Raw genomic sequence first — 56,195 nt, forward strand, 5'->3', positions numbered from 1 at the left:
CCCGCGACGGCGGCGATCATCTCGCTCGACGGCTCCTTGAGCCCGCGCTCGATCTCGGACAGGTACTGGGGTGAGACGCCGGCGCGGTCGGCCGTGTCGGCGAGGCGCTCGCCGCGCTCGTGGCGGAGGCGCCGGAGGAGGTCGCCGAGCGCATCGCGCCACAGCGGCTCAGGGGTGCGCGGGGCTCGCTTCGTCGGGAGCGGGATGGTCTCGGCCATGGGGTCACGATAGATCCGGGATGCTGCCCCCGCCGAGCGCTTCCGCTCTGAGCAGAACGCCCCCGAGGTTTCCCGTCGGCTCGGCGCGTTTCGTCTCGCTCGCTCGCTCAACGACCGAGACCCCGGGATCGGTCGTTGAGCGAGCGAAGCGAGACGAAACGTGCTGAGCCCGCACACAACCATTGGTCTGGCCCGGGTAGGGGAGGATGGACGGGTGACCGACCTGCTGCCGGACGCCCGCTACCTCGTGCTCGCGAGCCGGCTCATCCCCGATCGCGACGGCGGGTTCACGATCTCGGTGCTGCGGCGGGCGCTCGACATGGCCGAGGCCGGTGCCGACCCTCTCCTTCTGACGATCGACCCGGGCGAGACGGACGACCACGACGCCGATCGCGCCGAGTGGGTGCGGCGCGGCCTCCTCGCCGACCCGACCCGGCTGCGCAACCTCTTCGACGACGCGCGCGCCGACGCGGGCTGGCTGCGGGCCGCCGCCCTGCCGTCGCCGATCCCCGAGGCCGAGTGGCCGTACCGTCCGATCGTCGACGGCTCTGGGCGGACGGTGCTCGAACTTCCCGTCATCAGCGGCGATCCTGCGTGGCACCTCGCCGGTGCCCCGGTGCGGATCTGGGACGAGACCGGACCGATGGGCTGGCTCCCCGGATTCGCGGCGCTCTATCGCGCGTGGGTCAACAGCCTCGCGGCGGACTCGGAGCAGCCTGTCGTGCTCGTCTGCGAGGCCCGCCAGGTCGGCGAGGCGCTCGTCGCAGAGGGCGCGCCGGCGCTGGATGACAGCATCCGGATCCTCCACACGACCCACGCGTGCCACGTGGTCGCGCCCTTCGCGTGGGATTCGCCCATGGATGCCGCGTGGGACCGCTGGTTCGCCGTCGCCGACCGGTTCGACGGGGTTTTGTGGCTCACGCCGAGTCAGCAGCGGGATGTCGAGCGACGGGTGGGGGCCGGCATCCGCTCATACGTCGTCCCGCACCCGGCGACTCTTCCGTCCGGCCTCGCGGCCGCCCCCGTGCCGGGGCGGATCCTCGTGCTCAACTCGCTCATCCCGCGAAAGCGCGTCGACCATGCGATCCGCGCGCTCGCCGTGCTGCGCAGGCAACGGCCTGAAGCGCACCTGCACGTCTACGGCGACGGAGCCCAGCGGCCCCAGCTCGAGGCGCTCGCCGCCGAGCTCGGCGTCGCCGGGGCCGTCGCCTTCCAGGGGCACGCCTCCGACACGGCGCAGGCGTGGTCCGAGGCCGACGCCTTCGTCCTCGCGAGCACGAACGAGGGCCAGCCGCTCGTCGTCCTGGAGGCGCTCGCCGCCGGCGTGCCCGTCGTGAGCTACGACATGCCTTACGGCCCCCGCGACACGCTCGCGCTCGGAGGCGGGATGCTGGTCCCCGACGGTGACGTCGAGGCCCTGGCGGCCGCGCTCGGCGAGGTCATCGGCGACCGCGCGCTGCGCTCCCGGCTGTCGGCCGAGGGCCTTGCGGCGGCGGAGCGGATGGATGCCGCGTCCTCGATGCGTGCCTTGGGCGTTGCCGTGCAGGCCGCGCTGGAGGAGCCGGTGGTCCGCCTCGGTCGTTGAGCGAGGAGCCCTTCGATACGGCGGCTTCGCCGCCTACTCAGGAACCACGAAGCGACGAGACGAAACGCGTGCCGCGCGCGGGCGTTTCGTCTCGCTTCGCTCGCTCAACGACCGTGGCCGGGAACCGAGCCGCGCTCAGGACTCCCGCCCCGGCCAGACCTTCCCGGCCCAGGGGTCGTAGTCGGCCACGAGCGGGCCCTGCTCGGGGCGCTCGGCCTCGGGGACGTGCTGCAGGTTGACGCGCACGCGGTACCAGAGCGAGCTCGAGCCGCGCATGCCGTCGATCATGATGTCGGCGGGATGCAGCATCCCGACCAGCGCCGCGTTGTCGCCCTTCCAGCGCTCGAGCGCGTCGAGGGCCTCGGGCTTCGTCTTCGTGCGCGCGACCTCGATGAGGGGCATCGTCGAGACCCGCCGACCCGACCCGTCGCCCGCGCGCGGAGGCTTCTCGGCCGGCCCGAGCTCCTTCGCCAGCGCGAGGAGGCCGTCGAGCGTCCCGACGGCGTCGTCGATGCCGACGTGCGGATCGCCCAGCTCCGCGAACCGCGCGGGCACCGAGTGCACCGTGAACTCCTCGGGCCGGCGCGTCCGCACCTCGTCCCAGTCGAGCGGCGTCGACACGCGCGCGTCGCGGAGGGGACGGACGGAGTAGGCGGATGCGACGGTCCGGTCCTTCGCGTTCTGGTTGAAGTCGACGAACACGCTCTCGCCGCGCTCCTCTTTCCACCAGCGCGCCGTCGCAAGGCCGGGTGCGCGATTCTCGACCTCGCGTGCGAGGGTCTCGGCCGCCAGCCGCACCTGGCGGAAGTCCCACTGCGGCGCGATCCGCACGAGGATGTGGAGGCCCCGTGAGCCGCTCGTTTTGGGCCAGCCGACGAGCGCGCAGTCGTCGAGCACTTCACGGGCGACCATCGCGACATCGACGATCTGGCTCCAGTCGACGCCCGGCATGGGGTCGAGATCGATCCGCAGCTCGTCCGGATGCTCGAGGTCCTCGGCGCGCACCGGATGCGGGTTGAGGTCGAGGCATCCCAGGTTCACGACCCACGCGAGGCCGGCAGCATCTCGGATCACGGCCTCTTCCGCGGACCGCCCGGACGCGTAGTGCAGCGTCGCGGTGTCGATGTAGTCCGGATGGTTCTCGTCGACGCGCTTCTGGAAGAACGGCTCGGCGTCGATGCCCTTCACGAAGCGCTTGAGCACCATGGGCCGTCCGCCCGCACCGCGCAGCGCGCCCTCGGCGACGGCGAGGTAGTACTCGACGAGCTCGAGCTTTGTGATGCCCGCCTCGGGGAAGACCACCTTGTCGGGGCTCGAGACCCGCACGTCGCGCCCCTCGATCTCGAGGAAGGTCTCCTTGCGCGCTGGGCTCATGCGCCCCACGCTACGGGGGCGAAGGATGCCGCGGCCAGGGGTTGTCCCGGGCGCGGCGTGCACAACGTCGCTAATCCGGGCCGCCTACGCCGGAACTGATTGCATAAAGGCTGCGTGTCGCGCTCGATTAGCGACGTTGTGCACGGCATGCGGACGAGCCGTCCCGGTGCACCCGGCACACGCGAAGGGCCGCCCCCTGTGGGGACGGCCCTTGCGCGAGGTCGCGGCGTCAGTTGTTGCCGCGGAGGATCGCGAGGATCCGGAGGATCTCGATGTAGAGCCAGACGACCGTCACCATGATGCCGAAGCCGCCGAGCCAGCCGAACTGGCGCGGAGCGCCGTTGCGGACGCCCTGCTGGATCGAGTCGAAGTCGAGCACGAGCGAGTAGGCCGCCATGATGACGACGAGCACGCCGATGATGAGGCCGAGCGGGATGCCGGCGATCTTCTGGCTGTAGAGGCCGAAGGCGCCGCCTGCGATCGGGACGTTGAAGAGCATCAGGAAGACGTTGATCAGCGAGAAGACCAGGTAGCCGATCATCGCGATCATGAAGACCTTCGTCGCCCGCTTCGACGCACGCACCTTGCCGCTCGCGAACAGCGCGAGCGTCACGCCGACGACCGCGAGGGTCGCGAGCGACGCCTGCACGACGATGCCGGGCCAGATGTACTCGAAGTACGCCGAGATCGCGCCGACGAAGAGACCCTCGAAGGCCGCGTAGCCGAAGATCAGGCCGGGGCGGATCTTCTTGCGCGATCCGAACGCGACGATCATCGCGAACACGAAGCCGCCCAGCGCGCCGATGATCCACGGCATCATCGTCGGCACCGGGTTGGCGACCGTGACGGGAGCCATGGTCCACACCCAGCCGCCGACGGCGGTGACGAGGAGGACGGCGAACAGGGCGAGGGTCTTGAGGACGGTGTCCTCGACCGTCATACGGCCCGTGTCGATCGCGCCGGCGGAGGGTGCGGCGAGCGCGCCCTCGAACTGCGCCTGGGATGCGGCATCCATTCCCGCGTGGGAGGTGCTCGCGTACTGCGTGGGTCCGCCGATGTTCGCCGCCTGCGGACCGCCCGGGTACGTCTTCACGGCGCGCGGGTCCTGGAAGGCGGGGTTGTTGAAGGCGGGGTTGGACGAGGCCATGCCCGATCACACTCCATAAGTAGGTTGCAGCAAGGTGCTGTGGCTCCACGATAACCGATAGGGGGTGCTGTGCCTCCGGCCGGTTCTGTGAGGTCGCCCGGAGCATCGCCTGTGCCGGGCGAGGCGTGAGACGCCGCGGATAGCCTGGGGCGCATGCCGCGTCCACGTCCGCTCGTCGTCGGGCATCGCGGTGCGCCGGGGTATCGGCCCGAGCACAGCCGCTCCTCGTACGATCTCGCGCTCGCGATGGGCGTCGACGCCGTGGAGCCCGACGTCGTCGTCTCGCGCGACGGCGTGCTCGTGGTGCGGCATGAGAACGAGATCGGCTCCACGACGGATGTCGCGGATCGGCTCGAGTTCGCCCGGCGCCGCACGACCAAGACTGTCGACGGCGCCGAGCTCACCGGCTGGTTCACCGAGGACTTCACGTGGGACGAGTTGTCGACGTTGCGGTGCCGCGAGCGGCTGCCGAAGGTGCGGCCGACGAGTGCCTCGTTCGACGACCAGCAGCCCGTGCTCCGGCTGCGGGACGTGCTCGACCTCGTCCGTGCCGCGTCGCTCGAGCAGGGCCGCGAGATCGGCGTCGTGCTCGAGATCAAGCACGCCACGTACTTCTCCGGCCTCGGGTGGGACATGGCGGCGCTCATCGACGACGAGCTGCAGGCCGCCGGGTGGGCGCGGGGCGAGCTGCCCCTCGTCATCGAGTCGTTCGAGTCGACGGTCCTCGCGCGGCTGCGGGAACGAGGCATCCGGGGCACGTACATCTATCTGCTCGAGGCAGCGGGGCGCCCGTTCGACCTCGTGGCGGCGCACGGCAGGACGGCGCCGACGTACAAGCAGACCGCGGCGCCCGATGGCCTCGACCGGCTCGTCGGGAGCGTCGACGGCATCAGCGTCGACAAGCGCATGATCCTCGCGCCGGATCGGCTCGGGCGGATGACCGGCCCCACGACCGTCGTCTCCGATGCCCACGCGCGAGGGCTGCAGGTCTTCACCTGGACGTGCCGGCCCGAGAACGCGTTCCTCGTCGGCCAGTTCCGCGGCAAGGGCGGGCCGTCGGCCTTCGGCGACTGGGAGTCGGAGTGGGCCGTGATCCGGGATGCCGGAGTCGACGGCGTCTTCGTCGACCACGCCGATCTCGGCGTCGGCTTCTTCCGCCCCTGAGCGCGGCGCGTGCGGTGGGATGAGACGGCGCCCGGCCTGACTGCCGTCGTCAGGCCGTGCCCCGCAACCAGGTCCGCACGTCCATCGCCTCCGGGAGGATCCGCCTCGTCTCGGCGGGGTCGGCATCCAGCGGATGGTCGTGCAGCCACCGCCACATCGTGAGGAGGTCGTCACCCACGAACCGGCGGAAGAGGAACAGCGGCATCGGCAATCGCGGCGGCTTCCGGCCCCGGACCTCTCGATAGATCTCGCGGCACTCGGCGATCGATCTGACGTCGGCCACGAGGTTCAGGTCGCGCCCGGCGAATCGCTCCGGATGCGCGAAGGCCTTCGCCGCGATGGCGCCGAGGTCCTGCACGCTGAGCCAGGCGACGGGGTAGTCCTCGCCCAGGAGCTTCGGCATCGTGTACCAGGTCGAACTCTGCGGGAAGTAGGCCGGATCGGTCATGAGCTCCATGAACGCCATGGGGCGCAGGACCGTCAGCGGAAGGCCGCGCTCCCGGAACGCCTGCGCGATCTCGATCTTGGCGTCCCACTGCTCGATGCCGCGCTTCTCGGCGTCCAGACCCGCCGAGCCGTAGACGACATGCTCGACGCCGGCACGCGCCGCCGCGCTCGCGGCATTCCGGCCCTGGCGGATCTCGATGTCGATGGATCCCGAGTGCGGCAGCAGCACGCTGTAGAGGCCGTGGGTGTCGGCGAACGCCGTATCGAGCGACGCTTCGTCGTCGAGGTCGGCGCGGATCACCTGCGCTCCGAGTCGCTTCAGCTCGGTCGCCTTCGCGCCGTCGGGGGTGCGGGTCAGCGCGCGGACGCTCCATCCGTCCGCAAGCAGGTGCCGCACGACCTGGCCGCCCTGCCGACCGGTCGCGCCGAGAACTGCGATGGTCCGATCCGTCGGAGACATCATCGACCCTCCCCAGATGGGGCCAATCGGCGCGTCGTCGCGCCTGTGCTGATTTTACGGCGCGAGGTCCGGCGGGACGAGGGCGGTGCTGGCCGATCAACGCCGGCTGAGGCCCGGTAGCGTGAGCACGGTGACGGGGCCCGAGCGCATCGATGCGTCGCAGATCGATGCCGTGCTCGTGCGGAGGCTCGTCGCCGAGCAGTTCCCGCAGTGGGCCGACCTGCCGATCCGTCCGGCCGTCCCGGGCGGCAACGACCATCGCACCTTCCGCCTCGGCGACGAGCTGAGCGTGCGGCTGCCGAGCGCCCCGGGCTATGTGCCGCAGGTCGCGAAGGAGCAGAACTGGCTCCCACGGCTCGCGTCAGCCGTTCCGCTGCCGATCCCGTCCGTGCGGGGGATCGGCCGGGCGTCGGACGCGTTCCCCGCGCCGTGGTCGGTGTACGGGTGGCTCACGGGGGAGCCGGCGGGGACAGCATCCATCCCCGACCCGGTCGCTTTCGCCGTCGACCTCGCACGGTTCCTCGTCGCGCTGCGAGGCGCCGACACGGCGGGTGCTCCGGCGCCCGGCCTGCACAGCGCGTTCCGCGGCGGCCCGCTCGAGCACTGGGGCGACGAGATGCGCGACCTCCTGCTCCGCGTCGAGGGCCGAGAGCGCGACGTCGCGGCCGGGATCTGGCGCGACGCCCTGGCGGATCCGTTCGAGGGGCCGCCCGTCTGGTTCCACGGCGATGTCGCGGTCGGGAACCTCCTCGTCCGGACGGGGCGGCTCGGCGGGGTGATCGACTTCGGATGCTCGGGGATCGGTGATCCGTCGTGCGACGTCGTGATCGCCTGGACCTTCTTCGACGGGACGGCGCGTGAAGCGTTCCGTGGCGAATACGCCGCCGACGAGGCGACCTGGGCGCGGGGTCGGGGGTGGGCGCTGTGGAAGGGCCTCATCATGCTGACGAACGAGCCGCCGGAGCAGCGACGGCTCGCGCGACGCGTGCTCGATCTGCTGTTCGACGGCGCGTAGGCGGCGGAGCCCCGGTCAGGGCGAGGGCACGGCGTCGCGGTCGGCGACGTCATCGACCTCGGCGCCCGGCTCATCGTCCGACCGCCGACGGCGCACCACCGCGAGCAGCAGCGAACCCGCGACGCCCACCACGACTGCGACGATGATCGACGGCACGGTGAGCTCCGGCATCGTGAGGGCCATGAAGAACACCTGGATGCCGTACTCCGCCATCTCGGCCGGGTACGGCGCGAGCACACGCGTCCCCGCCGCGGAGGACACGGCCGTGAAGAACGCCGGTCCGATCCAGAGTGCGGCGAGGCTCACGATGACCGCGGCGACGCGGCCCGCCGACCGGAAGCCGCACCACGCGATGGCGCAGCCCGCCAGCACCGGGGGCAACCAGCGGAGGATGAAGGAGAGCACCTGCACGACGTCGTTCGAGCCGAACAGCATGATGTCGCGGAGCGCTGCGCCGATCCAGCTCGCCGACACCAGCGCCGCGAGCGACAGGCCGATCGTCGCGCCCGGAACGGGGGCGCGCGCGATGAGCAGCAGCACGAGGATGCTGACCGCGAGCGACACGACGATGACGGCGACGACCGCACCGGCGTAGATGAGGGTGCGGGTCGACCTTTCGAGCAGCTGGACCGTGACGACGCTCGCCTGGACCGTCGCGGCGAGCTGGACCACCAGCATCCCGGTGACCAGCAAGGTGTTTCCGAAGCGTGGGCGCCGGCCGGCCAGCGCGCGGGCGGCGATGCCTGCCGCCGCGGCGCCGACGACCAGCAGCGCCACGATCGTGACGAGGAAGTACTGGCTGAACGGCAGCAGGGCGATCGGCGTGTCGGTCGTCGACTGGTCGGCCGCGAGGTTCTGCAGGGGAAGGCGAGCGCCGGTCACGAGCCAGGGGAGGAGACCTGCGACAGCGCCTGCCGCACCGATGAGGAACCACGTGAAGGCGGGGAGGGGGCGACGGTCGACGGTGCTCATCCGCGCAAGACTACCGACGGGTCGGGCGGATGCGGACGCGCGACTCCGAGCGGCGTCCGTTCGCGGTTCGGATGCGCAGGCGACCGGCATGTATCAGGCGAGCCGCTCATGCGCTCTCCACTGCGAGGGTGCATCCGGCCCGCCCGGGCGCATTGATCGGCATCAGTGAAAGGAACTGCCATGCCTGAAGTCAGTGCGCCGTTCATCCGGCTGGGCGACGACGGCGACGATGCGCCGCGACTGAGCTATTCGATCCCCGAGTCCACGAATCACGTGGGCCTCAGCGTCATCTGCATCGACGTGGATCAAGGCGATCTCAACGCCGAGACGCTCGAGCTGCTTCGCGAGAATGTGGAGGCGAAGCATCCGGAACGCCCTCGCCCCGTACCTCCGGACCTCGACATCACGGGTCTCACGATCGTGCCCAAGGGTCCGCGCATGGCGACGGTGGACAGCGTGGCGGCGGTCGCCGAGGTGTATCAGGAGAACGCGTCGAGCTTCATCTACGCACCGGCCGAGGGGATGCTGGGCTTCACCGGCGACTTCGACATCATCGTGCCGACCCCCCACCCGCCGGACCGCGTGTTCCCGAAGATCCTGTTCTTCGAGAAGCTGCAGATCTCGACGTTCCTGGGCGACTACGGCGCGGGGAGGGTCATCAAGACGTTCTCACTGTTCCCCGGCGAGAAGACGAAGATCTCGCTGAAGACCTATCAGAAGACCAAGCAGACCGAGGAGGCGACCGTCAACGTCGGGTCGTCCATCCTCGACTCCGTGACGGAGGAGGCGGCGGTCGACTTCGAGAACTCGATCCAGTCGGAGAGCTCGAACAAGTTCACCGACAGCGAAGCCGACATCCTCAGCAGCCAGAAGAACCACTCCAGCAAGGAGGGGTCGGGCGGCGCCAAGGTGCTGTGGGGTCTCGTGGAGGCCAATGGCAGCGGAGCGTCGTCGAGCTCGAGCGAGGAGACCGGCGAGTGGGGCACGCGCTCGGCGCGCGAGAACTTCGCCAAGACCGTCTCGAATGCTCTGTTCAAGCATTCCGCGCGAGCGTCTTCGAAGCGGGATGTCGAGATCAACACGTCATCCGAGCACACCAGCACGTCGTCCGCGGAGCAGGGCTCGGAGCAGACCATCGAACGGCAGATCGAGAACGTCAACGTCAGCCGCACGCTGAATCTGGTCTTCCGTCAGATGGTGCAGGAGTACATCTCGGTGCTGCACCTGACGGACGTCAAGATCGCGCTCTACGACGAGTCGCCGGGACCGTATCCGCAGTACTCGATGTACGAGCTCGACCGCTTCCTCGACGCGTACTTCGCGGACGATGAAGAGGTCCGCACCCGCATCCTGGAAGGGATCATCCGCGAGCTGTTCTTCATCTTCGACTACCAGGACGAGCCGCAGCCCTTCCTGGAGCAGGTGGACCTGACCTTCCCGCTGCGCTCCATCGCCGTCGCCGGACACGTGATCGCGCTGCCTGGACGCGTCGGCTACCTGCGCGTCAACAAGTCCCTCCGCACGCGTCTCGCCGACCACGAGTTCATCGAGGTGCCCGGCGTCGTGCTGCAGGAGAACGTCATCACGATGCGCACGGACGGTGTCGTCGTCGACGGCTTCCTCGGCAGCGGCGGCGATCCGGAAGCCGGTCTGCTGGACAGCTACTCGGCCTCTCTGCAGGTGCAGACGATCCGCGGCATGGAGCTGAAGAACGCCCTGACGCAGGAAGAGATCGACCGCAGCGCGCTCGGCCGGGCCGTCGTCGAGGCGGCAGACGCCGGGCAGGGCGCCATCTACCGCGACGTCTTCGGCGTCGACTCGGACGACGACGATCCACCGGACGGGGATGACGGAGATGACGACGCTTGACCTCATCCTGTCGCGGGTCGCACTGACGACGGAGGCGATCCGCGACCGGGTGACCGGCGGTGCTGAGCAGGTGCTCGGAAAGCGGAAGCCGATCCAGGCCAAGACCGTCTGGGCGGTGGGGGACTTCCCGTACCCGTGGCCCTCCGAGGCCGCCGAAGCCGAGGCCATCAGGGACGGGGAGTGGTTTCCCAGCGAAGTCGATTTCGCGGCCGCGATGAAGAACAGCGGGTTCTCCGGGAGCTCCTGGCTGACGGTCGGCTCAACAGCGGCCTTCATCGCGCTGGTCGTCCGCCAGCCGAAGGGCAGCATCCGGAGACTGAACTTCGTCACGCACGGCGCGAGCGACGAGATCGGGCTGAGCGGGACGGTCGAGCCGGGAGCCGTCTTCTTCACCGATGGTCTCGACGAGGCCGAGCTCGACGGATTCCGCGTGAACGGCATCCTGAACGACGACGGCACGGTGACCCCGTGGTCCGACGTCCGGGCTCGGTTCGCGCCGGACGCCGAGATCGTCATCTACGCATGCAAGGCCGCCCTCGACGCCGGATTCCTTCAGGTCCTCGCCGACACCTTTGGCGTGACGGTGAAGGCGTTCTCGACCGAGCTGCACTACAGCTACCCGATGGCCGATCTGGAGCTGGGGATCGTGCCGCGGTCGAAGCTCACCGTCGACGGAGGGAGCAACCTCACCGTCTTGAAGCCCGACGTCACCGTGAAGGCCCGGGCGACGGCGCCGGAAGAGTGAGTGCGGCCGGCTCGCAGGTCAGGCGGTCAGGACGACTTTCCCGATGTTGCGGCGCTCTTCGAGGTAGGAATGGGCCTCACCGGCGGCCGGGAGCGGGAAGGTCCTGTCCACGTGCGGACGGACCCAGCCTTCCGTGACGCCGTCGAGGAGGAGCCGCATCCATTCGGCGATCATGTCGGGTTCGTGCCACATGTGTCCGAGGTTCACGCCGAACACCGATCGGTTTGCGCTCATCAGCGGCACGGGATGGAACACCGGCATGCCCAGCGCCGTCTTCCCGAGCCGGAGGACGCCCGGGAGCCTGGAGGCGCTCGAGCTGGAGATGCCGAACATGCCGAGCCGGCCGGTCGCCCGCAGAGCCTGGTAGCTCTTCTTCCAGTGCCTGCCGCCGAGCGGATCGATGATGAGCGAGACGCCCTTCCCTCCCGTGAGCTGGTCGATCCCGGCCGCCCAGTCGGTGGTCCGGTAATCGATGAGCTCGTGCGCGCCGCGTTCGAAGAGGAAAGGATGCTTGGCGCTGCTGGCCGTGCCGTAGATGCGGGCGCCGATATGCCTGGCGATGTCGATGGCCGCCAGGCCCACGCCGCCTCCGGCATTGTGGATCAGGACGGACTCGCCGGCTTTGAGCGAACCCATGACGACGAGCAGCTGCCACGCCGTGAGGTAGACCACGGGAAGCCCGGCGGCTTCCGCGTGCGTGAGAGCATCCGGCTTCTCGAAGACCTGTCGAGCGGGCACGCAGACGACGTCCGAGTACCCGCCGAAGCGGGTCATGGCCATGACGTCCTTGCCGATCAGAGCGGGGTCGGCATCGGCCCCCACCGCATCGACGGTCCCGGAGACTTCGTAGCCGACCACGACCGGCGGGCGAGGCGCGTCGGGGTACAGACCCTGGCGAGCCAGGATGTCGGCGAAGTTGATGCCGCTCGCGACCACGCGGATCCGCACCTCACCACGGCTCGGGCGAGGATCCGGGGTCTCCCTGAGTTCGAGCTTCTCCGGGCCGCCGTGGCCCACGATCACAACCTGGCGCATCGACCCTCCGAGCCGCTGTCGGGACGTGGGTGCTGAGGCGAGCGCTACGCGAGGGCCTTCGCCTTGAGGGCGTCGAACTCGGACTGAGTGATGGCGCCTGAATCCAGCAAAGACTTGGCCGACGCGATCTGATCGGTCGCTGACGTCGAGGAGGACTTGGCGACCGACTGGATGTACTCGGCCTGGGCTGCGTGCATCGCCCTCGCCTGCTCCAGCTGGCGTTGCTGCATCCCCCCGCCCCGCGCGATCAGGTAGACGAGGACGCCCAGCCAGGGAACGAGGATGACGAAGATCACCCAGCCCGTCTTCCCGCCGCCGCCCAGGTCGCTGCTGCGGAAGATATCGCCGAAGACCCAGAACAGGCACATGAACCAGGCGAAGAAGAGGAAGAACTCGAACAGGGCGAGAAGGAACGACCCGTTGTCATTGAACATGATGATCTCCATTCGGTTGCGCTCAGCATGCCACCGCGGAGCGGCCGCGCACGGCGATTTCCGCGGGCGCGCCGACGACTGCGTCAGCCGGTTCGGACCGCCGTGCGCCGCACCGTGATCGAGAGCGCCGCGGCGACCGCGCACAGGGCCGCGCCGCCCCACCACGCGTAGGTGTACTCCCCGAAGGTGTCCCGGATGACACCGGCGCCGAGCGCGGCTGCCGCGGCGCCGACCTGGTGCGCGGCGAAGACCCAGCCGAAGACGATGGTTCCGCGCTCGCCGAAGATCTCGCGGCAGAGCGCGGAGGTCGGCGGCACGGTCGCCACCCAGTCCAGCCCGTAGATGACGACGAACAGCACCATGCTCGGGTGCACGACGTCGGACAGCAGCCACGGCAGCAGCACGAGGCCGACGCCGCGGAAGGCGTAGTACACGACGAGCAGGATGCGCGGATCGAACTTGTCGGTCAGCCATCCGGACGCGATCGTGCCGGCGATGTCGAAGACCCCCACGACGGCGAGCAGCCCGGCGGCGGTCGTCGTCGCCATCCCATGATCGTGCGCGGAGGGGATGAAGTGGATGCCGATGAGCCCGTTCGTCGTCGCTCCGCAGATCGCGAACGCGATCACGAGCGCCCAGAACGACGGCTTCCGGGACGCGAAGCCGAGTCCTTCGATCGCCCGTCGCGCCGCGTTCCCCGTTGCGCGGGTGGGTGCCGTGTGGGTCGCCGGGTCGGCGCCGAAGGGCTGGACGCCGCGATCCTCCGGGTAGTCCCGGAGCACGAGCCACACGACGGGCACTGCCGCCAGTGCGACGGCGGCCACGAGCAGCGATGCCGCGCGCCAGCCGGCTGTCTCGGCGAGGTCGGCGACGATCGGCAGGAAGATCAGCTGCCCCGTCGCCGAACCGGCGGTGAGGATGCCCATCACGAGGCCGCGCCGCCGCACGAACCAGCGGTTGGCGATCGTCGCGGCGAACACGAGCGCCATCGAGCCGGTGCCCAGGCCGATCAGGACGCCCCAGAAGACCAGCAGCTGCCAGGACGCGGTCACCAGGACGCTGCCGCCCGCACCCAGTGCGACGAGCGTGAGCGCCGCGGCGACGACCTGCCGGACCCCGAACCGGTCCATCAGGGCTGCTGCGAACGGAGCGGTCAGCCCGTACAGCAGGAGGTTGATGCTGACGGCGAGCGACATGACGGTCGTCGACCAGCCGAACTCCTCGTGCAGCGGCACCATGAGTGCGCCCGGGGCCGCGCGGAAGCCCGCCGCGGCAAGGAGCGCGAGGAAGGCGACGGCCGCGACCCACCACGCCGGGTGGATCCGGCGCAGCCGGGTCCCGCCCGCGCCCCCGATCGTGGCCGGCCGCGGCATCCCGCCGTCCTTCGATCGACTCATGCCCGGTCCCCGCGGTCGTCGGCGTCTCGGTATGCGACGGCGTCGATCTCGATGTCGAACTCGCCGGACCAGCTCGCCACGGGCACGAAGACGCGAGTGGGCGCGTCGGCGGGGAAGTGCCGGGCGTAAACCTCGTTGATCGTCCGGTAGTGGCCGGCGTTGGCGGCATACACGCGGACATTCACGACGTCGTCGAGCGAGGCGCCGGCCGCCGCCAGGCACGCCGTGAGCGCGCGCAGGCAGGCGTCCGTCTGGGTCGCGATGTCCCCGTGGACGAGCTCGCCCGTCTCGGGATCGTAGGGCGGCAGGCCCGCGACGTAGACCGTGGGCCCCGCCGTGTTGACGAGCGTCAGGGGCACCCCGAGGCGCGCGAAGGCGTCGGAGAGGACGGGAACAGTGACGATGCGGCGCATGGTGGGTCCTCGACATCCGGAGTAGACTTTCTTGAAGAAAGTTACACGAGGCGCCGCGTCGCGCGCCACTGCGAGAGGGGCCGGGTATGCCGCTGCGATCCGATTGGTCTGCGGAGTACTGCCCCATCCGCCGCTCTCTCGACGTGCTCGGCGACCCCTGGGTGCTCCTGATCGTCCGCGACGTGCTCCACGGCCGAGGCCGGTTCGACACCCTGCGCGACAACCTCGGGATCGCGGACGCCGTCCTGAGCCGGCGGCTGGCGGCCATGGTCGAGGCCGGATTGCTCACTCGCGTCGACTACCGCGACGGCGCCCGCACGCGCCAGGGCTATGCCGCGACGGATGCCGCGGCCGAGCTTCTGCCGGTGCTCCAGCAGCTCGCGGTGTGGGGCGAGAGGCACACGACGATGCCCGAAGGCGGCGGGCACATGGCCATGATCCATGAGACGTGCGGTGAGGAGACCTCGCAGGGTCAGGTCTGCAGCGCGTGCGGCGCCGTGCTCACCCTGGAGGAGATGACCTGGGTGAAGCCGTGGAAGCACGCCCGCGATCGACTGCAGCCCGCCGGGTCGGTGCTTTGAAGCGACAGCTCGGCACTCCGCATCCGACTGCGCGTGCTCACGGAGACGTCGGCGGGACGATCTGGAAGAGTCCCGCCATGTCTCCGCGCGTGAAGCCGATGGATTCGTAGAGGGCGGCACCGGCTGCCGTCGAGAACAGCCCGACGAACGCCGGACTCGGAGCTAGCTCGCCGATCAGGACGAGCGTCCGCTCCAGCAGCGCTCGCCCGACTCCGCGCCCCTGATGCTGAGGGTCCACCGCGACATCCTGGATGTAGAAGTACTTCACTCCGTCACCCACGACCCGCGCCATCCCGATCACACGCGACTCCCACACGGCGACGACGCCGAAGGTCGACCCGGCCAGCGAGGCCGGCAGCGTGTCCCAGTCGAAGGAGTCGTACCACCCCACGGCTTCGGCCAGTTCGCGGTGTTCCGCCGCCGTGGGGATGCGGTCCTCGATCGACCAGGTCAACGTCACGTCTCGAGTCAATCACCTGGGCCGGCGATGACGGCGCCCTCGTGTGACATCCGATCGGGGCAGTGCGATGGATGCTGTCCCACCCGCGACCCTCGCACCGACGGCGACGCTCACCGATCCGTTCGCGGGTCGCCTTCCGGCTTCGCCCTGCGTCGCGCTCTCAGGGCGGCGAAAGCCCACACGAGTCCGAAGAGCACGGACCCCACGCCCCAGGCGACTTCCCCGGTGACCAGCCCCCACACGCCGAGAACGGCGAAGCCGGCCGCGAACACGAGCATGCCGACCCAGCCCACCTGGCTCCTCGGCCTGTCCTGCTCATCCATGTGGCTCTCCCCGTCGATCAGCCGTCTGCCGTGCCCGCAGACTGTGCCGTGATCCGACTGTACGGCCCGTCCGCTCCCGTCGCGCCGAACCAGCGAATCCAGCCTTGCCCGGTAGGCCATCTCCCCGCGCGCCAGTACGGCCGCCCGGCGGACTGTGTTCGCTTGAGGCGCCGGCGTCGATGGGCCGCCGCCGCGGCATCCGCTCGCTACGATCGGCGCGTGGGATTCGAAGGACTCGATCGCGATGCCGTCTCGTTCTACGCCGAGCTCCGCGCCGACAACACGAAGACGTGGTGGACGGCCAACAAGGCCCGCTACGACGCGGCCGTGCGTGGACCGTTCGAGGCGCTCGGCGCCGAACTCGAGCCCGAGTTCGGAGCGGTGAAGATCTTCCGCCCGTATCGCGACGTCCGCTTCAGCGCAGACAAGACGCCCTACAAGCTTCACATCGGCATGGTCTCGCAGGCGACCGTCGCCCATTATCTGCAGCTGAGCGAGGAGGGGCTGATGCTGGGTGGCGGTGTGTATGACGTGCCGCCCGCAGCGCTGGCACGCTTCCGCGAGGCCGTGGCCGATCCGCGCACCGCGGAAGACCTCGACGCGCTGCTCGCAGAACTGCGTGACGCCGGCTTCGAACTCATGCGCGACGACGCCCTCAAGACCGCGCCGCGCGGCTACCCCGCCGACCACCCGCGCATTGAGCTGCTTCAACTCAGACGACTCGCGGTCGGCAGACGAGAGCCCCCCGCCGACTGGATGTGGACGCCCGACGCGTACGACATCATCGCCGACGACTGGCGCACCGTCTCGACCTGGTGCGCCTGGCTCAGCGAGACGCTGGGCGCGGAACTTCTCGAGGCCGCCCAGTCATCGAGGCGCGGCCGCAGCGACCGGATGTGACGTCTCCTCTCGGCGCTGCTCCGAGGGTTCAGTCGTCGCCATAGCCGGTCGGCCGGGGGTGACGAGCTGTCCTCAGCGGTCCACGAGTCCGTGGCGGACGAACGCGTTCCACACGCCGTCCTCCGTGACGCTCGTCGTGACCTCGTCGGCGAGGGCCTGGAGAGCGGCATCCGCATTCCCCATCGCGATCCCGACGCCGCACACTTCGAACATCTCGACGTCGTTCCAGCTGTCGCCGACGCCGATCGCGGCGTCCTTCGTCAAGCCGAGGTGCGCGAGCACGTCGAGGATCGCAGAGCCCTTGGTGGTGCCGAGCATCCCGATCTCGCCGTTCGAGCCGCCGGGCAGCGGCATGCTTCCCGGCACGACGTGGAACGCGTCGCCGAGGTCGGACTGCGCGCGGGTGACGGCATCCGCGTCGTCGCTCAGGAACACGGCCTTCGCGACATCCGCGCGGTCCAGCGTGGCGATGTCGTGGAGCCGGGGCGCCGAATCGGGCTCGTGCGACGCGAAGAGACGGCGGTGCAGATCGTCGAAGATCGCCTGCACCTCGGCGTCGGCGTAGGCGCCGTCGTCGGTCTGCAGGAGGTACCGGATGCCGGCAGCTTCGAAGTAGTCGGTGAGCTTGTGCACCGCGGCGACGGGCATGGGCCGGGCGACGACGGTCTCGTCGCCGACGGTCGCGTACGCGCCGCCGTTGGACACGACCCCGTCGAATCCGATCGCGCGGACGACAGGCGGCACGTCGGCGGACGACCTGCCCGTGCTCAACAGCACGAGGTGCCCGGCGGCCCGGGCCGAGCGGATCGCGTCCACCGTGGACACAGCGACCGTTCCACGGTGGTCGAGGATCGTGCCGTCGACGTCGAGGAAGGCGATACGGCGAGGGCTCACAGCATCCATTCTCTCCTAGCGCGAGGATCCATCGGCGAGCGGTGAAGGCGGCCCACCCGAGCCTCGATCAGGCGAGCGATCGCCGATATCGTCGGGGCATGGGACCGAACGCCGTGGTTCAGGCGCGGGTGGAGGCTTCTGCAGAGCGCGGGCCCTTCTTCCACGGCACCCGCGCGAGTCTCCGTGTCGGCGATCGACTCACCGCCGGGCGCCCGTCGAACTACAAGCCCGAGGTCATCATGAACCACATCTACTTCACCGCCCTGCGCGACGGAGCAGGATTGGCGGCCGAGATCGCCGTCATGCTCGGGCCGGAAGGCGCGGAGCCGCACGTCTACGTCGTCGAGCCCACCGGAGACTTCGAAGACGACCCGAACGTCACCGACAAGAAGTTCCCCGGCAATCCCACGCGCTCCTATCGGACACGTGCGCCGATGGTGGTGGTCGAGGAGATCACGGACTGGACGCGATTGAGTCCCGAGGCCGTCGAATCGTGGCGCGGGCGACTCGCGACCCTCCTCGACAGCGACGCCGAGATCGTCAACTGAAGATCGCCCCTCCACAGGGGAGTGCGCTCCGAGCGTGGGTTCTGGAGCGCGCAGGGGTTCCGCGGGTGGTAGATGCGTCGTGCGAGTTCGCGGTGTTGGCGTAGCCGATGTCGCCGAAGAACTCAAGACGAAGACGTACTAATCAGCACATCCGCGCCCTCCTATGTGGTGAGATTCGCTGCCGAAGCGCTGGGAATCGTGTGATCCGCACCTGAGCCTGGGAGGGAGTCCGACAATGGTCATCGATCCGAACAACGCGGCCACCTGGACACTCGCGAGTCAGACCACGCGAATGGAACGCCGGTTGCTCACGGTCCTCGCGTGGCTGACCAATATCGGCCGTCGACGCCGGCCCTGAGCCTGGTGACCCCGCAGCACGCTCGCGAGCGATCCTCATCCGCGTACCGATCGGATGCTGCCCGCGGCCGTGAGCAGCGATCCCGGTGCGAGCGCTGACCGGGCGAGAGACTCTCGCTCACGACTTCATCCGGACGGCCGGCCCGTGCAGTGCGTAGACAGTCCTCGGGTGTGGGGCCACGATGGTCCCATGTCCGGGGTGCCGGTGACGCGGGTCTGGCGTGAGTAAGCCGCATGTGGTCCGGGTGACGGGCTCCTGCCCGCAAGGGGCCCGAAGCGGAGTGCCTGGCCTGTCGCGTGGATCCTGGCTCGTCGTCCCGGTCGCGCTGGCGATGGCCCTATCCGCGTGCACGCCGGACCCGCTGGATGAGAAGCGGGCGGTGAGCACCGAGCTCTTCGAGGCGGTGGTCCCGGACGACGCACCCGGATGTTCCGCGGCTGTCGCGATCGACGGGGACGTCGTGTGGGCGCAAGCGCGAGGCGTGGCGAACCTCGAGACCGGCGCGGACTGGGAGACTTCGACGCCCATCCATATCGGCTCGGTCGGGAAGCAGTTCACCGCGATGGCCGTGCTGATGCTCGCCGAGCAGGGGGCGTTGTCGCTGGAGCATTCGCCCGCCGATCACCTGGACGGGTTGCCGGCGTGGGCGGAGGATCTGACGCTGAACGACCTCATGCACCACACGTCGGGGATCGCGAACTTCCTGGCCCTGCCGGTGAGCGTCTTCGGGGAACCTCCACTGAACAACGAAGACATCCTGGAGTTCGTGCGAACGAGCCCGCACGCACACCGGGGCACGCCGGGCAGGTGGTCCTACTCGAACACGAACTACACGCTGCTCGCCGACATCGTCGCCGAGGTCACGGGGGTCCACTTCGAGGAGTGGATGCAGGAGAACGTGTTCGCCCCTCTGGAGCTGGAGGCGAGGATCGGGCCGCCGGTGCCGTCGGACCCGGTCGGCTATGACGCCCTGGGCGGCGACTTCAAGGTCGCCGAGCCGTTCGTCTGGGATGTCGTCGGACCGGGTTTCGTCACCATGACACCGTCCGAGCTCGCACGCTGGGGCGACCAGCTGCGGGTGCCGGCACTTGTGAGCGCCGAAACGCTCGACGACGCGCTGAGTGACGGCGCTCCCATCGAGGATGGGTGGAGCTATGGTCCCGGCCTCTGGGTCGCCGACGACGGGACGCTGGGGCACGAGGGCGTCGGAGCCGGCCACTACACGAACTTCGGCGTCAGCGCCGACCGGCACACCACTGCCGTCATCGCCTGCAATCAAGACGGAGTGAATCTCAGGACTCTCATGGACGAACTCGCGCCAGTGTGGATCGGCTAGCACGAACCGGCCCACGTCGGGTGGTCAATGGGCAGCCCGAATCAACTACGGCAGCGGTCGGGGACGTGCCATCGGCATGACGGCCGACATGAGCCACCGCGGCATCCGGAACATGGGCCTGTCCATCCCGAGCCCGTCGATGCCGGCCATCTCGGCCGGGGTGAGTTCGAAGTCGAACACGTCGATGTTCGCGGCGATGTGCGCGGGGTTGGTCGACTTCGGGATCGCAACGAATCCGCGCTGGACGTGCCAGCGCAGGATCACCTGCACAGCGGACTTGCCGTGAGCGGATGCCGCGGCCGCCACCGGCGGCTCGCTCAGGAGCTTCGTGGACCCGTGGCCGAGGGGGTACCAGGCCTCGGCGACGATCCCGTGCCGGCCGAGGTAGGGCAGCAGTTCGGGCTGCTGCCAATGCGGATGCAGTTCGACCTGATCCACGACAGGGGCGATCCGGGCTTTCGGGAGCAGCTTCTCGAGATCGGCCACTGTGAAGTTGCTCACGCCGATGGCACGGACCGTGCCGCCGTCGACAGCCTCCTCCATCGCCCGCCACGCGCCCGGCACGTCGCCGACGGGCTGGTGCTGCAGCAGCAGGTCGATGTGCCCGCAGTCGAGCCTGGCGAGCGACCCCGCGATGGCGGCCTTGGCCTTCTCGTAGCCGTAGTCGGAGGGCCACAGCTTCGTGGTGAGGAACACCTCGTCGCGCGGCACGCCGGACGCGCGGATGCCGCGTCCCACCGCCCGCTCGTTGCGGTACGCGAACGCCGTGTCGACGAGCCGATACCCCGCCCCAAGCGCCGACTTCACGCTCGACTCGCACACGGCGGGATCCGACACGAGGTATACACCGAGGCCGATCTGAGGCATCCGGTGTCCATTCGAGAGCGCGACATTCGTCGTCATCTCATCGTCCTTCCGCGCGGTGACGGGGCGCTGATTGGAACTCTAGATTCTGCGCGCGGCCAGCGGCACAGGCATCTCCCTTCGGCCTGGAGGGCGCTGGCGTAGCCGTGGCGGGCCCTCGTGGATACCGTGGAACGGGCGTCCAGTTTCGACGCAAGCCGCCGGCCGATGGCGCCACCACCCAGAGGGATCCGGGACTGACCGCATCCGGGGAAGGAAGTGCGCGATGGCCGACGAGAAGAAGCTGGACGAGAAGGGACTGCAGCTCCTCGGCGCAGTCGCGGCATTCGCCTCCGGCGGTCCACCAGGGATCACGGTCGGGTCGGTCATCGCGGCGGCCGCGTTCGTCGTGGAGATGGTCGATTTCATGTCGAACGACACGACGGTCCCGGACGCGCTGCGCAGACTGAAGGAATCGATCGAGAAGATCGCGGTCGTGATCGTCTCGATCGACCAGCGACTCAACGAACTTACGCACGAGCTCGCGATCGAGTCGAACCGGCAGACGCTCGCGCGGCTCAACACCGAGCTCGACAACATCAGGCTTCAGACCAATCGCATGCAGGACCAGCCCGGCAGCATCGATGTCGCCGTCGACGTCGCCAACGAGCTCGGCGTCGTGCTGGACCGCTTCCTGCGGGCCGACTTCGAACTCTGGCGCTGGGTGGATGTGGTCGAGAAGAACGGTCAGCCGGATGCCGAGATCGGCCGCTTCAAGAACGTCCCGACGCTGCCGGTCTATCTGCTGGGCGTGATGTCATGGCTCGCGGCCCGTCAGCGGGTGGTGAGGGCGGATCAGGCCCATCGGCTCGACGACGACAGACCGCGCATCCTCCGCCATCTGGTCGCGGTCTCGGTTCGGCCGGAGTTCGACAAGTACCGCGATGGCGACGCCGGCCGGCCGACCACCATCGCCGAGAACATCAAGTGGCGCATCCGCGGCACGCCGATCGCGAGCAACAAGTTCGCCGAGAACCGCAGCTGCCGCTTCTTCTACGAGTTCCGCAACTGGATGAACGGTGATCTCGCGCGCGGCGACAACTTCGACATCGTGACCGACGAAGACGGCGTCCTCTGCACCGTCGATCCCTTCTCACTGGGCATGCCCAATACCGAGATCGACTGGGAGATCCAAGCCGGCGTGGAAGTCCTGCATGAACTTGCCGAGGTTCTCCGCCGGGTCGAGGCGACCGGCTCCGTCAGCCGGCAATTCATCGGCACCTTCAGCACCGGCCAGGCCTTCCCTCCCGGAACTCTGTATGTCACCGCGCAGAACGGCGACCTGCACTGGTATCGCAACGACCAGGCGAGCCGGCCGGGCGGGTCCACGAGCTGGTCGGGCCCGAACGTGATCGGCACAGGCTTCCACGGCTTCACCACCTTCTTCAATGGTGGTGGACCCGCGATGTACGGCATCCAGCGCGACGGGACGCTGATCTGGCTGGGCTATGAGGGGCGGCATAGCGGGCTGCGCGACGCGTGGCTCGACAACGCCCAGCCGAAGCAGGTGGGCACCGGATGGGACAGCTTCAAGCTCGTCTTCTCGACGGGAGAGTTCGTCATCTACGGCATCACGCCTGACGGCAGGCTGCTGTGGTTCCGCCACCACGGAGCGAGGGTCGGCGGGGGCGACGCCGGTGACTGGTCCGGGCCGAACGAGGTGGGAACGGGCTGGGGACACTTCGTGAAGGTCTTCTCCCCGGGTGAGGGCGTCATCTACGCGATCGATGGGGACGGCACGCTGTTCCGCGCAGTGCACAAGGGCTACCTCGTCGGGACCGTGGAGTGGGAACAGGATGTGGCCCAGCAGATCGCGGTCGGCTGGAACGGGTTCTTCGACGTCGCCCCCGGCCCGGACGGCGTAATCTACGGCTTCGGCCGCGACGGGCGCCTGTTCCATACGCGGTTCGGCCCGCCGAGGCCCGATCCGTCGAGCGCGCCGCTTCCCGGCTCACTCGGGTCGCTGCTGAACCCGGGCCCAACGACGGTTTTCGGAGCCCCACCGGCCGTCGTCTGGGAGGGCCCACCCGTCGAAATAGCGCACAACATGCCCGGGTTCATTTCGGTCTGCGCCCAGCTCGACGAGACGTCCGGCGGGCCGATCGTGCACTAGAGACCGGCGCAATCAGCCCATTCGCGATCCGCTCGCGCGGACTTCAAGCTGAGCCGGCAGACACGAAGCCCGCGACAGCAGCCAGCCGTCACAAGCTGAAGGTGGCTCGACTTGTGAGACCCATCCGGGGGCGACGCTGTCGTGCCCGTGGCATGGTCGTTCAGTCGTGAAACCGAGCAACCAGCTGCCGATACACATCGGCGCTGGGCTTCTCGGTGCGCTCGAACGTCTCGCGATCGACCTCGTACAGCCCGAGCTTCGGCTCATAGCCGAAGATCCACTCGAAGTTGTCCATGAGCGTCCAGTGGCAATAGCCGATCACCGGGATGCCGTCGGCGATCGCGTGCGCGAGCCCTTCGAGCGACGGCTCGATGAAAGCGGCCCGGATGCTGTCATCCGGCGTGCTCACGCCGTGCTCCGTGACGAAGACGGGCACGCCGCTCACGGCGTGCGCGTACTCGACTGCGCCACGGAGTGACTCCGGATCGACCGGCGTGCCCATGCCGTTGAGCACCGCACCGTCGGCCGGAGGGAGAAGGCCGTCGGGACCGTAGTGGAGCCGCTCATAGTTCTGCACGCCGACGAAGTCGTCGTCGGCAGCGAGTCGAAGCCAGTAGTCGTAGACCTCGGCGCGCTTGCGGTCACGGATCCCCTCGCCGCCGGGTGCGGCGACGTCGTCGCACATCGCGAGCGACAGGCCGACCGGCAGCTCGGGGCGACGCTGCTTGACAGCATCCTTCGCCGCCCGGTGCGCTGCTGTCATGCCGGCGCGCATGCCTGCGAAGTCCTCTCGCGTCATGACGTTCCCGGCGCGGTAGCGCTCGACTCCGGCGGCCTGGGAAGCCGCGACGAGGGTCGCGCGCTCGAGCTCCGCGACGAAGGGAGGAAGGTCGGCCCACGTCAGCATCTCGGGGAGGTCGGGCTCGTTGAACGTCACGGCGTACGCGATGCGGTCGCCGAAGCGGTCCATGACGGCGCCCACGAACCGGGCGAACAGGGCGGGTGCCTCGGGGTCGAGCCATGCGCCCCGGCCGGCGAACCAATGCGGCGACGTGAAGTGACTGAACGTCACGATCGGGGCGAGGCCGCGGGCGAGGCATCCGTCCACGAGGGCCTCGTAGTGGTCCAGCGCGGCCTCGTCGAATGAGCCCTCCGCCGGCTCGATGCGGGCCCATTCCACCGAGAAGCGGTAGGCATTCAGACCGAGTCCGGCGACGATGTCGAGGTCGGACTCCCACAGCTGCCAGCCGTTCGTCGCCTTGCCGGAGCGCTCCTTGAACACCGTCGGCGTGACGTTCTCGAGGAACCACGTGTCGCTCGTGATGTTGTCGCCCTCGTTCTGGTGGCCGGCGGTGGCGACACCCCAGAGGAAGCCGTCGGGGAAGGTGGCCATGATCGTCCTTTCGTCGGCACCAGTATGCATCACTTGTTCATTGTACGAAAGCATGTTTCACTAGGAACAAGTGAAGCTCGAACGTCTCATTAGGGTGCGCCTAACGTCACCCTGAAGAGATCCGAATGGCCAAACCGCTCGGCCCGCTTCACGCTGATTGGAGGATCGGCCGCCCGTTCGCCGATTCCGTGACACCGAAGTCCGTCCATTGCACCGATCACAGGAGATCAGGATGACTCGCAGATCCCACACCCACCGCGCTGCGGCGCTCGCGGCGCTCGCGGCGCTCGCCGTCACCGCCGTCGCGCTGACCGCCTGCTCCGGCGGCGGCAGCGCAAGCCCCAGCGGCCAGGCCGACACGTCGAAGCTCGTCATCGGCCTCGACTCCGACCAGGCCGCGCTCGGCTACGACCCCGTCCGCTACAGCGCGGGCCAGCGCATGTTCTTCGAGGGCGTCTACGACTCCCTGTTCGTCATCGATCAGAACGGCCAGGTGGCCCCCGACCTCGTGACGTCGTTCGAATACAACGAGGACATGACGCAGCTGACCCTCGACCTGGACACGAGCGTCACCTTCGACGACGGCACGGCCCTGAGCGCCGACCTCGTCAAGCAGAACCTCGACTCGCGCGGCGACCCCGACCTGTCCGCGTACAACGGGTTCGCCGAAGGCGGCCAGCAGGAGATCACGGATGTCGCGGTCGTCGACGACGACACCGTCACGCTCATCTTCGCCGCGCCTCAGCCCGGCTTCGAGTCGAACCTGACTTTCCCCGCCGGCGCCATCGTCGGCCCCGCCGGCGTCGCCGACCGCGACAGCCTCGACGCGACCGCCGACGGCTCCGGACCGCTCACGATCGACTACGACGCGACCGTCAAGGGCAACTCCTACCTCCTCACGAAGAAGGAGGACCACGCCGGCGTCGACGACTTCGCGTTCGACTCGTACGAGTTCCGGCCGATCCTCGACGCTCAGGCGCGCGTCAACGCCGTCATATCGGGCGAGGTCGACCTCGCGTATGTCACGGCCGAGACGCAGGAGCAGGTCGAGTCCGCCGGCGTCGGGCTCGTCGCCAACGGCGGGGTGGTGCAGAACCTGATCCCGTTCGACAAGAACGGCTCGCTTGCGCCGCAGTGGGGAGACCCGAACGTGTGGAAGGCGCTCTCGATCGCGATCGATCGTGAGACGTTCGTCAACGCCATCCACCCCGGAGAGATCCCCACTGCCAACGCACTGCCCGCCGACAGCCCGGGCTACAGCGAGGCGCTGGAAGAGGAGTACGCGTACGATCCCGAGGCGGCCAAGGAGCTGCTCGCGGAGGCGGGCTACCCCGACGGGTTCGCGTTCGACTTCATCATCACCGCCGGCAGCCAGCGCGACCTCGAAGCGATCCAGCCCTACTGGGAGGCGATCGGCGTCGACGTGACGCTCAAGAACGCCGCGACGACGGAAGAGGCGTTCGCCGCCGTGCAGACGACGCCGATGGGCGGGCCCATCCCGCTGACCTGGACGAACCCGGCAGGGAACGTCTTCGGCGTGCTGTTCGGCTTCGCGAACTTCCACGGCGCCGAGAACCCCGACATCCAGGCGGCCGCCGGCGCGTACGGCGCCGCAGCAGGCGACCCCGACGCACAGGCCACGGCTCTCACCGACCTCAATACGGCGATCGTCCAGGACGGCTGGCTCCTGCCCCTGTTCGAGCAGCTCTCGCCCTGGGGCTACAACGAGAGCAAGGTCCAAGAGCCGACGTTCCCGGGTGCGGACTCGTTCCCGCTCCTCGCCTCGCTCCAGCCTGCGTCCTGATCCGAGCTGCGCGGTGCCGACCCCCGGGTCGGCACCGCGCACAGGAGGTGAGAGATGGTCCTCTTCATCGTCAAGCGCGTCGCATTCGCGCTGCTGACACTCGTCGTGGCGACGGCGGTCGCGTTCATCCTCGTGCATCTGTCCGGCTCGACCCCCGGCGGCGTCGCGCTGGGCAATTCGGCGACGCCCGAGCAGGTCGCGGCGTACAACGAGGAGATCGGCTGGTACGACCCGTGGATCGTCCAGTATGTGAACTGGGTCGGCCAGGTGCTCCAGGGCAACCTCGGCGTCTCGCTCATCGACGGACGTCCCATCGGCCCCGACATCGCCAAGCGGCTGCCCGTCACTGCGGCGCTCGCCGTGTTCGGCACGCTCGTGAGCGCCGTCGTCGGCATCGTGATGGGCGTCGTCGCGGCAGTGCGCCGCGGGGTGGCCGACCGCATCATCACCGCAACCTCCGGCGTCCTGCTTTCCGTCCCGGCCTTCTGGGTCGGCGTCCTGCTCGTCTACGTGTTCGCGGTGCAGCTGCGGATGCTGCCCGCGACAGGCTTCGTGCCGTTCGCGACCGACCCGCAGGCGTGGGCCCGGTCGCTCGTGCTGCCCGTCCTCACCATCGCCATCACGTCGGCGGCCGGCATCGCTCGGCAGACGCGCGCGTCGATGTCGGAGTCGCTCGCGCAGGAGCACATCCGCACCCTGCGCGCCGTGGGGACGCCGACCAACCGGATCGTCTACGTCCACGCCCTGCGCGGCGCGAGCCTGCCGATCCTCGCGAGCGTCGGCATCCAGTTCATCGTCCTGTTCAGCGGCTCCGTCGTCATCGAAGTCCTCTTCGCCCTCCCCGGCATCGGCCAGGCGATGCAGGGCGCCGTCGGCTCGGCCGACCTCCCGTTCGTGCAGGCGCTCGTCCTCGTCGCGACCGTCGTCGTCGTGCTCGTCAACATCGCCCTCGAGCTGCTCAACCGGACCCTTGACCCGAAGCTGCGTGCCTCATGACCGTCTCCACCACCTCGATCGTCCAGCCGCGCCGCGCCCCGCGGAAGCTGCGCCTGCGCGTGCTCCGGTCGCCGGCCGCCGTCGTCTCCATCGTGTGGCTCGTCGGCCTCGTCCTGGCCTCGCTGACGTCGCCGCTGTGGCTGCGCTACGGCCCACTCGAGCAGGATTTGACTGCGGTGCTGCAGGGCCCGTCGCTCGCCCACATCCTCGGCACCGACGAGGTCGGCCGCGACATCCTCTCCCGCCTCGTGACGGCCGCCGCACCGACGATCTTCATCGGGCTCATCGTGCCGATCGTCGCCGTTCTCGTGACGATCCCGATCACGCTGTGGGCCTCGCGCAGCCGCCGCGGCGAAGGCGCCATGAACCAGGTCGCCGAGATCGTGCTGTCCCTCCCCGGAACCGTCATCATCCTGGCCTTCATCGCGGCGGTCGGCACGAACATGCCGCTCGTCATGGCGGCGTTCGGCCTGCTGCTGTTCGGTGCGATGTACAAGATATTCTTCGGCCAGTCCAAGTCGCTGCACACGCAGCTCTACGTCGAGGCGGCGGCGATCGACGGAGTGCGACCCATGCGCGCCAGCATCCGTCACGTCCTTCCGAACATGTCGACGACCGTCATCGTGCAGTTCGTCCTGCTCTTCGGCGTCGGTATCGGCATGCAGGCCGCCCTCGCCTTCATCGGCCTGGGCCCGCAGCCGCCCGAGCCGACCTGGGGCGGCATGATCCAGACGGCATCGCGCTTCATCTTCCAGCAGCCCTGGATGATGATTCCGACCGGCGGCATCCTCGCGTTGACCCTCATCGCAGCGAACACCCTCGCCGACGTCCTGGCCGGTGGTAACGCCGTTCCGCCGCCGCTCGTCGCCCTGCGTCGACGCAAGCGGCGCGAGCCTGCCACAGCGGTCGCGGCAGCCGCGGTCGCCGACGACCTCCCCATCGCGGGTGGCATCGACGAGCCGTCGCCGGAGTCCATGACGATGATCGGGGATGCCTCGTACCCCGGCTCCAACATCGACCCCCTGCGTGCCGCCGAGGCGTCCGTCGACGTCGTCGCCGTGGCCGGGCTGAAGGACGACGGCGTCGCGGAGCCGACGTCGGGCGCCGCCCTCGCCGGCGCGTCGACGAGCCGTGAACGGCTCACCGACGACGGCCGCGGACTCGTCGTGGAGGACCTCGTGATCGGCGTCGACGGCGGGCCCGCCCTCGTGACCGGCGTCTCTATGCGGGTCCGGCCCGGGCGCGTCATGGGGCTGGTCGGCGAGTCGGGCTGCGGCAAGAGCGTCACGTCGTACTCACTGCTCGGACTGCTCGCGCCGGGCCTCTCGGTGCGCTCCGGCCGGATCGCGTGGCACGGCGTCGACCTCGCCCGCGCCGACGAAAAGACGCTGCAGAAGGTCCGCGGCCACGAGATCGCGTTCATCTCGCAGGAGCCCACACGAGCCCTCGACCCGATGTTCACGATCGGGTGGCAGCTCACGGCCGCGATCAAGCGGCTGCGTCACGTCGGCGGCGCCGAGGCCAAGCGGATCGCGACTCAGCTGCTGACCGACGTCGGCATCGTCGACCCGCCGCGCGTCCTCAAGAGCTACCCGCACCAGGTCTCCGGCGGCATGGCCCAGCGCGTCGCGATCGCGCTCGCGCTGAGCGGCACGCCGAGTCTGCTCGTCGCCGATGAGCCGACGACCGCGCTCGACGTCACCATCCAGGCCGAGATCCTCGCACTGCTGCGCGGGCTCGTCGCCGAGCGCGACATGGCGATCATCATCGTGACGCACGACCTCGGCGTCGTGGCGGACATCTGCGACGACGTGTCGGTCATGTACGCGGGCGAGATCGTCGAGACCGGTTCGGTCCGCGACGTGCTGCTGCGCCCCGAGCACCCCTATACGATGGCGCTCCTGTCCGCCGACCCGCACGCGATCCTCGACCTCGAGGGCACGACTCGCCTCGCGTCGATCCCCGGCCAGGTGCCCCTGCCCGGTTCCTGGACGACGGGATGCCGGTTCGCCCAGCGCTGCCGCTTCGCCCGCGACCAATGCCTCGTCACGGTGCCGCTCGAGCCCCGCGCCGAGGGTGACGGGGGAGTGCGCTGCGTGCGCCGCGACGAGGTGCGCGGCCGTCAAGAGGAGTGGCGCCTGCCCGCCACAGTGGGAGGAGAACGATGAGCGGTCTGCAGGCGGTCGAGACGCCGCTGCTCGAAGTGCGCGATCTCGTCATCCGGTACGGCAAGAATTCGGCGCCGGCCGTCGAGGACGTGTCCTTCACGATCGGCCGCGGCGAGACCCTCGGCCTGGTCGGCGAGTCGGGGTCGGGCAAGACCACGATCGGCCGCGCGATTCTCGGACTCGTGCCCGTGACGAGCGGGCAGATCCTCTTCCAGGGTCACGACATCACGCGCGCGAGCATCGCCGAGCGTCGCCGATTGCAGGGGGACCTGCGCGCCGTCTTCCAGGACCCGTTCTCATCGCTCAATCCGCGTCGCGTCATCGGAGATGCTCTCACCGAGCCTCTCCGGGTCGCCGGCGTGGCACGGCACGAGCAGGTGCGTCGTGCGAACGACGCGCTCGCCGCGGTGGGACTGCCCGCGGGTTCGTTCGACCGCTACCCCCGTCAGTTCTCCGGCGGCCAGCGCCAACGCATCGCGATCGCGCGGGCGCTCGTAACCGACCCGCGGCTCGTCGTGTGCGACGAGGCCGTGAGCGCGCTCGATCTGTCGACCCAGGCACAGGTGCTCAATCTGCTCGCCGAGCTTCGCGCCGGCACCGACCTCGGATACCTCTTCATCGCGCACGACATGGCAGTCGTGGAGTTCCTCGCGCAGCGAGTCGTCGTGCTCTACCGCGGTCGCGTCATGGAGCAGGGGCCGACGGCTGACATCATCCGAAATCCGCAGAGCGCCTACACGCGGGTGCTCATGGCGGCCTCGCCGGTGCCCGACCCCGACGAGCAGGCCCGTCGTCGTGAGGCGTGGCGCGTCCTGCGCGCGGAGGCGAAGGCCCCCGTCGGCTGAGCCCGGGGACTCAGTGCAGTGTCGCGCCGATGAGCGGCGACAGCTCCTGCGCCGTCTCCCGGAATGTTCTGACCATGGGGTTGGGCGAGTCGCTCAGGCTGCACAGCACGATGGTCGCGGGTTCGATGTCGGTGATCGGCACGAAGGCCAGCTCATCCCGCCGATACTGACGCGATGCCGACTGCCCCGCGATGTTGACCCCCGCTCCCGCCGCGACGAGCTCGAAGAGGCCGTCGACACTGTCAGCCGTCGGGCCGCGGCGAGGTCGTGTGCCATCTGGGCGAGGGTCGACGATCCACCAGTTCACCACCTCGGGAACGCCGCCCGCCACCGCGACGAAGACCTCGCTGTTCGTCTCGACGATGGTGACGGACTCGCGTTGCGCGAGCGCGTGGTCGCCCGGCACGACGAGCACGCGCGGTTCGCGCCACAGCGGCTCGACGCGGATGCGCGGCGGGAGCACCATGGGCGAGGGTGCGAACACGACATCGACCCGACCCGCCTCCAGCTCGGCGGCGACATCGAAGAAGCCCAGCCGGCGCATCTCGATCCGCGCCTGCGGGATCGCCTGCATCGTCGCGGCGATGGCGGCGGTCGTGAGCGCTCCGGCACCGGCGGCGACGACCCCGACGCGGAGCAGGGGAGTGCGCTGATCGCGGCGCACGGCACGCGCCCACGCGAGGATCTGCTCGTGGTCGTCCTGTACGCGCCGGGCAAGCGGCAGCAGATCGCGGCCATGGCCGGTGAGCTCGACCTTGCGCGGGCTGCGATCGAACAGCTTGACACCCAGCTGCTGCTCGAGGCGGCTGATCTGCTGGCTCAGGGACGGCGGCGTGATGCTCAGGCGCTCGGCCGCTCTGCCGAAGTGGAGCTCCTCGGCGAGCACGCAGAAATACCGGATGACGTGGATCGGGACATCCATGCGGCCGATCTTAGCCTGCGACTAACGAAGAGTAGGGATCTCGAACTTCATTTCCCCGCGGCCGACCCGAAGACTGGTGCAAGCGGAATCACCCCGGAATGAGCCGACGATTCCCTCTGCCTAACGGCAGGAGTGTCCACATGGAGGTAGACATGACCGTTTTCCCCGCTGACGATCCCGACAAGGTCCCTTTCGCCGGCATCCTTCCCGCCGCGCCTAAGCCCTTCATCCTCGGCAACGGCGAGGGTGAGAAGTCCCTCGTCTTCGACCAGCTGTTCGAGATCCTGCTGACCGGCGACGAGACGGACGACCAGTACGGAGCCTGGACCATGAAGGCGCCGCGCGGGCAGCGGATCCCCGCCCACATCCACCTCAGGACGCACGAGATCTTCTACGTCGTCGACGGCGAGATCAGCGTGTGGATGGACGACCGGGCCGATTACCACTCGAAGACGACGCTGACGACGGGCGACTTCGCGTACGTGCCGGCCGGCATCGTGCACGCGTTCCAGATCGAGAACACCACCACCGTCTTCGGGGCGGGCACCGCAGGCTTCGAGCGGTTCTTCCACGCGATCGGCCAGAAGACCGAGGCGACCGAACCCCAGGGTGTGTATGTGCCGGACTTCTCGGTGCTGCGCGCGGCGGGCGAGAAGTACGCGACGGTCTTCATGCCCGAGTTCCAGTTCCGCGACTGACCGATGGCTTCGATCCTCGAGATCGACTTCGCCCAGCCCGAAGGCTTCCGGCCGCTGTCGCTCGACCTGCGGACGCCGGACGCCGAAGCGGCCCCCCTCGTCGTGTTCCTGCACGGCGGGGGATGGCTGCGCGGCAGCCGCAGGACCTTCACGCCGGGGATCAGCGCGGCGCAGTCGTTCGACCGCATCGTCGCGGCCGGCTTCGCCGTCGCGTCGTGCGAGTACCGCCTGAGCGGTGAGGCGCGCTTCCCCGCGCAGCTCGACGACGTCGACGCAGCGCTCGCGTGGCTGCGCACCCATGCGTCCGACTACGGGGTGGATGCTGTCCGCCCCGTGCTGTGGGGAGTCTCGGCGGGCGCGACCCTCGCCGCCCTTACGGGCCTGCGGCGCGACGACATCGCGGGGGTCGTCGACTGGTTCGGCCCCGCCGATCTCTTCACGCTCGCCGAACTGGACACGGGTGAGCGGCCGGAGGACACCCGCGAAGCGCGGTGGATCGGCGGGCCGGCGGCCTCATTCCCGGATGCGGCCCGCGCCGCCAGTCCCGCACTTCAAGCGCACCCGGGCGCACCACCGTTTCACATAGCGCACGGCACTGCCGACGAGCTCGTGCCCTTCGTGCAGAGCGAGGCGCTCGCCGCCGCTCTGACCACGGTCGGCGCGGACGTCGAGTTCGACGCCGTCCCGGGCGGCGGTCACTTCTGGCAGGACGTCGAGGACACAGCGCTGCTCTTCGACCGCGCGATCGCGTTCTGCCGGCGCGCGACCGCTTGACTTCACACATCCGACCCACAGGAGCACGCAATGGGCCAGACGCCTGCCCTCGCACAGTTCATCGCCCCCGAGCAGCCGACCGAGGCCGCGCCGCTGCTGCGTCGAGAGTTCGCCCTCGAACTCGGACACGGTGACGTCCAGAGCGCCACGCTGCGCGTCAGCGCGCTGGGAGTCGTCGAGGCGTGGATCAACGGCATCCCCTCGTCCGACGAGCTCCTCGCCCCTGGCTGGACGAGCTACGAGTGGCGCCTGCGTCTCATCGAGCACGATGTCACCGCCGCGATCGCGACCCGCAACGCCATCGGCCTGAGGCTGGGCAACGGCTGGTACCGCGGGTTCCTCGGGTTCACCGGGCAGCGCGCCGTATACGGCGACGAGCGCGCTGCCTACGCCGAGCTCGAGATCCGCTTCGCCGATGGGCACGTCCAGCGGGTCGTGACCGACGACGGCTGGCGAGCCGGCACGAGCGACGTCCGGGCCGACGATCTCTACAACGGCGAGACGATAGATGCGCGACTCCGCGACGACCGATGGCTCCTCTCGGGATTCGACGAGAGCGGCTGGGATTCCGTCCGCATCGTCCAATACAACGGAACCCTGGTTTCGCGTACGTCTCCGCCCGTCCGCAGGCTCTCCGAGCGCGTAGTCGAGCGCGTCTGGACGTCCCCATCCGGGAAGACGCTCGTCGACTTCGGCCAGAACCTCGTGGGATTCGTCCGCGTCGCCGTCACAGGCCCCCGCGGAACAGAGATCGTGCTCAAGCACGCCGAGGTGCTCGAAGACGGCGAGCTCGGCATCCGTCCCCTCCGGCGGGCCGAGGCGACCGACCGCTTCATCCTGGGCGGGGGCGACGACGTGCTCGAGCCGACCCTGACGTTCCACGGGTTCCGCTATGTCGAGGTCACCGGGTGGCCCGGCCAGCTCGACCCCGCTGCGCTCACCGCCGTCGTCGTGGGCACCGACATCCGCCCGACCGGCACCTTCGCGTGCTCCGACGAGCTGCTCGATCAGCTGCACCGCAACGTCGTGTGGGGCATGCGCGGCAACTTCCTCAGCGTGCCGACCGACTGCCCGCAGCGCGACGAGCGGCTCGGCTGGACGGGCGACCTCGCCGTCTTCATCGAGACCGCCGCGTACCTGGGCGATGTCGAGTCGTTCCTCGCGGACTGGCTCGTGGATGCCGAGCTCGAACGCCAGGGAACACCCAAGGCAACCGTCCCTGTGGTCGTGCCGAACGTCATGAAGCACCTCGACACCGGCTTCCCCGAGCCGGGAGCGACCGCGGTCTGGGGCGATGCCGCCGTCTGGGTGCCGTGGGCGCTCTGGCGCGCGTACGGCCACAAGCAGACGCTTCGCGACGCCTACGCCCTGATGACCGCGCACATGCGCAGCGTCGCCGGCGACCTCGCCGCGGACGGCGTCTGGGACTCCGGGTTCCAGTTCGGCGACTGGCTCGATCCGGATGCCCCCGTCCACGACCCCGGCAAGTCCAAGGCGCCCGCGCCCATCGTTGCGACAGCAGCTGCATTCCGATCCGCCACGTTCATGACCGAGGCCGCAGTGGCGCTCGGGGAAGCGGCGGATGCGGCAGAGTTCGGCGCACTGCGCGACCGCATCGGTGCAGGATTCCGCGCGCGCTATGTGCGCGACGGCCGGGTCGAGAGCGACAGCGCCACCGCCTACGCCCTTGCGATCGTATTCGGACTCCTCGAGCCGGGCGACGTGCAGCGGGCGGGGGATCGGCTCGCGGAGCTCGTGCGGGGCGCGGGCCACCGCATCAGCACGGGCTTCGCCGGCACGCCGTTCGTCTGCGACGCCCTCACCGCGACCGGTCACCTCGACGATGCCTACGCCCTTCTCCTGCAGAAGGAGGCTCCGTCGTGGCTCTACGCCGTCACGATGGGTGCCACGACGATCTGGGAGCGCTGGGATTCGATGCTTCCCGACGGCAGCATCAACCCGGGCGAGATGACGAGCTTCAACCACTACGCCTTCGGCGCCGTCGCGGACTGGATGCACCGCACGGTCGCCGGCATCGCCGCCTTCGAGCCCGGCTACCGGCGCATTCTCTTCGCGCCGCAGCCGGGCGGCGGCATCACGTGGGCCGACGCCTCGCTCGAGACTCCGTACGGCCGCGCGGCGATCGCATGGCGCCAGGATGGCGATGTGCTGACCGTCGAGATCGTGGTGCCGCACGGAGCGGAGGCCGTGCTCCGACTGCCTGGCGCGTCCGAGGAGACGCTCGGCCACGGGACCCACCTCCGGGCGGTGGAGACGGCGGCGGTGTGATGCTGTCGCGAACCGGGCGTCAGGCCGAGCGCAGCCTCACGGAGATGTCCTCCGCGGTGGCGCGGAGGCGGTCCAGCAGCGGTCCGCGGAGCGAGTCGAGATCGTGACGCTGTGTCGCCACGGCGATGTTGACGGCCGCGGCAGGCTTGGCCTCGCGCCCGAACACCGGCACCGAGACCGATCGGAGGCCGGCGGCGACCTCCTCGTCCTGCAGCGCATAGCCCTGCTCGCGGATCGGGGCGAGCCGCTTCTCGAGGTCTTCGATCGAGCGAGCGGCGTTGGGGCCGGCATCCGTCCGGAACACGTGGTTGGCAAGCGCCGCGCGCAACTCGTCGGGCGACAGGTAGGCCAGCAGCAGCTTGCCCATCGACGTGTAGGGGGCGGGCAGGGTCGAGCCGACCTGGATGTTCGCGGTCACGAGGTCCTGGTTGCGCACCCGCGCGAGATAGAGCACCTCGTCGCCGCGCAGGACGCCCAGGTTGACGGTCTCACCCGTCGCCTCGGCGAGGTGCCGCAGCGGCTGCTCGCTGAGCTGGACGAGGCTCGAGCCACGCAGCGCGGCGGAGCCGAGGGTCAGGACCGCGACGCCGGGTTGGATGCCGCCGTCGGCCTGCCGCTCGAGGAAGCCCTCCTCCTCGAGCGTCGCGACGACCCGGAACGCCGTCGGCATCGGGATGCCCGTGCGGTCGCAGATCTCGCGGAGCTTGAGGCTCGTCGTCGTCTCGTCGAAGAGCCGCAGGACGTCCAGCCCCTTCGCGAGCGCCTCGATGCGGTAACGGTTGCCCGACTTGCCGTCGTCGGGCGCAGCATCCGCTGTGGCTTTCATGGTGCGAAACCGTATCCCTCTCGGCGGTCGCCCGCAAACCTAGACACGGAATACCCGCAGCTGCAGCGCGAGCGTGGAGTAGTACCCGACGAGCGCCGTGAGCTCGAAGACGCCGGCTTCGCCGAGGACGGATGCCGCAGCCTCCCACTGCGGGTCATCGAGGTCGCCGTCCAGCAGTGCGATCACTGTGCGCGCGACGAGGGCCTCTTCGCCGTCGAGCGCGGAGGCATCCTCGTCCCGCAATGCGCAGAGCACCCCGTCGTCGAGCCCGGCAGCCCCCGCGACAGCCTCGTGCGCCTCGCGCTCGAACGCAGAGTCCCAGCGCGCCGCCACGAGCAGGATCGCGATCTCGCGCGCGCGATCGGTCAGCGCGGTGCGGTAGCGGATCGCCGAGCCGAGTTCCTGCAGCGCGGCGCCGACCGCCGGGGCAAGCAGGAACGCGTCGAAGGGGCCGCGGAGCGATCCGTCGGGCGCGGTCAGCGCGAAGTGCTGCGGGCCACGAGCCCGCGGACCTCCCGTGATCGCGTCGTAGAGGGCGCGCTCCTGGTCGCCGAGCAGCGCGGGCGGGCGCGGGGTGAGGCGGTGGTCGTCGGCCATCAACGGCTCCTCGGATTGACATCGTCGTGAGCCCAGTCTACATTCATTAAACGAAAGTGTGTTTCACTGAATGAACACGACATCCGAACGAGACAAGCCCTGGAGCAGCCGATGACGACTCTCACCGACGTCACTCCCGACACCACCTGGCTGGGGCTGGACGGCTCGCGCGTGCTCGTGGCGGGCGCGGGCGGGATCGGCGGTGCGTGCGCGCTCGCGTATGCGGATGCCGGGGCGTCCGTCGTCGTCGTCGATCGCGACCAGCGGGCCCTCGACGCGCTGGGAGCCGAGCTGTCGGCGGCGGGCGCGAGCTATGAGCTCATCCAGGCCGACCTCACCGAGCACGGTGCGGGCGCGCAGGTCGTGGCGGACGTCGTGGCGCGTCTCGGTGGACTCGACGTCCTGCTGCACGCCGTCGGGATCAACGACCGCCGCCCGATCCTCGAGTTCACCGAAGACGAGTGGGACCACATCCTGCGCGTCAACCTCTCGTCCGTATTCGCGCTCGCGCAGGCCGCGGGTCGCCACATGGTCGAGCAGGGCTACGGCCGCATCCTCGCCCTCTCCAGCGTCTCGGGGCTGCTCGCCCACCACTCCCACGGGCCGTACGCCGCGTCCAAGGGCGGCATCAATCAGCTGCTGCGCGTCATGGCGCGGGAGTGGGCCGTGTCGGGCGTCACGGTCAACGCCCTCGCGCCCGGCTACGTCGAGACGACGCTGACGGCGCACCACCTCGCCAAGCCGGGCAAGCGCGAAGAGCTCGAGGCGCTGGTCCCGGCGGGCAGGCTCGGCACGCCCGACGAGCTGACCGGCCCCGCACTGTTCCTGTCGTCCCGTCACGCCGGCTTCATCACGGGCCACGTGCTGTACATCGACGGCGGACGCACACTCGTCTGAGGAGGACACCCATGTCACAGATCTATCCCCGATTCGCGGGCAAGACCGTGCTCGTCACGGGCGCCGGCACGGGCTTCGGCGCCGAGATCGCGGTGCGCGCCGCGCAGGAGGGCGCGAAGATCGCGGTGCACTACCGCTCGTCGAAGGCGGGGGCCGAGCAGACGCTCCAGCGCATCCGCGAAGCCGGCAGCGACGGCATCCTCGTCCAGGGCGACATCGGCTCGTGGGCCGAGATCAAGCGCATGGCCGACGAGGTGTTCGCCGCGTTCGGCATCCTCGACGTCCTCGTCAACAACGTCGGCGACGTCTCGAGCGAGCAGATGTCGTGGCGCGACCTCACGCAGGAGGCCCTCGACGCCGTCGTCGACGTCGACGTCAAGGGCACGCTCCTCATGACGCACGAGTTCGGCGAACGGATGCTGGAGCAGGGCCACGGCAACATCATCAACGTCGGCTCGACCGTCATCGTCCGCGGGTCGCCCCGTGCCCCGCAGTACGCCGCCGCGAAGTACGCGATCCTCGGCATCACGAAGTCGTACGCGAAGGTGCTGGCCCCCGCGGTCCGCGTCAACACGTTCGCGCCGGGCTTCATGGAGACCGAGCGGCTGCTGCAGCGCGAGGACTGGAAGAGCGGCCGCCGGGAGGTGCTCATCTCGCAGACGCCGATGGGCGTCATCCCGCCCCCCGAGTTCGTCGCCGGCACGTGCCTGTGGCTCGCGACCGACGAGTCCGCACACCTCACCGGCGGCTACCTGCTCGCCGACGGCGGCTTCAATATGGTCGGCGCGTGAGCGCGGACGAATGAGTTGCGTTTCGTCTCGTCGCTTCGCTCCTCGCTCAACGACCGGCAGGCCAATTCCCGGTCGTTGAGCGAGCGAAGCGAGACGAAACGCCCCGAACGAACAAATCACAAGGAGAACCCATGAAGCTCATCACCTTCGACGACGGCCGCGTCGGCCGCCTCGAGCTCGAAGAAGGCGTCGTCATCGAACTCGACGTGCCCTCGACGCGCGAGTACTTCGAGCGCGGCGGCGACGTCCGCGAGACCGGCGAGCGGCTGAACTACGCCGATGTGCGGCTGCGTGCGCCGATCGTGCCGAAGAAGTTCTTCCACACGGCGGGCAACTTCGCGGCGCACCACGAAGAGCTCGAGAAGGTCAACTGGTCGCACCCGGTGCACAAGGGCATCGTGTTCTTCCAGAACGTCGACGCCATCATCGGGCCGGACGACGACATCGTCTACCCGGAGCACCTCACGCGGGAGATGGACTACGAGCTCGAGATGCTCGCCGTCATCGGCAAGCCGGGCAAGTTCTTCAGCCCCGAGGAAGCCGTGGAACACATCGCGGGATTCACGATCTTCAACGACATCTCCGCGCGCGACATCCAGCGCAAGGAGATGGAGTCGGGCGTCTTCTCCTTCAGCAAGGCGATCGACACGTTCTGCCCCATCGGCCCCTACATCGTCACGGTCGACGAGGTGCCGGACTACCAGAACCTCGCGATGGAGCTGCGGGTCAACGGCGACGTGCGGCAGAAGGGCAACACCAGCGAGATGCTCGTCACGATCCCGCACCTGATCTCGTACCACTCGCCGCAGATCTTCAGCGCGGGCGACCTGATCTCGACCGGCACGATCCGGGGTGTCGCGGCGATCCAGGAGAACCCGTTCGACTACTACCTCAAGCCCGGTGACGTCGTCGAGGCGGAGATCCAGGGGCTCGGCGTGCTGCGCAACCGCGTCATCTCGTGGGAGGACCGCTACGGCGAGCCGGCGCCCGAGCGGGTCGACTGGTGAGGATCGCGAACCTCGCCGGCCGGCTCGTCCTACTCCCCTCGACAGGCTCGGGGACTGGCGCGGAAGAGACGGCGGTGGATGTCGCCACCGCCTCGGACGGACGCTTCGGACCCGACCCCATGTCGGCGTTCGACGACTGGGACGCGTTCCGCGAGTGGGCCGCAGACGTCTCCGACCCCGGCGTGACGCTGCTCACGTCGGAGCTCGGCCCGCCCGTCCCGCGCCCGCCGCAGGTCTTCGCCATCGGCGTGAACTACCGCGAGCACGCCGACGAGGCCGGCTACCCGCCCGACAGCCTCCCCGTGACGTTCACGAAGTTCCCGTCGAGCCTCACCGGCCCGGACGCGACGGTGACGCTGCCGGACGGGAACGTCGACTGGGAGGTCGAGCTCGTCGTGGCCATCAGTCGCGGGGGGCACAGCATCCCGCGTGAAGAGGCCTGGAACCACATCGCCGGGCTCACCGTCGGCCAGGATCTCTCGGAGCGCCTCGCGCAGCTCGAGGGCACGCGCCCGCAGTTCAGCCTCGCGAAGTCCCACCCCGGCTTCTCGCCGACGGGCCCGTGGCTCGTGTCGGTCGACGAGTTCGCCGACCCCGCCGATCTCGCCATCTCATGCTCGCTCGACGGCGAGGTCCTGCAGGACTCCCGGACGTCGCGGATGATCTACGACGTCCCCGAACTCGTCGCCCGGCTCTCGGCCGTCGTCTCGCTCCTGCCGGGAGACCTCATCTTCACGGGCACGCCCTCCGGCATCGGCAACGCGCGCACGCCCAAGCGCTTCCTCCAGCCCGGCGAGGTCCTCACGAGCACGATCGAGGGCGTCGGCGAGATCATCACCCGGTTCGCCTGACATGGCGGCGAGCCTGCGCATCCGTCCCGCGTGCCGGGTCGTGATCGACAACGACTGGGCCGGTGACCCCGACGGGCTCGTGGCGCTCGCGCACCACCTGCTCTCGCCGTCGAACGACGTCCGGGTCGTGACGTCCTCGTCGCTCAACCCCGTCTTCGGCCCACCCGAAGGCACCGCAGCCCGCGGTGCCGCGCTCGCGAGCGAGCTCATCGGACTTCTCGATGCGAGCGTCGAGGGCGGCGTGCACGCCGGCCCTGACACGACGTTCACGGGCGAAGCGCGGACCAACCCGGCAGCCGACGCGATCATCGCCGAAGCGCTGCGCGACGACCCCCTGCAGCTCTACCTCGTCTGTGCCGGCCCGCTCACGAACGTCGCGGACGCCCTTCTCGCCCGACCCGACCTGGTCGACGCGCTCGTCATCGTGTGGGTCGGCGGCACCCGGGACGCCGGCGGCTGGGAGTACAACCGGGCGACGGACGAGGATGCCGCGGCCTACGTCCTCGGAACCACAGCCCGCATCATCCAGTACCCGCTCGAGTCCTACCGCGTCGCCCGGATCGGGGTCGCGGAGCTCGAGCAGGAGCTGGCCGGCTCCGGTGCAGTCGGCGGCTGGCTGTGGGAGCGCTTCGTCACGCTTCCGCTGCCCGACGAGGTCGCCCTCGGCGAGGTGTGGGCGCTCGGCGACAGCCTCCCCCTGCTCGTCACAGCCCTGGGCCGGGCGAGCTTCGAGGAGTCCGACCTCACTGCGGGCGTTCGCGAGGTCGGCCCCGACGACGTGCGGCTCCTCATCGGCGACCTGCTCGCCAAGCTGCGTCTCGCGGAACGTCGGCGGGACGTCTGAGAGCCTGACATGACGGATGCTGCGCCCGCCATCGCGTGGACCGCCGCGTGGGTCGAACCGGCCCAGGAACCCACCGACATCGAGCGGTGGACGCTGCTCGATTGGATCAGGGGAGCGCGCCCCGACACGCCTCCCGAGGAGCGGCTGCGTCCTTTGCAGCTCCTCCGGCAGTCGTTCGACGTGGAGCGGGGGCTCGTTCGCGCGACCCTCCACGCGTCGGCGCGCGGCGCCTACTCGGGGTGGGCGAACGGGGCGCGCATCGGCGACGAGGTGCTCGCACCCGGCTTCGACAGCTACCTCCACCGCCTCTCGTTCCAGACGTACGACGTCACGGACGCCCTCGTCGCCGGTGCGAACGTGCTCGCCTTCGCGCTGGCAGACGGCTGGTGGGCCGGCCGCATCGGCATCACGGGGTCCAGCGCGCAGTTCGGCGACCGCACCGCGATGATCTGGCAGCTCGAGCTCGAATACTCAGGCGGCCGCGCCGCGACCGTCGTGTCGGGCGACGGAGCCGTGAGCCGCCCCGGCCCCTGGACCTACGCCGACCTCTTCATCGGCGAGCGGTACGACCGTCGCGCGGAACCGGCCGGCTGGACAGATGCTCCCTTCGACGACGCCGACTGGACTCCTGTGCTCGAGCGCGGCCACGACACCTCGACTCTCGTGCGCTTCACCGGTGAGCCGATCCGCCGCGTCCTCGAACTCGATCCCGACTCGCTCCGCGAGACGGACGAGGGCCTTCTCGTCGACTTCGGCCAGGTCATCGTGGGCCGCGTCCGCATCGCGCTCGCCGCGACAAGCGCCGGTCAGGAGATCACGATCGAGCACACCGAAGTGCTCGCGGCCGACGGCTCGTGGTTCCAGAACGTCACGGGGATGAACAAGGAGCAGACCGACGTGTTCGTCGCGACGGGCGGCGACGACGAGTGGGAGCCCGAGTTCACGTTCCACGGCTTCCGCTATGCGCGTGTCCGGGGTCTTCGCGACCGCGCCCAGCTCACCGGGATCCGCGCCGTCGTCATCGCCAGCGACCTCGCGCAGACGGGATCCTTCGCGTGCTCCGATCCGCGCCTGACGAAACTGCACGAGAACGTCGTGTGGAGCCAGCGCGGCAACTTCATCTCGATCCCGACTGACTGCCCGCAGCGCGAGCGCGTCGGCTGGACCGGCGACATCCAGGTCTTCGCCGCTGCGGCGACGAACAACGCCGATGTGCGCGCATTCCTCACCCGCTGGCTCGAGAACCTCCGAGCCGACCAGCTTCCCGATGGCGGCATCCCGATCACGTCGCCGCGCTCGCCCTTCGACATCGAGGCGGCCGCCTCGGCGACGGGCCTCGGCGCGATCGTGACGAGTGCAGGGTGGAGCGACGCGATCGCTTTCGTCCCCTGGACGCTGTGGGAGCGCTACGGCGACCGCGCCGCGCTCGAGGACAACTACCCCTCGATCCTCCGCTGGATCGACTATCAGCGCACCGCGGCCGCCGCGGAGCTGCCCGCCGCCCTCGCCGGGGTCGACCTCGGCTCCGAGCGTCGTGCCCGCCAGGCCCTGCTGTGGAACACAGGCGACCACTTCGGCGACTGGCTCACGCCGTCGACCCTCGAAGGCGGTCCCCCGCACGAGGCGATCCTGAGGGCTCCGCGACTGACGTCCGAGCTCATCGCGCCCATGTTCCAGGCCCAGACCCTCACGATCGCCGCGCACATCGCCGGCGTGCTCGGCCGGGCCGAGGCATCCGATCTCGCGTCTCGTGCGGCGGCCGTCCGAGCGGCCTTCGCGGCGGAGTACGTCGATGCCGACGGCGAGCTCCCCGTCCGCCTGCAGGGCGTCTACGTCCTGGCCCTCGCGTTCGACATGGTGCCCGCCGGGATCCGCGACAAGACCGCTGCCCGCCTCGCCGAGCTCGTGCGCGAGCGTGGCGACCGGCTCGACACGGGCTTCCTCTCCGTCCCCTACCTCCTCGACGTCCTGTGGGACACGGGCTACCGCGACCTCGCGCGGCAGGTCCTGCACCAAACCGAGCAGCCATCGTGGCTCTACGAGGTCGACCACGGTGCGACGACCATCTGGGAGTCATGGGATGCTGTCGCCCCCGACGGCACCCCGCGCCCCGTCTCGTTCAACCACTACGCGTTCGGCTGCGTCGACGACTGGCTCTACCGCCGGGTCGCGGGCCTGCAGCCAACCTCACCTGGCTGGCGCACGGTGACGATCGAGCCGGACCTCGACAGCGGCATCGAGTGGGTTCAGGCCCACGTCGGCACACCGTTCGGCCGCCTCGCCGTGGCGTGGACCCGCGCTGGGGACGGGATTTCGGTATCCGCAACCGTGCCCGAGGGCGTCCGGGCGACACTCGTGGCCGGCGGCGAAGAGATCTCCCTGCTTTCGGGCGCCTCGCGACACATCGTCGGCGCGCAGCGGTCGCCTTGATGCGGGCGTATGCCCGCGCCGATCAGACGACCGCCGCCCGCTCTGGATCCCGATGGGGTCTTTGAACCGATCAGGGACGATTGCGTGCCGGCCTCAACGCAAGGATGCGCGTGATGTATCAAGCGCGTCCACCAGGTCTCCTTCCGTGTGAACATCCAACGCTCTGTCTGGGAGGAGCAGATCATGGCTCGGTTGATCTCCGCTGGACGGGCATGGGCGCAGCTGGAGGCGAGCGTCGACGCCCTGGTTGAGAGCCTGTTCGAAGACAAGATCGTGGTGGGCCTGACTGTCGCAGTCACGAAGCAGGGGCGACTGATCCTGTCGAAGGGGTACGGCTTCGCGATGTCCGACGGCACGCGAACCCGCCCGATGACCCCTTCCATGCGGAGCAAGATCGGCAGCACGACGAAGGCCCTCATCACCGGCCCCGCCGCCGTTCAGCTCATGCGGGGCAAGGACATCGATCCTTCCACTGTGACGCTGTTCGGACCGCGCGGGTTCTTCGACGGCGAGTTCGATGACGACATCGACGTCGGCATCCAAGCGGCCGCTCCCGACTCCGCGGACTGGAAGCAGTGGTACGAGAAGATCACCCTGCAGCATCTGCTCGACCACAAGGCCGGATTCCAGAAGAGCGGCCCGGACCGAGCCGACGTCGCTCAGATGTTCGAGGTCGCCGAAGACGAAGTCACACTCGAACAGGAGCTGCGCTACTTCCTGCGGACCCGGAGGCTCCGCTACGAGCCGGGAAACCCGCCCGAGGGTCTGGAGCCGTCGTCCTACTCGAACTACGGGTTCGGCATCTGGGCCCTGCTGATCGAGCGGATGTCCGGAAAGCCGTACCCCAACTACGTGCGGGGCCACTACCTGCGCCCGATGAACCTGCACAACGCCGTCCGGTGGCAGCGCGCCGCCCCCGACTCGTGCGATGCGCACGGGCACTTCGCGAGCAGCGCCCAGCCACCGCAACCGCAGCCCTTCGAGCAGTCCGCGCTGGGAACGGGACTGGCCGCAGGCGGATTCATGGCATCGGCGCAGAGCATGACGCGGATCATGGCCGAGCTGGCGAACACGCACACGACCGCCGAGCTCGACCGCATGGGCTGGGGTCGCGGGACGAACTCGAATGGCCACGTCAACCTGAGCCACAACGGATCCATCACGGGTGGGCTGGCCAGCGCCGTGATGTTCACCGCCGGGTACCGGTCGGCGACCGAGAACGCCGACTTGAGTGACGTGCACGTGGCCGTTGCCGCCAACGTCCGGGGCCCGGAGGTCGAGGACGAACCGAAGTCGCTCACGTCCGACTCGCTCCGCAGCCTGGCGAACCAGATCGCCCTCGCGGTGCCGGCCTCCGGTGCTCCGGCTTCGTTCGATCTCTGGGGCGACCCCGCGCTGTCGCCGGACTCCGAGTATGTGCGGCACGGGGTGCCCGCGGCCGAGTATCAGGCGGTGTTCGATGACGCGGACCGATCCGGCTACCGGCTCGAGTGGATCGACGGGTACACCGACGGCGGGAAGCTCCATTTCAACGTGATCTTCCGAAACAACCTCTCCGGCGTCGACTGGTCGAGCCGGCACGCGATGACAGGACCGGAGTATCAGGCGGCGTACGACGAGCACAAGGCTGCGGGCTTCGCCCTGGAACACGTCGACTCGCACCTCGTCCGCGGCGATGTCCGGTACGCGGCGATCTGGGTGAAGTCCACGCGCCGCGTGCGGGCCTATCACGACAAGAGCCTCGCCGACCACCAGGCGACGTTCGACGACTGGACGGCGAGCGGCTGGCGACCGAAAGCGATCTCGGTGGTCTCGGTCGACGGCGCCCTGCGTTACACGGCCCTCTACATCCAGGAGCCAGCGGATGACACCCAGTCGAAGTCCTTCCTGACCAGCCAGGAATATCAGCAGCGGTACGAGGCGAACAAGGCGGCAGGCCGACACCTCCGGTACCTCGGCACTTACGTGCACGACGGAACAGTGCGGTTCTCGGGGATCTGGGCGCCCACACCCGCCGTGTCGTCCAGTACTGCGCGGCACGCGATGACTGACACCGAGTTCATCACCGAATGGGAGGACGCGGTCGGCAGAGGATTCCGAACCCGGGGCGTCACCGCGTGGGAGTCGCGGGGCAGGATTCGGTACGCCGCGTTCTGGAACAAGTGAGCGCAACCTGAACACCTGCAATCGAGAGGACCTGCCACACCACTCGGGCTGGACCTCTTCGGCGTGGCGCCGCGCCGGACCTGGGTCGCGGCATCCTGATTCCACACGGCATCCTGGGTCGCATGGCCCGCTTCCTGCTCTCGGCGATGCCGTTCACGGGGCACATCAACCCCATTCGCGCGGTGGCGACTGCGCTCGTCTCCCGTGGGCACGAGGTGCGCGTCTATTCGGGCGCGGCATTCCGCGCGGCCGTGGAGTCGACGGGCGCGCGGCTGGTCCCGTGGCATCACGCCCCCGACTTCGATGAGAACGACCTCGCCGCGACGTTCCCGCGGCTGCTGGGAAAGAAGGGGCTCAGCCAGCTCCTCATCAACGTCGAAGACGTCTTCATCAACACCGCCGGCGCGCAGGTGCAGGATCTGCGAGACGAGTGGGTCAGGCAACCCTGGGATGCGATCGCCGGCGACGACGTCTCGATCGGCGCAGCCCTGTACGCCGCGCAGAACGGCGGTGCCTGGGCGACGATCTCGATCATCCCGCTCAATCTCGCCGGAACCCAGGGTCCTCCTGCCGGGCTGGGACTGTGGCCGGGCACGAACCCGTTCACCAAGGCGAGGGATGCCGCCCTCCGCGCGACTGCGCCGCTGATCGCCCGGTCGCTCGTGAAGGCGATCGCGCGATCCGAGGAATCCATCGGCCTACGGCCGCGAGGGCTGACGATGGAGCAGATCACCTTCTCACGACAGCTCATCGTCGCCAGCGGATCCCCACTGCTCGACTTCGAGCGCACCGACCGGCCCGACTTCCTGCACTTCGTCGGCGAGCTCCGGATGTCTCCGCAGGCGTCGCGCACGCTGCCGGCATGGTGGGGCGAACTCGAGGGCCGACGCGTCGTGCACGTCACGCAGGGGACGCAGAACATCGATCCCGCCGACCTCATCGCGCCCACGCTCGAAGCCCTGGCCGACCGCGACGATCTGCTCGTGGTGGTCACGACGGGTGTTCCGGGAGGCGATGAGCTGCCCTTCCCCGTCCCCGCCAACACACGGGTCGCAGGATTCCTGCCGTATGCCGAGCTCCTTCCGCGAGTGGACGTCGGCCTCACGAACGGAGGATGGGCGGGACGCTCGCGATGCTCGCCCACGACATCCCGCTCGTGATCGCGGGAGGCGACCTCGACAAACCCGAGATCGCCTCCCGCGTCGCGTGGACGGGAGCAGCCGTCAACCTCAAGACCGGCACTCCGACACCAGCTCAGGTCGCAGCCGGGTTCCACTCAGTCACGATCGAACCGTCGTACCGGGATGCCGCGGCCCGCGTCGGTGCGCAACTGCGCTCGCTCGGCGGGGCCGCCCGAGCAGCCGAACTACTCGAACAGCTCGCCCAACCTGCGAACCAGCCGACGCCTCGATCCGGCAACTGACACCGCACCACGCACACTGCCTACTCCCGACCATCGCAGACATCGATGGCCCAGGGGATCCTCCAGTGCGCACCGTTGTTCTGCCGGCGGATCGCGAGGTTGATGGCGCCGCGCACTTCTGCGGGCAGGGCGAGGCACGGAGAAGCGCACGAAGCCCGGTCCTTCCCCCGGCTGCGCGCGGATGGCGACAACAGCGCCGCGCTTCGCTTGCGTGTCAGTGCGGCGCGGGTTCTTCGCGCCAGCGCTCGTTGAACCAGAAACGGATCTGCCAGTCGTCGTCGGTGCGGGTGAGTGCGCGCACATTCCGGAACCGGGAAGCGACGCCATCTGCATCGGTCGTCGTCACCATCACGACCACGAGAGCGGCGTTCCCGAGGACATCGACCGACAGGACGTCGGACGTGCGGTCCGCGAATGGGCTGGGACCGCTGAGGCTCGCCATGAAGGCGGTCTTGTCGACGACCTCCCCGTTCGCCCGGCGGAACAGCAGGTCGCCGCTGAGGATCTCATCCAGACGCCCGACGGCAGTCTCATCGCGGCGCTGCTCCCACTCGGCGACCAAGGCGTTGAGCGACCGCAGGACTTCGACATCGGACATCCCGTACTCCTTCGTTCTCGAGCCGGCTCGCGCCCATTCTCCTCGCGGCTCGGGGCCTGGGCGTCTCGAGGATTGCATCCGCGCGCTGACCACCGTCTGTCAGCGGCTCGCATGCTGCCATCGGGGTGGACAACCGCGGATGCTGATCGCTCATCGGTGCCCGTTTGCGTCGCCCGCAGATCCCGGGTGGCGGGGCGATCGGATGCCCGGGTGGACGGCACGATGATCCGCCCGATGGTGGTGCCGTCGACGCGCACCGGCGCGGCGAGTTCGAGCGGTTCGGAAGTGGACGCGACGGCGGGAGTCGAACCCGCAACGCAGCCGGATATGAGCCGGTGCCCGGGACCGCCCGGATCGCCGCGATGACCCCACGCTAGCCGGGATCGGCGACAGAGTGATTCAGCGTTAACTGCAGTTTCGCTGTGAGTCGGACTGTGTCGCGGCATCCGCGTCCCCAATTCCGGCGTTTCGTTCCGACACGCCGCAGCGACGACCCGAAGGCTCGGCGTGTCGCATCAGACTGCCGGAGCCCGGCACGCCATGGAGGGCCACAGCGCCCGGGCGCACGCGAAACCGCCCCGCCACCCAAGGAGGATGACGGGGCGGTGTTGCCCTCGGCCGACGCCCCGAGGAGCCAGAAGTTCTGGCTTCTCGTGCTCGAGACGCCATTAGTTCTGGCATCTCGACGACGGGACTCGACGACGGGACTCGACGACGGGACTCGAGGGCGGCGGCGCCAGGGCTCGCGGCCGAGCCGAGAGACGTCAGCCGGCCACAGGCACGAGCTCCTCAGTCCGCGCCGCCGTGTACCGGTTGTCGGGCACCTGCAGCCCGAGGTTCCCGCGCAGCGTGTCGGACTCGTACTCCGACCGGAAGAGGCCGCGCTCGACGAGGATCGGCACGACCTCCTCGATGAAGCGGTCGAGCTGGGCGGGGTGGCCGGCGTGGATGTTGTAGCCGTCGAGGCCGTAGCCCTCGAACCACTCCTGCAGGCGGTCCGCAACGGTCTCGGCCGAGCCGACGAAGGGGCCGGGGGCGCGGTGCAGGCTGTTCTGGACGGTCTGGCGCAGGGTCCAGCCGTTGTCGGCCGCGAGGTCGGCGATCCGCTGCGCGCCCGTGCGGAAGCTGTGCTCGGCGAACACGAGGGTGTGCTGGGGGAACGGCTCGTCCAGGTCGTACTGGCGGAAGTCGTGCCAGCCGAACGAGCGACCGAACTCGGCGAGAGCCTGGTCGAACGAGTGGTCGGTCTCGCGGAAGTGCCGCTCGAGGTCGCGGGCCTCGGCATCCGTATCCCCGACGACGATGCCGACACCCGGGAGGATGACGATGTCCTCGGGGCGGCGGCCGAAGCCGCGGGCGCGCGTCTTGATGTCGTCGTAGAAGGTCTTCGCCTGCTGGAGCGTCGCGGCGTGCGTGAAGATGCCCTCGCCGACCTCGGCGCCGAGGTCCCGCCCCTGCGTGGAGTCGCCGGCCTGGAAGATGACGGGCTGACCCTGCGGCGGGCGCTCGAGGTTCAAGGGGCCGGTCACCTTGAAGTGCTCGCCCACGTGGTCCACGGAGTGCAGCTTGGACGGGTCGAGGAACCGGCCCGTGCCGCGGTCGCGGGGGAGCGCGTCGGCCTCGTACGAGTCCCACAGCGCCTGGACGAGCTTCACGTGCTCGCTCGCCCGTCCGTACCGCGTGTCGTAGTCGTAGTGCTCGTCGAGCCCGTAGTTGCCGGCGGTGCCGGCATCCCCGCTCGTCACGACATTCCAGCCTGCGCGGCCCCCGCTGATGTGGTCGAGCGACGCGAAGCGCCGGGCGACGTTGTACGGGGCGTTGTACGAGGTGGTCAGCGTGCCGACGAGGCCGATGTTGCTCGTGCGCGTCGCGACGCCCGACAGGAGGGTGAGCGGCTCGAGCCGGCTCAGGTAGTGGGGCGGCGAGTCCGGCGTGATGAACTGGCTGTCCACGATGAAGACGAGGTCGAACTTCGCCGCCTCGGCCTTCTGTGCGTTGGCGATGTACCACTCGATGTCGACGCTCGCGTTCGCCGGGATGGCGGGGTCCTGCCACAGCTTGTGGTTGCCGGGGCCCCCGGCTCCCGTGAGCACGAGGCCGAGCTTGATCTGGCGCTTGTTCGTCATGGTTGTTCCTTCGGGGTCTGAGGTCAGGCCACCGCGCCCGCGAGCTCGCGCTCGACGGTGTGGCGGTTCTCGGGCAGCTTGAGGCCGAGGTTGCCGCGCAGCGTCTCGGCCTCGTACTCGGTGCGGAAGACTCCGCGCTCCTGCAGGATCGGCACGACTTCGCCCGCGAACCGGTCGATGTCGTCGGGCGTGCGCAGGCGCAGGTTGAGGCCGTCTGCGGCGCGGCCGCGGAACCAGCGCTCGATCGTGTCGGCGACCGTCGTGGGCGTGCCGATGAAGGGGGACGGCGTGTACTGCGTGAACTCCTCCACCGTCTCGCGCAGCGAAAGTCCGCCCTCGCGGGCGCGCTCGATGATCCTCGCCGCGCGCGTGCGTCCGCCCCGCTCCGCCTGCGCCGTCAGGTCCGGGAACGGGGCGTCGAGATCGAGAGAAGAGAAGTCGTACGCGCCGAAGGCGCGGCCGAACGCCGCGAGCTTGCGGTCGAAGTCGTTGTCGGCCTCGTGGATTTCGCGCGCGAGACGGTGGGCCTCGGCATCCGTCGACGCGATGACGGGAGTCGCGCCCACGAGGATCACGAGATCATCCCACTCGCGGCCGACCGAGGCGAGACGGCCCTTGACGTCGGAGTAGTACTCGACGGCCGACTCGAAGTCCTCGCCGGGGGCGTAGATGCCCTCCGCGACCTGCGCCGCGAGGTTGCGGCCCTCCTCCGAGACGCCGGCCTGGAAGATGACGGGCTGGCCCTGCTTGGAGCGCGAGAGGTTGAGCGGCCCGTCGACGCGGAAGTGCTCGCCGCGGTGGTTCAGGGCGTGCAGCTTCTCGGGGTCGAGGAAGACGCCCCGTTCGAGGTCGGCCACGAACGCGTCGTCTTCGTACGAGTCCCAGAGCCCCCGCACGACCTCGACGGCCTCGAGCGCGCGCCCGTAGCGCGTCGCGTAGTCGAGGTGCTCCTCGAGCCCGTAGTTGCGCGACGTGCCGGTGTCGAAGCTCGTCACGACGTTCCACCCGGCGCGGCCGCCGCTGATGAGGTCGAGCGAGCCGAAGCGCCGTGCGAGGTTGAACGGCGAGTTGTAGGTCGAGCTCGCTGTTCCGACGAGACCCAGGTGGGTCGTGTGCGTCGCGACGGCCGAGAGCAGCGTGAGCGGCTCGAGCCGGTTCAGGTAGTGCGCGGGGTAGGTCGCGTTGATGAACTGGCTGTCGACGATGAAGAGCGCGTCGAACTTCGCCGCCTCGGCCTGCTGGGCCCGCGCAATGTACCACCGGATGTCGATGCTCGCGTCCTTCGGGATGCGCGGGTCCTTCCAGAGGCTGTGCTGGCCGGGACCGCCCACGCCGTAGACGCTGAGGGCGAGCTTGAGCTTTCGTTCTGTCATGGTGTGCTCCTGTCGAATGCTTGGTGGTCAGGGTGTTTCGAGGAGCCGCCGCAGCTCGGCGCGGCGCTCGCGGTCGATCGCGCCGGACGAGAGGGTCGGCGCCGAGCCGACGAGCAGCCGCGTGTACGGATGCTGCGGGCGGTTGACGATGTCGTCGGTGGATGCCGTCTCCACGAGCTCGCCGCGGTACAGGACGGCGGCGCGATCCGTGATGCCCGCGACCGAGCCGAGGTCGTGCGAGATGAAGACGAGCGACGTCCCGTTCTCGCGGAGGGAGTTCAGGATGCCGAGCACCGCCACGCGGTTGGCTGCATCGAGCGCGCTCACGGGCTCGTCGAGGATGAGGACGCGCGGCTCGGTCACGAGCGCCCGCGCGACGAGGACGCGCTGACGCTGGCCTCCCGACAGCTCGCCCGGGAAGCGGCCGAGGAGGACAGCATCCAGTCGCACCTGCTCGAGGCGGTACGCGATGCGGTCGCGGATCTGCTGCCGCGAGAGACGGCGCTGCAGCTGCAGCGGCTCGGACAGCGACTGCTCGATCGTCAGGTCGGGGTCGAGGGCGCGCAGCGGGTCCTGGAAGACGTACTGCACGACGCCGCGGCGGCGGAAGTCGCGCCATTGGCCGGTGCGGAACGCCGTGACGTCCTCGCCCGCGATGCGGACGCGTCCGGCGTCGGGCCGGACGAGGCCGACGATCGCGCGCGCGAGGGTCGACTTGCCCGACCCCGTCTCGCCGATGAGCCCGACGGACTCGCCGGGCGCGACCTGCAGCGACGCGTCGCGGATCACCTGGGTGCGGTCGCGACGTGAGCCGTATGAGACGTCGAGGTGCAGGGCTTCGAGCACGGGGGCGTCAAGCGACATCGCGCTCTCCCTCCTCGCGTGACGCGTCGGTGCGGAACCGGTCGAGCCCGTAGTGGTTGTGCTCGTCGATGAGGAGGCGCGTGTACTCGTGCGTGGGTCGGAAGAGGATGTCCTCCGTCGCGCCGTGCTCGACGACCACCCCTTCGCGGAGGACCAGGACCTCGTCGCACGTCTGGGCGACGACGGCGAGGTCGTGCGACACGACGATGAGCGAGAGACCGTGCAGCGTCTTGAGCTCGAGCAGCAGGTCGAGCACCTCGGCCTGGACGGTCACGTCGAGGGCGGTCGTGACCTCGTCCGCGATGAGGATCTGCGGATCGAGCGCGATCGCCGTCGCGATGAGGACGCGCTGCAGCATGCCGCCGGACAGCTCGTGCGGGTACTGCCGGTACACCGTCTCGGCGTTGCGCAGCCGCACGTCGGTCAGCAGAGCGAGGGCGCGCTCCTTCGCCTCGCGGCGCCGCACGCCCTTCTTGACGCGGATCGCCTCGGCGATCTGGGTGCCGACGCGGATCGACGGGTTGAGGTACGAGCCCGGGTCCTGGAACACCGCCGTGATGCTCGTGCCGCGCAGGCGCGTCCAGTCGCGCGGCGTGAGGGTCGCGGCATCCTGTCCGAGCAGCTCGATGCGGCCGCCCGTCACCTCGAAGAGCGCGGGGAGGATGCCGAGCACGGCCCGGCACGTGAGCGTCTTGCCGCTGCCCGATTCGCCGACGATGCCGACGACGTGGCCGCGACGCAGCGTGAACGAGACGCCGTGCACGACGTCGGCGCCCGTGTGGAGGTTGCGGATGCGGACGTCCTCGAGGCGCAGCACGGCGTCCTCGCGGACATCGCTGCGCGCGGCATCCGTCTGGACGGCCTCGACAGCATCCGACTGCACGACCTGCGTCGGCGCCGTGCGTACTCGCGTGAGGGTGTTCGACATGCTGACTCCTCCTATGCCTGCGCGACGACGGGGGTCCGCGTCGCGTCGTCCTTCTTGCGCCGGCCGGTCGCCTTCTCGGCGAGGAGCACGCGACCGGACTCGCCCGCGACGTCGCGGATGACGTCGGCGAGCAGGTTGAACGCCCACACCGTGAGCATGATGAGCACCGTCGTGAACAGCGGCGCGTAGGGGCGGTAGTTCAGGTAGCCGAGGTCCGAGGCCAGGACGCCGCCCCACGTCGGCGCGGGGGGCGCGACGCCGATGCCGAGGAACGTGAGGCTCGAGACGACCACGAAGCCGATGCCCATTGTGTTGGCCAGGGCGATCGCGATGGGCGGGAGCACCTTCGACCACACGTGCGTGCGGACGATCCAGCCCGTCGAGGCACCGGCCAGGACCGCGGCCTCGACGTACTGCGACCGGGCGACCGAGAGGGTCGCGGCGCGTGCGACGCGGTAGAAGAGCGGCGACACGAGGATGCCGACCACGAGCATCGCCTGGGGGATGCCGTTGCCGAGGAGCGCAGTGACGGCGACCGCGAAGACGAGGAACGGCAGCGCGATGAGCGTGTCGACGAAGCGCAGCGTCAGCCACTCGAACGTGCGGCCGAGATACACCGACAGGATGCCGGGAATCGCCCCGACGACGAGCGCGATGAGCGCGACCTGCACGGCGCCCAGGACGCTGATCGTCGCGCCGACGAGGATGCGGCTCAGGACGTCGCGGCCCAGGTAGTCGGTGCCGAGCCAGTGCGCCGCGGAGGGGTGGCCGAGCACCTCGTCGGTGCCGAGGAGCGGGTCGTACGGCGCGAGCGTGGGCCCGAACACCGCGAGGAACGTGATGAAGAGCAGGAACGCGACGGCGAACCGGCCGGCGGGCAGGCGCAGGATGCGGCGGACCACGTCAGACTCCTCTCGCCGAGGCGGGGTTGAGGCGCACGAGCAGCACGTTGACGACGAGGTTGAAGACCACGACGAGGACGATGGCGACGACGAGCACGCCCTGCACGGCGGGGACGTCGCCGCGCGAGGCCGAGTCGGCGGCGAACTTGCCGAAGCCCGCGAGCCCGAAGATCGCCTCGGTGACGACGGCGCCGCCGAGGATGTTGGGGAACTTCATGCCGAGGACCGTGAGGGCGGGGCCGCTGCCGTTGCGCAGGACGTGGACGAAGAAGATGCGCCGCGGGCCGAGGCCGCGCACGATCGCGCCCGTCACGTAGTTCTCGCGGTACGCCTGCACGAGGCCGGCGCGCATCTGGCGCGCGACGTCCGCGATCGTGTCGAAGCTGATGGCCAGGGCCGGCAGCCACAGGTGCTGCAGCCAGAGCCCGACACCCAGCTCGATCGGCACGTAGCCGGCCGAGGGCAGCCAGCCGAGGCCCACGGCGAAGATCGCGACGAGCGCGATCCCGACGACGAAGGACGGCATGACCGAGATGAAGGTCGTGACGGCCGTGATGGAGCGGTCGGCCCACGTGGTCTGGAAGACGGCGGCGAGGACGCCGAGGCCGAAGCCGAACACGACGCCCATCAGTAGGGCCAGGCCCGCCACCGAGAGGCTGATGATCGCGCGGGAGGCGAGGAGCTCCGAGATGCTCGCGCCGTTGTACCAGCTCGTGCCGAGGTCGCCTTGGAGGATGCCGAGCAGCCAGTTCCCGTACTGCTCGAGGATCGGCAGGTCCAGGCCCCATTCGTGCTCGAGGGCCGCGATCTGCTCCGGCGTGGCGGATTCGGAGAGCTGCAGGTGGGCGGGGCTCAGGCCGCTGAAGCCCTGGAGCGCGAAGGTGATGAGCGTCGCGAGGAAGAACACCGTCGCGAACACGACGAGGGAGTGGCCGAGGAAGCGGAGGGGTGCGGGCACCGCGGCCCGTCGCCGCCGGGCCGAGGGGGCCCTGGGCGGAGGGTCGGTCGCGGCGGGGCGCGTGTCGAGCGTGGCGACGGCCATGGGGCGCAGCCTTCCTTGAGACGAGAGGGGGGCGGGCGGTGCCCGGCGCGAGCCGGGCACCGCCCTGGTGTCACTGCGAGATCGTGACGCCGGTGAGGGAGATCTGGCCGGGGATCTGCGGGAGATCCGAGACCTTGGGCGATTTGACGATGAGCGTGGGGGTGCCGACCGTGAAGATCAGGGCCCCGCTCTGCAGGCCCGCGCGAGTGGCGAGCTGCAGGTTCTTCGCGTAGTCCGGGCTGTCCAGGGGGGTCTCGCGGGCGACCTTGACGGCCTCCTCGAAGCCGTCCGGCTCGTACGGAGCCGACAAGTTGAGGGGACCGGCCGGGCCGAAGTGCGCCGTCAGCGTCTGGACGGGGGATTCGCGCCCTGTCGTGCCGTAGGTCGACAGCGTCAGGTCCTTCGCGAAGAAGGGCGTGGCCCAGTCGGGCGAGACCTGGATGTTCGCGGTGATGCCGATCGCGGCGAGCTGCGACTGGACGATCTCGTTCGAGACGGACTCGGCGCTCACGACGAAGTCCACGACGATGTCACCCGGCTCGTAGCCGGCGTCGGCGAGGATCTGCTTCGCCTTCTCGGGGTCGTACGGCCAAAGGTCTGCCGACTCCTCGTCGTAGGCGATGTAGCCCTCGGGGAACGGCTGCGTCGTGGTGTAGCCCTTTCCGAACGTGACCTTGTCGAGGAACTCGTCGCGGTTGATCGCGTAGCGGACCGCATCGACGACCGCAGGGTCGTCGAACGGCGCCTTGTTGATGTTGAGGCTGATGTTCGAGGCCGAGTACACGGGGTGCTCGGCGACATCCAGGCCCGCGTCGATCGCGGCGTCGTACTGCGCCGGCGCGAGGCCGTAGGCGAAGTCGTAGACGCCGGTCTGGATCGAGGCCACGAGGGTCGACGGCTCGGGAGCGGCCGACAGCTCGACGCGGTCGATGTGGATGTTGTCGGCATCCCAGTAGTCCGGGTTCTTCTCGAAGTAGATGTGCGACTCGGGCACGTACTCCACGACGGTGAAGGGGCCCGCGCCGACGGGCCACTGGTCGAGCTTCTCGGGGTCCTCGGCGGCCTTGGGGCTCGTGATCTGCGCGACGCGCTTGCCCAGCAGCAGCGGGATCTGGTGGTCGACCTGCGTGAGATGGACCGTCACGTCGAGGTCGCTGTCGGCCGTGACGCTGTCGATCGAGGTCAGGTCGCCGTGCAGCGCCGAGTTCTCCTGCGTCTTGGCGCGTTCGATGTAGAGCTTGACCGCCTCGGCGTCGACGGGCTCGCCGTCCTGGAACTCGAGGCCCTCGCGGAGGTGGAAGGTGACAGCATCCCCCGCCTCGTTGTAGTCCCAGCTCTCGGCGAGACCGGGGGCGGCATTGCCGTCCTCGTCGATCTCGGTGAGCGAGGCGTAGGCGAGCGCCGTGAGGTTGAACGAGAAGCCGCTGCCCTGCACCACGGGGTCCCAGTGGGCGGGGAGCGTCGCGGCCCAGCGCAGGACCGCGGGCTCGGTGCTCTCGGCTGCGTCGTCCGCGTCGCCGGCGGCGGTCGCGCAGCCCGTCAGCGCGAGGGCGCCGACGAGAGTCGCGGCGACCGCGGCTCGGAGTCTTGTGATTCTGATGTTCATTGCATATCCGTTCGATCGGGTGGCTTTGCAAAAGCATGGGAATAGGTCGCGGTACGGTGCGATCCGCCCGGAAACATGCGGTAATCCCCGCCGGTCACAATTCACTGGATTGCGCCGGATTGCGTTTTGTGTCGCGTGTGCTGGACGCGATCGGAATGTCGAAAAGCGACGAAATGTGACAATTCGACCGCATGCCGGATTGGAGTGGCCTCTAGCGTCGTCCCGATACCCAGAGGAGATGACCATGACTGACGGCACCGCGTTCCGGCTCGGCTTCCTGACCCACGTGGAGGGCGGCCGCGACCTCGCCGAGACCTACCGCAACGCCCTCGAGCTGTTCGTCG

The 56,195-nt window shown here is 69.4% G+C and carries 52 protein-coding genes and 1 tRNA gene (2 of these 53 cut by a window edge); 27 read left to right on the forward strand and 26 right to left on the reverse strand.

What is annotated here, in order from left to right; translation table 11 throughout:
- Positions 1-218, reverse strand: partial view of a helix-turn-helix transcriptional regulator gene (locus ABZ477_RS10680; protein ID WP_360132125.1) — the 5' portion only. It extends 115 nt beyond the left edge of the window; the window shows 218 of its 333 coding nt (coding positions 1-218); its start codon is at positions 216-218; its stop codon lies beyond the left edge, outside the window.
- Positions 219-432: 214 nt separating this feature from the next.
- Between ABZ477_RS10680 and ABZ477_RS10685 the strand changes: the two genes are divergently transcribed.
- Complete coding sequence (locus tag ABZ477_RS10685; RefSeq protein ID WP_360132127.1) at positions 433-1,803, forward strand: glycosyltransferase; 1,371 nt, start codon at positions 433-435, stop codon at positions 1,801-1,803.
- Between the two features lie 135 nt (positions 1,804-1,938).
- On the opposite strand, the gene ligD is transcribed toward ABZ477_RS10685, so the two are convergent.
- Together ligD and ABZ477_RS10695 are read right to left on the reverse strand one after the other, a co-directional pair.
- Entirely contained in the window at positions 1,939-3,177 is a 1,239-nt protein-coding gene (gene ligD / locus ABZ477_RS10690; protein ID WP_360132130.1) for a non-homologous end-joining DNA ligase, read from the reverse strand.
- A gap of 229 nt (positions 3,178-3,406) precedes the next feature.
- Positions 3,407-4,324: a Bax inhibitor-1/YccA family protein gene (locus ABZ477_RS10695; protein ID WP_360132133.1), complete on the reverse strand. Its 918-nt coding sequence runs from the start codon at positions 4,322-4,324 to the stop codon at positions 3,407-3,409.
- Positions 4,325-4,477: 153 nt separating this feature from the next.
- On the opposite strand from ABZ477_RS10695, the gene ABZ477_RS10700 reads away from it, so the two are divergent.
- Complete coding sequence (locus tag ABZ477_RS10700; RefSeq protein ID WP_360132136.1) at positions 4,478-5,488, forward strand: glycerophosphodiester phosphodiesterase family protein; 1,011 nt, start codon at positions 4,478-4,480, stop codon at positions 5,486-5,488.
- A 49-nt stretch (positions 5,489-5,537) separates the two neighbouring features.
- On the opposite strand, the gene ABZ477_RS10705 is transcribed toward ABZ477_RS10700, so the two are convergent.
- Positions 5,538-6,398 (reverse strand): NmrA/HSCARG family protein, encoded by an 861-nt coding sequence (locus tag ABZ477_RS10705; RefSeq protein WP_360132139.1) that lies wholly within the window; start codon positions 6,396-6,398, stop codon positions 5,538-5,540.
- 127 nt (positions 6,399-6,525) lie between these two features.
- Here ABZ477_RS10705 and ABZ477_RS10710 point away from each other — a divergent pair, with 127 nt between their 5' ends.
- Positions 6,526-7,410 carry an aminoglycoside phosphotransferase family protein gene (locus tag ABZ477_RS10710; RefSeq protein WP_360132142.1) on the forward strand — a complete coding sequence of 295 codons (885 nt, stop codon included), beginning with the start codon at positions 6,526-6,528 and terminating at the stop codon, positions 7,408-7,410.
- 15 nt (positions 7,411-7,425) lie between these two features.
- On the opposite strand, the gene ABZ477_RS10715 is transcribed toward ABZ477_RS10710, so the two are convergent.
- On the reverse strand, positions 7,426-8,382 hold the full coding sequence (locus tag ABZ477_RS10715) for a hypothetical protein (RefSeq protein ID WP_360132145.1): 957 nt from the start codon (positions 8,380-8,382) through the stop codon (positions 7,426-7,428).
- Positions 8,383-8,562: 180 nt separating this feature from the next.
- On the opposite strand from ABZ477_RS10715, the gene ABZ477_RS10720 reads away from it, so the two are divergent.
- Both ABZ477_RS10720 and ABZ477_RS10725 read left to right on the forward strand, forming a co-directional pair.
- Positions 8,563-10,251 (forward strand): hypothetical protein, encoded by a 1,689-nt coding sequence (locus tag ABZ477_RS10720; protein WP_360132148.1) that lies wholly within the window; start codon positions 8,563-8,565, stop codon positions 10,249-10,251.
- Positions 10,238-10,996, forward strand: a complete 759-nt coding sequence (locus tag ABZ477_RS10725) for a hypothetical protein (RefSeq protein ID WP_360132151.1) — start codon at positions 10,238-10,240, stop codon at positions 10,994-10,996. Before ABZ477_RS10720 ends, ABZ477_RS10725 begins: the two co-directional genes overlap by 14 nt.
- A gap of 18 nt (positions 10,997-11,014) precedes the next feature.
- On the opposite strand, the gene ABZ477_RS10730 is transcribed toward ABZ477_RS10725, so the two are convergent.
- From ABZ477_RS10730 to ABZ477_RS10745, 4 genes are all read right to left on the reverse strand, one after another.
- Positions 11,015-12,031, reverse strand: a complete 1,017-nt coding sequence (locus tag ABZ477_RS10730; protein WP_360132154.1) for a medium chain dehydrogenase/reductase family protein — start codon at positions 12,029-12,031, stop codon at positions 11,015-11,017.
- Between the two features lie 44 nt (positions 12,032-12,075).
- Complete coding sequence (locus ABZ477_RS10735; RefSeq protein WP_360132157.1) at positions 12,076-12,465, reverse strand: SHOCT domain-containing protein; 390 nt, start codon at positions 12,463-12,465, stop codon at positions 12,076-12,078.
- Between the two features lie 83 nt (positions 12,466-12,548).
- On the reverse strand, positions 12,549-13,838 hold the full coding sequence (locus tag ABZ477_RS10740; RefSeq protein WP_360132714.1) for an MFS transporter: 1,290 nt from the start codon (positions 13,836-13,838) through the stop codon (positions 12,549-12,551).
- A 20-nt stretch (positions 13,839-13,858) separates the two neighbouring features.
- Positions 13,859-14,275 (reverse strand): Rid family hydrolase, encoded by a 417-nt coding sequence (locus ABZ477_RS10745; RefSeq protein ID WP_360132160.1) that lies wholly within the window; start codon positions 14,273-14,275, stop codon positions 13,859-13,861.
- Positions 14,276-14,361: 86 nt separating this feature from the next.
- On the opposite strand from ABZ477_RS10745, the gene ABZ477_RS10750 reads away from it, so the two are divergent.
- Positions 14,362-14,856: a helix-turn-helix domain-containing protein gene (locus tag ABZ477_RS10750; RefSeq protein ID WP_360132163.1), complete on the forward strand. Its 495-nt coding sequence runs from the start codon at positions 14,362-14,364 to the stop codon at positions 14,854-14,856.
- Between the two features lie 37 nt (positions 14,857-14,893).
- On the opposite strand, the gene ABZ477_RS10755 is transcribed toward ABZ477_RS10750, so the two are convergent.
- Complete coding sequence (locus ABZ477_RS10755; protein WP_360132166.1) at positions 14,894-15,316, reverse strand: GNAT family N-acetyltransferase; 423 nt, start codon at positions 15,314-15,316, stop codon at positions 14,894-14,896.
- Between the two features lie 110 nt (positions 15,317-15,426).
- Positions 15,427-15,639, reverse strand: coding sequence for a hypothetical protein (locus ABZ477_RS10760; RefSeq protein ID WP_360132169.1), 213 nt, complete (start codon positions 15,637-15,639; stop codon positions 15,427-15,429).
- Between the two features lie 219 nt (positions 15,640-15,858).
- Here ABZ477_RS10760 and ABZ477_RS10765 point away from each other — a divergent pair, with 219 nt between their 5' ends.
- A complete protein-coding gene (locus ABZ477_RS10765) occupies positions 15,859-16,539 on the forward strand; it encodes a DUF2461 domain-containing protein (RefSeq protein WP_360132172.1) in 681 nt (226 codons plus the stop codon).
- Between the two features lie 72 nt (positions 16,540-16,611).
- On the opposite strand, the gene ABZ477_RS10770 is transcribed toward ABZ477_RS10765, so the two are convergent.
- The gene (locus ABZ477_RS10770) at positions 16,612-17,442 is read right to left on the reverse strand and encodes an HAD family hydrolase (protein WP_360132175.1); all 831 of its coding nucleotides are present in this window, start codon (positions 17,440-17,442) and stop codon (positions 16,612-16,614) included.
- Between the two features lie 89 nt (positions 17,443-17,531).
- Here ABZ477_RS10770 and arr point away from each other — a divergent pair, with 89 nt between their 5' ends.
- Together arr and ABZ477_RS10780 are read left to right on the forward strand one after the other, a co-directional pair.
- Positions 17,532-17,981 (forward strand): NAD(+)--rifampin ADP-ribosyltransferase, encoded by a 450-nt coding sequence (gene arr, locus ABZ477_RS10775; protein WP_360132178.1) that lies wholly within the window; start codon positions 17,532-17,534, stop codon positions 17,979-17,981.
- Between the two features lie 737 nt (positions 17,982-18,718).
- A complete protein-coding gene (locus ABZ477_RS10780; RefSeq protein WP_360132181.1) occupies positions 18,719-19,675 on the forward strand; it encodes a serine hydrolase domain-containing protein in 957 nt (318 codons plus the stop codon).
- Positions 19,676-19,720: 45 nt separating this feature from the next.
- On the opposite strand, the gene ABZ477_RS10785 is transcribed toward ABZ477_RS10780, so the two are convergent.
- Positions 19,721-20,578, reverse strand: coding sequence for an aldo/keto reductase (locus ABZ477_RS10785; RefSeq protein ID WP_360132184.1), 858 nt, complete (start codon positions 20,576-20,578; stop codon positions 19,721-19,723).
- A 226-nt stretch (positions 20,579-20,804) separates the two neighbouring features.
- Here ABZ477_RS10785 and ABZ477_RS10790 point away from each other — a divergent pair, with 226 nt between their 5' ends.
- Complete coding sequence (locus tag ABZ477_RS10790) at positions 20,805-22,691, forward strand: tachylectin-related carbohydrate-binding protein (protein ID WP_360132187.1); 1,887 nt, start codon at positions 20,805-20,807, stop codon at positions 22,689-22,691.
- A gap of 160 nt (positions 22,692-22,851) precedes the next feature.
- Here the strand turns inward: ABZ477_RS10790 and ABZ477_RS10795 are convergent, their stop codons facing one another.
- Positions 22,852-24,084, reverse strand: coding sequence for a family 1 glycosylhydrolase (locus tag ABZ477_RS10795; protein WP_360132190.1), 1,233 nt, complete (start codon positions 24,082-24,084; stop codon positions 22,852-22,854).
- A 232-nt stretch (positions 24,085-24,316) separates the two neighbouring features.
- Here ABZ477_RS10795 and ABZ477_RS10800 point away from each other — a divergent pair, with 232 nt between their 5' ends.
- From ABZ477_RS10800 to ABZ477_RS10815, 4 genes are read left to right on the forward strand one after another with little or no spacing between them, the layout of a single operon-like run.
- Entirely contained in the window at positions 24,317-25,888 is a 1,572-nt protein-coding gene (locus ABZ477_RS10800) for an ABC transporter substrate-binding protein (protein ID WP_360132193.1), read from the forward strand.
- Positions 25,889-25,942: 54 nt separating this feature from the next.
- The gene (locus ABZ477_RS10805; protein WP_360132196.1) at positions 25,943-26,884 is read left to right on the forward strand and encodes an ABC transporter permease; all 942 of its coding nucleotides are present in this window, start codon (positions 25,943-25,945) and stop codon (positions 26,882-26,884) included.
- Entirely contained in the window at positions 26,881-29,052 is a 2,172-nt protein-coding gene (locus tag ABZ477_RS10810) for a dipeptide/oligopeptide/nickel ABC transporter permease/ATP-binding protein (RefSeq protein WP_360132199.1), read from the forward strand. Before ABZ477_RS10805 ends, ABZ477_RS10810 begins: the two co-directional genes overlap by 4 nt.
- Entirely contained in the window at positions 29,049-29,897 is an 849-nt protein-coding gene (locus tag ABZ477_RS10815; protein ID WP_360132202.1) for an ATP-binding cassette domain-containing protein, read from the forward strand. Before ABZ477_RS10810 ends, ABZ477_RS10815 begins: the two co-directional genes overlap by 4 nt.
- 10 nt (positions 29,898-29,907) lie before the next feature.
- Here ABZ477_RS10815 and ABZ477_RS10820 read toward each other — a convergent pair whose 3' ends face one another.
- Positions 29,908-30,819 (reverse strand): LysR family transcriptional regulator, encoded by a 912-nt coding sequence (locus ABZ477_RS10820; RefSeq protein ID WP_360132205.1) that lies wholly within the window; start codon positions 30,817-30,819, stop codon positions 29,908-29,910.
- Positions 30,820-30,971: 152 nt separating this feature from the next.
- Here ABZ477_RS10820 and ABZ477_RS10825 point away from each other — a divergent pair, with 152 nt between their 5' ends.
- From ABZ477_RS10825 to ABZ477_RS10835, 3 genes are read left to right on the forward strand one after another with little or no spacing between them, the layout of a single operon-like run.
- A complete protein-coding gene (locus tag ABZ477_RS10825; protein ID WP_360132209.1) occupies positions 30,972-31,517 on the forward strand; it encodes a quercetin 2,3-dioxygenase in 546 nt (181 codons plus the stop codon).
- Positions 31,518-31,520: 3 nt separating this feature from the next.
- On the forward strand, positions 31,521-32,291 hold the full coding sequence (locus tag ABZ477_RS10830) for an alpha/beta hydrolase (RefSeq protein WP_360132212.1): 771 nt from the start codon (positions 31,521-31,523) through the stop codon (positions 32,289-32,291).
- 30 nt (positions 32,292-32,321) lie between these two features.
- The gene (locus tag ABZ477_RS10835) at positions 32,322-34,580 is read left to right on the forward strand and encodes a family 78 glycoside hydrolase catalytic domain (protein ID WP_360132215.1); all 2,259 of its coding nucleotides are present in this window, start codon (positions 32,322-32,324) and stop codon (positions 34,578-34,580) included.
- Positions 34,581-34,599: 19 nt separating this feature from the next.
- Here ABZ477_RS10835 and ABZ477_RS10840 read toward each other — a convergent pair whose 3' ends face one another.
- Positions 34,600-35,406: an IclR family transcriptional regulator gene (locus tag ABZ477_RS10840; RefSeq protein ID WP_360132218.1), complete on the reverse strand. Its 807-nt coding sequence runs from the start codon at positions 35,404-35,406 to the stop codon at positions 34,600-34,602.
- A gap of 39 nt (positions 35,407-35,445) precedes the next feature.
- Positions 35,446-36,003, reverse strand: coding sequence for a carboxymuconolactone decarboxylase family protein (locus tag ABZ477_RS10845; RefSeq protein WP_360132220.1), 558 nt, complete (start codon positions 36,001-36,003; stop codon positions 35,446-35,448).
- A 111-nt stretch (positions 36,004-36,114) separates the two neighbouring features.
- Between ABZ477_RS10845 and ABZ477_RS10850 the strand changes: the two genes are divergently transcribed.
- The 9 genes from ABZ477_RS10850 (at position 36,115) to ABZ477_RS10890 (ending at position 46,412) form a co-directional block, all read left to right on the forward strand.
- A complete protein-coding gene (locus tag ABZ477_RS10850) occupies positions 36,115-36,900 on the forward strand; it encodes an SDR family oxidoreductase (RefSeq protein WP_360132223.1) in 786 nt (261 codons plus the stop codon).
- Between the two features lie 11 nt (positions 36,901-36,911).
- Positions 36,912-37,691, forward strand: a complete 780-nt coding sequence (locus ABZ477_RS10855; protein ID WP_360132226.1) for an SDR family oxidoreductase — start codon at positions 36,912-36,914, stop codon at positions 37,689-37,691.
- 131 nt (positions 37,692-37,822) lie between these two features.
- Entirely contained in the window at positions 37,823-38,698 is an 876-nt protein-coding gene (locus ABZ477_RS10860) for a fumarylacetoacetate hydrolase family protein (protein WP_360132229.1), read from the forward strand.
- A gap of 74 nt (positions 38,699-38,772) precedes the next feature.
- On the forward strand, positions 38,773-39,549 hold the full coding sequence (locus tag ABZ477_RS10865; protein WP_360132232.1) for a fumarylacetoacetate hydrolase family protein: 777 nt from the start codon (positions 38,773-38,775) through the stop codon (positions 39,547-39,549).
- Between the two features lies 1 nt (position 39,550).
- On the forward strand, positions 39,551-40,393 hold the full coding sequence (locus ABZ477_RS10870) for a nucleoside hydrolase (RefSeq protein WP_360132235.1): 843 nt from the start codon (positions 39,551-39,553) through the stop codon (positions 40,391-40,393).
- A 9-nt stretch (positions 40,394-40,402) separates the two neighbouring features.
- The gene (locus tag ABZ477_RS10875; protein WP_360132236.1) at positions 40,403-42,823 is read left to right on the forward strand and encodes a family 78 glycoside hydrolase catalytic domain; all 2,421 of its coding nucleotides are present in this window, start codon (positions 40,403-40,405) and stop codon (positions 42,821-42,823) included.
- A 183-nt stretch (positions 42,824-43,006) separates the two neighbouring features.
- The gene (locus tag ABZ477_RS10880) at positions 43,007-44,989 is read left to right on the forward strand and encodes a serine hydrolase (RefSeq protein ID WP_360132239.1); all 1,983 of its coding nucleotides are present in this window, start codon (positions 43,007-43,009) and stop codon (positions 44,987-44,989) included.
- Between the two features lie 122 nt (positions 44,990-45,111).
- Positions 45,112-46,149, forward strand: coding sequence for a glycosyltransferase (locus ABZ477_RS10885; protein WP_360132242.1), 1,038 nt, complete (start codon positions 45,112-45,114; stop codon positions 46,147-46,149).
- Positions 46,104-46,412 carry a nucleotide disphospho-sugar-binding domain-containing protein gene (locus ABZ477_RS10890; RefSeq protein ID WP_360132245.1) on the forward strand — a complete coding sequence of 103 codons (309 nt, stop codon included), beginning with the start codon at positions 46,104-46,106 and terminating at the stop codon, positions 46,410-46,412. Before ABZ477_RS10885 ends, ABZ477_RS10890 begins: the two co-directional genes overlap by 46 nt.
- A gap of 214 nt (positions 46,413-46,626) precedes the next feature.
- Here the strand turns inward: ABZ477_RS10890 and ABZ477_RS10895 are convergent, their stop codons facing one another.
- From ABZ477_RS10895 to ABZ477_RS10935, 9 genes are all read right to left on the reverse strand, one after another.
- Positions 46,627-47,010: a nuclear transport factor 2 family protein gene (locus tag ABZ477_RS10895; protein WP_360132248.1), complete on the reverse strand. Its 384-nt coding sequence runs from the start codon at positions 47,008-47,010 to the stop codon at positions 46,627-46,629.
- A gap of 286 nt (positions 47,011-47,296) precedes the next feature.
- Positions 47,297-47,372 (reverse strand) — tRNA-Met (locus ABZ477_RS10900).
- Between the two features lie 402 nt (positions 47,373-47,774).
- The gene (locus ABZ477_RS10905) at positions 47,775-49,136 is read right to left on the reverse strand and encodes an LLM class flavin-dependent oxidoreductase (RefSeq protein ID WP_360132251.1); all 1,362 of its coding nucleotides are present in this window, start codon (positions 49,134-49,136) and stop codon (positions 47,775-47,777) included.
- A 23-nt stretch (positions 49,137-49,159) separates the two neighbouring features.
- Positions 49,160-50,509, reverse strand: coding sequence for an NtaA/DmoA family FMN-dependent monooxygenase (locus ABZ477_RS10910; protein ID WP_360132254.1), 1,350 nt, complete (start codon positions 50,507-50,509; stop codon positions 49,160-49,162).
- A 27-nt stretch (positions 50,510-50,536) separates the two neighbouring features.
- Positions 50,537-51,373 (reverse strand): ABC transporter ATP-binding protein, encoded by an 837-nt coding sequence (locus ABZ477_RS10915; RefSeq protein ID WP_360132257.1) that lies wholly within the window; start codon positions 51,371-51,373, stop codon positions 50,537-50,539.
- On the reverse strand, positions 51,363-52,301 hold the full coding sequence (locus ABZ477_RS10920) for an ABC transporter ATP-binding protein (protein WP_360132260.1): 939 nt from the start codon (positions 52,299-52,301) through the stop codon (positions 51,363-51,365). The genes ABZ477_RS10915 and ABZ477_RS10920 overlap by 11 nt, the downstream gene beginning before the upstream one ends.
- Positions 52,302-52,312: 11 nt before the next feature.
- Positions 52,313-53,203 (reverse strand): ABC transporter permease, encoded by an 891-nt coding sequence (locus ABZ477_RS10925; protein WP_360132263.1) that lies wholly within the window; start codon positions 53,201-53,203, stop codon positions 52,313-52,315.
- A 1-nt stretch (position 53,204) separates the two neighbouring features.
- Positions 53,205-54,245: an ABC transporter permease gene (locus tag ABZ477_RS10930; RefSeq protein ID WP_360132266.1), complete on the reverse strand. Its 1,041-nt coding sequence runs from the start codon at positions 54,243-54,245 to the stop codon at positions 53,205-53,207.
- Positions 54,246-54,315: 70 nt separating this feature from the next.
- Positions 54,316-55,851, reverse strand: a complete 1,536-nt coding sequence (locus ABZ477_RS10935; RefSeq protein ID WP_360132269.1) for an ABC transporter substrate-binding protein — start codon at positions 55,849-55,851, stop codon at positions 54,316-54,318.
- Between the two features lie 244 nt (positions 55,852-56,095).
- On the opposite strand from ABZ477_RS10935, the gene ABZ477_RS10940 reads away from it, so the two are divergent.
- A protein-coding gene (locus ABZ477_RS10940) for an LLM class flavin-dependent oxidoreductase (protein WP_360132272.1) crosses the window boundary here: on the forward strand, positions 56,096-56,195 show its 5' end (the start). The gene runs 932 nt beyond the window's last position; 100 of the gene's 1,032 nt are visible here — the first part of the coding sequence; it begins with the start codon at positions 56,096-56,098; its stop codon lies off the right edge, out of view.

The organism is Microbacterium sp. NPDC019599 (genome assembly GCF_040632175.1).
In the GTDB taxonomy this organism is placed as follows: Bacteria; Actinomycetota; Actinomycetes; order Actinomycetales; family Microbacteriaceae; genus Microbacterium.

What these genes read in the sequence shown, in the direction of transcription:
- ABZ477_RS10795 (WP_360132190.1), bottom strand. Translation starts at nt 24,084, where the DNA reads ATGGCCACCTTCCCCGACGGCTTCCTCTGGGGTGTCGCCACCGCCGGC.
- ABZ477_RS10830 (WP_360132212.1), top strand. Translation starts at nt 31,521, where the DNA reads ATGGCTTCGATCCTCGAGATCGACTTCGCCCAGCCCGAAGGCTTCCGG.
- ABZ477_RS10860 (WP_360132229.1), top strand. Translation starts at nt 37,823, where the DNA reads ATGAAGCTCATCACCTTCGACGACGGCCGCGTCGGCCGCCTCGAGCTC.
- ABZ477_RS10785 (WP_360132184.1), bottom strand. Translation starts at nt 20,578, where the DNA reads ATGACGACGAATGTCGCGCTCTCGAATGGACACCGGATGCCTCAGATC.
- ABZ477_RS10895 (WP_360132248.1), bottom strand. Translation starts at nt 47,010, where the DNA reads ATGTCCGATGTCGAAGTCCTGCGGTCGCTCAACGCCTTGGTCGCCGAG.
- ABZ477_RS10705 (WP_360132139.1), bottom strand. Translation starts at nt 6,398, where the DNA reads ATGATGTCTCCGACGGATCGGACCATCGCAGTTCTCGGCGCGACCGGT.
- ABZ477_RS10835 (WP_360132215.1), top strand. Translation starts at nt 32,322, where the DNA reads ATGGGCCAGACGCCTGCCCTCGCACAGTTCATCGCCCCCGAGCAGCCG.
- ABZ477_RS10845 (WP_360132220.1), bottom strand. Translation starts at nt 36,003, where the DNA reads ATGGCCGACGACCACCGCCTCACCCCGCGCCCGCCCGCGCTGCTCGGC.
- ABZ477_RS10770 (WP_360132175.1), bottom strand. Translation starts at nt 17,442, where the DNA reads ATGGATGCTGTGAGCCCTCGCCGTATCGCCTTCCTCGACGTCGACGGC.
- ABZ477_RS10880 (WP_360132239.1), top strand. Translation starts at nt 43,007, where the DNA reads ATGGCTCGGTTGATCTCCGCTGGACGGGCATGGGCGCAGCTGGAGGCG.
- ABZ477_RS10720 (WP_360132148.1), top strand. Translation starts at nt 8,563, where the DNA reads ATGCCTGAAGTCAGTGCGCCGTTCATCCGGCTGGGCGACGACGGCGAC.
- ABZ477_RS10820 (WP_360132205.1), bottom strand. Translation starts at nt 30,819, where the DNA reads ATGGATGTCCCGATCCACGTCATCCGGTATTTCTGCGTGCTCGCCGAG.
- ligD (WP_360132130.1), bottom strand. Translation starts at nt 3,177, where the DNA reads ATGAGCCCAGCGCGCAAGGAGACCTTCCTCGAGATCGAGGGGCGCGAC.
- ABZ477_RS10750 (WP_360132163.1), top strand. Translation starts at nt 14,362, where the DNA reads ATGCCGCTGCGATCCGATTGGTCTGCGGAGTACTGCCCCATCCGCCGC.
- ABZ477_RS10875 (WP_360132236.1), top strand. Translation starts at nt 40,403, where the DNA reads ATGACGGATGCTGCGCCCGCCATCGCGTGGACCGCCGCGTGGGTCGAA.
- ABZ477_RS10790 (WP_360132187.1), top strand. Translation starts at nt 20,805, where the DNA reads ATGGCCGACGAGAAGAAGCTGGACGAGAAGGGACTGCAGCTCCTCGGC.
- ABZ477_RS10815 (WP_360132202.1), top strand. Translation starts at nt 29,049, where the DNA reads ATGAGCGGTCTGCAGGCGGTCGAGACGCCGCTGCTCGAAGTGCGCGAT.
- ABZ477_RS10745 (WP_360132160.1), bottom strand. Translation starts at nt 14,275, where the DNA reads ATGCGCCGCATCGTCACTGTTCCCGTCCTCTCCGACGCCTTCGCGCGC.
- ABZ477_RS10920 (WP_360132260.1), bottom strand. Translation starts at nt 52,301, where the DNA reads ATGTCGAACACCCTCACGCGAGTACGCACGGCGCCGACGCAGGTCGTG.
- ABZ477_RS10910 (WP_360132254.1), bottom strand. Translation starts at nt 50,509, where the DNA reads ATGACAGAACGAAAGCTCAAGCTCGCCCTCAGCGTCTACGGCGTGGGC.
- ABZ477_RS10915 (WP_360132257.1), bottom strand. Translation starts at nt 51,373, where the DNA reads ATGTCGCTTGACGCCCCCGTGCTCGAAGCCCTGCACCTCGACGTCTCA.
- ABZ477_RS10730 (WP_360132154.1), bottom strand. Translation starts at nt 12,031, where the DNA reads ATGCGCCAGGTTGTGATCGTGGGCCACGGCGGCCCGGAGAAGCTCGAA.
- ABZ477_RS10735 (WP_360132157.1), bottom strand. Translation starts at nt 12,465, where the DNA reads ATGTTCAATGACAACGGGTCGTTCCTTCTCGCCCTGTTCGAGTTCTTC.
- ABZ477_RS10905 (WP_360132251.1), bottom strand. Translation starts at nt 49,136, where the DNA reads ATGACGAACAAGCGCCAGATCAAGCTCGGCCTCGTGCTCACGGGAGCC.
- arr (WP_360132178.1), top strand. Translation starts at nt 17,532, where the DNA reads ATGGGACCGAACGCCGTGGTTCAGGCGCGGGTGGAGGCTTCTGCAGAG.
- ABZ477_RS10890 (WP_360132245.1), top strand. Translation starts at nt 46,104, where the DNA reads ATGGGCGGGACGCTCGCGATGCTCGCCCACGACATCCCGCTCGTGATC.
- ABZ477_RS10930 (WP_360132266.1), bottom strand. Translation starts at nt 54,245, where the DNA reads ATGGCCGTCGCCACGCTCGACACGCGCCCCGCCGCGACCGACCCTCCG.
- ABZ477_RS10700 (WP_360132136.1), top strand. Translation starts at nt 4,478, where the DNA reads ATGCCGCGTCCACGTCCGCTCGTCGTCGGGCATCGCGGTGCGCCGGGG.
- ABZ477_RS10805 (WP_360132196.1), top strand. Translation starts at nt 25,943, where the DNA reads ATGGTCCTCTTCATCGTCAAGCGCGTCGCATTCGCGCTGCTGACACTC.
- ABZ477_RS10825 (WP_360132209.1), top strand. Translation starts at nt 30,972, where the DNA reads ATGACCGTTTTCCCCGCTGACGATCCCGACAAGGTCCCTTTCGCCGGC.
- ABZ477_RS10695 (WP_360132133.1), bottom strand. Translation starts at nt 4,324, where the DNA reads ATGGCCTCGTCCAACCCCGCCTTCAACAACCCCGCCTTCCAGGACCCG.
- ABZ477_RS10810 (WP_360132199.1), top strand. Translation starts at nt 26,881, where the DNA reads ATGACCGTCTCCACCACCTCGATCGTCCAGCCGCGCCGCGCCCCGCGG.
- ABZ477_RS10725 (WP_360132151.1), top strand. Translation starts at nt 10,238, where the DNA reads ATGACGACGCTTGACCTCATCCTGTCGCGGGTCGCACTGACGACGGAG.
- ABZ477_RS10870 (WP_360132235.1), top strand. Translation starts at nt 39,551, where the DNA reads ATGGCGGCGAGCCTGCGCATCCGTCCCGCGTGCCGGGTCGTGATCGAC.
- ABZ477_RS10840 (WP_360132218.1), bottom strand. Translation starts at nt 35,406, where the DNA reads ATGAAAGCCACAGCGGATGCTGCGCCCGACGACGGCAAGTCGGGCAAC.
- ABZ477_RS10850 (WP_360132223.1), top strand. Translation starts at nt 36,115, where the DNA reads ATGACGACTCTCACCGACGTCACTCCCGACACCACCTGGCTGGGGCTG.
- ABZ477_RS10855 (WP_360132226.1), top strand. Translation starts at nt 36,912, where the DNA reads ATGTCACAGATCTATCCCCGATTCGCGGGCAAGACCGTGCTCGTCACG.
- ABZ477_RS10885 (WP_360132242.1), top strand. Translation starts at nt 45,112, where the DNA reads ATGGCCCGCTTCCTGCTCTCGGCGATGCCGTTCACGGGGCACATCAAC.
- ABZ477_RS10935 (WP_360132269.1), bottom strand. Translation starts at nt 55,851, where the DNA reads ATGAACATCAGAATCACAAGACTCCGAGCCGCGGTCGCCGCGACTCTC.
- ABZ477_RS10740 (WP_360132714.1), bottom strand. Translation starts at nt 13,838, where the DNA reads ATGCCGCGGCCGGCCACGATCGGGGGCGCGGGCGGGACCCGGCTGCGC.
- ABZ477_RS10715 (WP_360132145.1), bottom strand. Translation starts at nt 8,382, where the DNA reads ATGAGCACCGTCGACCGTCGCCCCCTCCCCGCCTTCACGTGGTTCCTC.
- ABZ477_RS10800 (WP_360132193.1), top strand. Translation starts at nt 24,317, where the DNA reads ATGACTCGCAGATCCCACACCCACCGCGCTGCGGCGCTCGCGGCGCTC.
- ABZ477_RS10760 (WP_360132169.1), bottom strand. Translation starts at nt 15,639, where the DNA reads ATGGATGAGCAGGACAGGCCGAGGAGCCAGGTGGGCTGGGTCGGCATG.